The 55,671-nt window shown below is 66.6% G+C and carries 57 protein-coding genes (2 of these 57 only partly in view); 30 read left to right on the top strand and 27 right to left on the bottom strand.

All coding sequences use genetic code 11. From position 1 onward, the window contains the following. From C6A82_RS26055 to C6A82_RS26080, 6 genes are all read left to right on the top strand, one after another. Positions 1-147 carry the 3' end of a zinc-dependent alcohol dehydrogenase gene (locus C6A82_RS26055; protein WP_105347235.1) on the top strand. Its footprint begins 1,032 nt before the window's first position, so only the last 147 of its 1,179 coding nucleotides appear in the window; its start codon lies beyond the left edge, outside the window; its stop codon occupies positions 145-147. A gap of 108 nt (positions 148-255) precedes the next feature. Continuing rightward, positions 256-2,094: a hypothetical protein gene (locus C6A82_RS26060; protein WP_105347233.1), complete on the top strand. Its 1,839-nt coding sequence runs from the start codon at positions 256-258 to the stop codon at positions 2,092-2,094. Beyond that, on the top strand, positions 2,091-2,282 hold the full coding sequence (locus C6A82_RS26065) for a hypothetical protein (protein ID WP_105347231.1): 192 nt from the start codon (positions 2,091-2,093) through the stop codon (positions 2,280-2,282). The genes C6A82_RS26060 and C6A82_RS26065 overlap by 4 nt, the downstream gene beginning before the upstream one ends. Then, entirely contained in the window at positions 2,279-2,719 is a 441-nt protein-coding gene (locus C6A82_RS26070; RefSeq protein ID WP_105347229.1) for a hypothetical protein, read from the top strand. Before C6A82_RS26065 ends, C6A82_RS26070 begins: the two co-directional genes overlap by 4 nt. After that, complete coding sequence (locus tag C6A82_RS26075) at positions 2,716-4,047, top strand: hypothetical protein (RefSeq protein ID WP_105347228.1); 1,332 nt, start codon at positions 2,716-2,718, stop codon at positions 4,045-4,047. The genes C6A82_RS26070 and C6A82_RS26075 overlap by 4 nt, the downstream gene beginning before the upstream one ends. 43 nt (positions 4,048-4,090) lie before the next feature. After that, positions 4,091-4,654: an isochorismatase family protein gene (locus C6A82_RS26080; protein ID WP_105347226.1), complete on the top strand. Its 564-nt coding sequence runs from the start codon at positions 4,091-4,093 to the stop codon at positions 4,652-4,654. A 2-nt stretch (positions 4,655-4,656) separates the two neighbouring features. Here the strand turns inward: C6A82_RS26080 and C6A82_RS26085 are convergent, their stop codons facing one another. Continuing rightward, positions 4,657-5,454 (bottom strand): enoyl-CoA hydratase/isomerase family protein, encoded by a 798-nt coding sequence (locus tag C6A82_RS26085; protein ID WP_105347225.1) that lies wholly within the window; start codon positions 5,452-5,454, stop codon positions 4,657-4,659. A 107-nt stretch (positions 5,455-5,561) separates the two neighbouring features. Here C6A82_RS26085 and glgX point away from each other — a divergent pair, with 107 nt between their 5' ends. Next, positions 5,562-7,706 (top strand): glycogen debranching protein GlgX, encoded by a 2,145-nt coding sequence (gene glgX / locus C6A82_RS26090; protein ID WP_199193887.1) that lies wholly within the window; start codon positions 5,562-5,564, stop codon positions 7,704-7,706. A gap of 35 nt (positions 7,707-7,741) precedes the next feature. Here the strand turns inward: glgX and C6A82_RS26095 are convergent, their stop codons facing one another. Beyond that, positions 7,742-8,092 carry a hypothetical protein gene (locus C6A82_RS26095; protein ID WP_105347223.1) on the bottom strand — a complete coding sequence of 117 codons (351 nt, stop codon included), beginning with the start codon at positions 8,090-8,092 and terminating at the stop codon, positions 7,742-7,744. Positions 8,093-8,537: 445 nt separating this feature from the next. On the opposite strand from C6A82_RS26095, the gene C6A82_RS26100 reads away from it, so the two are divergent. Further along, the gene (locus tag C6A82_RS26100; RefSeq protein WP_233217061.1) at positions 8,538-9,092 is read left to right on the top strand and encodes a TetR/AcrR family transcriptional regulator; all 555 of its coding nucleotides are present in this window, start codon (positions 8,538-8,540) and stop codon (positions 9,090-9,092) included. On the opposite strand, the gene C6A82_RS26105 is transcribed toward C6A82_RS26100, so the two are convergent. From C6A82_RS26105 to treS, 4 genes are all read right to left on the bottom strand, one after another. Continuing rightward, positions 9,089-9,454: a hypothetical protein gene (locus C6A82_RS26105; protein ID WP_105347219.1), complete on the bottom strand. Its 366-nt coding sequence runs from the start codon at positions 9,452-9,454 to the stop codon at positions 9,089-9,091. The genes C6A82_RS26100 and C6A82_RS26105 overlap by 4 nt on opposite strands. Positions 9,455-9,469: 15 nt before the next feature. Beyond that, positions 9,470-10,834: an FAD-dependent oxidoreductase gene (locus tag C6A82_RS26110; protein WP_105347218.1), complete on the bottom strand. Its 1,365-nt coding sequence runs from the start codon at positions 10,832-10,834 to the stop codon at positions 9,470-9,472. Positions 10,835-10,915: 81 nt separating this feature from the next. After that, entirely contained in the window at positions 10,916-12,238 is a 1,323-nt protein-coding gene (locus C6A82_RS26115; protein WP_105347216.1) for a maltokinase N-terminal cap-like domain-containing protein, read from the bottom strand. Continuing rightward, complete coding sequence (treS, locus tag C6A82_RS26120; protein ID WP_105347214.1) at positions 12,235-14,028, bottom strand: maltose alpha-D-glucosyltransferase; 1,794 nt, start codon at positions 14,026-14,028, stop codon at positions 12,235-12,237. The genes C6A82_RS26115 and treS overlap by 4 nt, the downstream gene beginning before the upstream one ends. Positions 14,029-14,288: 260 nt before the next feature. Between treS and C6A82_RS26125 the strand changes: the two genes are divergently transcribed. The 5 genes from C6A82_RS26125 (at position 14,289) to C6A82_RS26145 (ending at position 17,992) form a co-directional block, all read left to right on the top strand. Then, on the top strand, positions 14,289-14,678 hold the full coding sequence (locus C6A82_RS26125) for a hypothetical protein (protein WP_105347253.1): 390 nt from the start codon (positions 14,289-14,291) through the stop codon (positions 14,676-14,678). 68 nt (positions 14,679-14,746) lie between these two features. Beyond that, entirely contained in the window at positions 14,747-15,421 is a 675-nt protein-coding gene (locus C6A82_RS26130) for a Crp/Fnr family transcriptional regulator (protein WP_105347212.1), read from the top strand. Between the two features lie 61 nt (positions 15,422-15,482). Next, positions 15,483-16,223 carry a HugZ family protein gene (locus C6A82_RS26135; RefSeq protein ID WP_105347211.1) on the top strand — a complete coding sequence of 247 codons (741 nt, stop codon included), beginning with the start codon at positions 15,483-15,485 and terminating at the stop codon, positions 16,221-16,223. Further along, on the top strand, positions 16,220-16,789 hold the full coding sequence (locus C6A82_RS26140) for an orotate phosphoribosyltransferase (protein ID WP_105347209.1): 570 nt from the start codon (positions 16,220-16,222) through the stop codon (positions 16,787-16,789). The genes C6A82_RS26135 and C6A82_RS26140 overlap by 4 nt, the downstream gene beginning before the upstream one ends. A 117-nt stretch (positions 16,790-16,906) precedes the next feature. Further along, the gene (locus tag C6A82_RS26145; RefSeq protein WP_311101477.1) at positions 16,907-17,992 is read left to right on the top strand and encodes an IS630 family transposase; all 1,086 of its coding nucleotides are present in this window, start codon (positions 16,907-16,909) and stop codon (positions 17,990-17,992) included. On the opposite strand, the gene C6A82_RS26150 is transcribed toward C6A82_RS26145, so the two are convergent. Genes C6A82_RS26150 through C6A82_RS26160 form a run of 3 tightly spaced genes read right to left on the bottom strand, consistent with a single transcriptional unit; the run spans position 17,989 to position 20,737 of the window. Then, positions 17,989-19,029: an ABC transporter ATP-binding protein gene (locus C6A82_RS26150; RefSeq protein ID WP_105341262.1), complete on the bottom strand. Its 1,041-nt coding sequence runs from the start codon at positions 19,027-19,029 to the stop codon at positions 17,989-17,991. The genes C6A82_RS26145 and C6A82_RS26150 overlap by 4 nt on opposite strands. Beyond that, entirely contained in the window at positions 19,026-19,868 is an 843-nt protein-coding gene (locus tag C6A82_RS26155; protein ID WP_311101551.1) for an ABC transporter permease subunit, read from the bottom strand. The genes C6A82_RS26150 and C6A82_RS26155 overlap by 4 nt, the downstream gene beginning before the upstream one ends. Positions 19,869-19,891: 23 nt before the next feature. Then, positions 19,892-20,737: an ABC transporter permease subunit gene (locus tag C6A82_RS26160; RefSeq protein ID WP_105344485.1), complete on the bottom strand. Its 846-nt coding sequence runs from the start codon at positions 20,735-20,737 to the stop codon at positions 19,892-19,894. Between the two features lie 185 nt (positions 20,738-20,922). On the opposite strand from C6A82_RS26160, the gene C6A82_RS26165 reads away from it, so the two are divergent. Continuing rightward, positions 20,923-21,501 carry a hypothetical protein gene (locus C6A82_RS26165; protein ID WP_158261623.1) on the top strand — a complete coding sequence of 193 codons (579 nt, stop codon included), beginning with the start codon at positions 20,923-20,925 and terminating at the stop codon, positions 21,499-21,501. Positions 21,502-21,511: 10 nt separating this feature from the next. On the opposite strand, the gene C6A82_RS26170 is transcribed toward C6A82_RS26165, so the two are convergent. Next, positions 21,512-21,754 (bottom strand): hypothetical protein, encoded by a 243-nt coding sequence (locus tag C6A82_RS26170; protein WP_105344483.1) that lies wholly within the window; start codon positions 21,752-21,754, stop codon positions 21,512-21,514. A gap of 90 nt (positions 21,755-21,844) precedes the next feature. Continuing rightward, positions 21,845-22,456: a TetR/AcrR family transcriptional regulator gene (locus C6A82_RS26175; protein ID WP_105344482.1), complete on the bottom strand. Its 612-nt coding sequence runs from the start codon at positions 22,454-22,456 to the stop codon at positions 21,845-21,847. A gap of 87 nt (positions 22,457-22,543) precedes the next feature. Here C6A82_RS26175 and C6A82_RS26180 point away from each other — a divergent pair, with 87 nt between their 5' ends. The 5 genes from C6A82_RS26180 to C6A82_RS26200 all read left to right on the top strand — a co-directional run bounded on the left by C6A82_RS26180 (position 22,544) and on the right by C6A82_RS26200 (position 26,598). Next, a complete protein-coding gene (locus C6A82_RS26180; RefSeq protein WP_105344480.1) occupies positions 22,544-22,951 on the top strand; it encodes a TIGR03668 family PPOX class F420-dependent oxidoreductase in 408 nt (135 codons plus the stop codon). 46 nt (positions 22,952-22,997) lie between these two features. Further along, entirely contained in the window at positions 22,998-24,800 is a 1,803-nt protein-coding gene (locus C6A82_RS26185) for an Hsp70 family protein (protein WP_105344478.1), read from the top strand. Between the two features lie 244 nt (positions 24,801-25,044). Beyond that, positions 25,045-25,344 (top strand): hypothetical protein, encoded by a 300-nt coding sequence (locus C6A82_RS26190; RefSeq protein ID WP_105344477.1) that lies wholly within the window; start codon positions 25,045-25,047, stop codon positions 25,342-25,344. Between the two features lie 64 nt (positions 25,345-25,408). Continuing rightward, positions 25,409-25,816, top strand: coding sequence for a thioesterase family protein (locus C6A82_RS26195; RefSeq protein WP_105344490.1), 408 nt, complete (start codon positions 25,409-25,411; stop codon positions 25,814-25,816). Next, positions 25,813-26,598, top strand: a complete 786-nt coding sequence (locus C6A82_RS26200; protein WP_105344475.1) for a helix-turn-helix domain-containing protein — start codon at positions 25,813-25,815, stop codon at positions 26,596-26,598. The genes C6A82_RS26195 and C6A82_RS26200 overlap by 4 nt, the downstream gene beginning before the upstream one ends. Before the next feature lie 6 nt (positions 26,599-26,604). On the opposite strand, the gene C6A82_RS26205 is transcribed toward C6A82_RS26200, so the two are convergent. Continuing rightward, entirely contained in the window at positions 26,605-27,306 is a 702-nt protein-coding gene (locus C6A82_RS26205) for a L,D-transpeptidase (protein ID WP_105344473.1), read from the bottom strand. Positions 27,307-27,541: 235 nt separating this feature from the next. Between C6A82_RS26205 and C6A82_RS26210 the strand changes: the two genes are divergently transcribed. Further along, complete coding sequence (locus C6A82_RS26210; protein WP_105344471.1) at positions 27,542-29,704, top strand: elongation factor G-like protein EF-G2; 2,163 nt, start codon at positions 27,542-27,544, stop codon at positions 29,702-29,704. Positions 29,705-29,755: 51 nt separating this feature from the next. Here the strand turns inward: C6A82_RS26210 and C6A82_RS26215 are convergent, their stop codons facing one another. The 4 genes from C6A82_RS26215 to C6A82_RS26230 form a co-directional block, all read right to left on the bottom strand. Then, the gene (locus C6A82_RS26215) at positions 29,756-30,415 is read right to left on the bottom strand and encodes an enoyl-CoA hydratase-related protein (protein WP_105344489.1); all 660 of its coding nucleotides are present in this window, start codon (positions 30,413-30,415) and stop codon (positions 29,756-29,758) included. Continuing rightward, a complete protein-coding gene (locus C6A82_RS26220) occupies positions 30,412-31,095 on the bottom strand; it encodes a TIGR02206 family membrane protein (RefSeq protein WP_105344487.1) in 684 nt (227 codons plus the stop codon). The genes C6A82_RS26215 and C6A82_RS26220 overlap by 4 nt, the downstream gene beginning before the upstream one ends. Continuing rightward, positions 31,092-32,393 carry an MFS transporter gene (locus C6A82_RS26225; protein ID WP_199193715.1) on the bottom strand — a complete coding sequence of 434 codons (1,302 nt, stop codon included), beginning with the start codon at positions 32,391-32,393 and terminating at the stop codon, positions 31,092-31,094. Before C6A82_RS26225 ends, C6A82_RS26220 begins: the two co-directional genes overlap by 4 nt. Positions 32,394-32,483: 90 nt before the next feature. Next, complete coding sequence (locus C6A82_RS26230; RefSeq protein ID WP_105344468.1) at positions 32,484-33,479, bottom strand: TerC family protein; 996 nt, start codon at positions 33,477-33,479, stop codon at positions 32,484-32,486. 195 nt (positions 33,480-33,674) lie between these two features. On the opposite strand from C6A82_RS26230, the gene C6A82_RS26235 reads away from it, so the two are divergent. Further along, entirely contained in the window at positions 33,675-34,490 is an 816-nt protein-coding gene (locus tag C6A82_RS26235; protein ID WP_105344466.1) for an acyl-CoA thioesterase domain-containing protein, read from the top strand. Here the strand turns inward: C6A82_RS26235 and C6A82_RS26240 are convergent. Further along, the gene (locus C6A82_RS26240; RefSeq protein WP_311101552.1) at positions 34,487-34,909 is read right to left on the bottom strand and encodes a hypothetical protein; all 423 of its coding nucleotides are present in this window, start codon (positions 34,907-34,909) and stop codon (positions 34,487-34,489) included. The two genes, C6A82_RS26235 and C6A82_RS26240, sit on opposite strands and share 4 nt — an antisense overlap. Positions 34,910-35,310: 401 nt before the next feature. Here C6A82_RS26240 and C6A82_RS26245 point away from each other — a divergent pair, with 401 nt between their 5' ends. Further along, complete coding sequence (locus tag C6A82_RS26245; protein ID WP_105342991.1) at positions 35,311-38,076, top strand: LuxR family transcriptional regulator; 2,766 nt, start codon at positions 35,311-35,313, stop codon at positions 38,074-38,076. A gap of 8 nt (positions 38,077-38,084) precedes the next feature. Here C6A82_RS26245 and C6A82_RS26250 read toward each other — a convergent pair whose 3' ends face one another. The 3 genes from C6A82_RS26250 to C6A82_RS26260 all read right to left on the bottom strand — a co-directional run bounded on the left by C6A82_RS26250 (position 38,085) and on the right by C6A82_RS26260 (position 41,306). After that, positions 38,085-39,161 carry a hypothetical protein gene (locus tag C6A82_RS26250; RefSeq protein WP_199193643.1) on the bottom strand — a complete coding sequence of 359 codons (1,077 nt, stop codon included), beginning with the start codon at positions 39,159-39,161 and terminating at the stop codon, positions 38,085-38,087. A 98-nt stretch (positions 39,162-39,259) separates the two neighbouring features. Beyond that, complete coding sequence (locus C6A82_RS26255; protein WP_105342990.1) at positions 39,260-40,462, bottom strand: cytochrome P450; 1,203 nt, start codon at positions 40,460-40,462, stop codon at positions 39,260-39,262. Between the two features lie 7 nt (positions 40,463-40,469). Continuing rightward, positions 40,470-41,306, bottom strand: a complete 837-nt coding sequence (locus C6A82_RS26260) for a mycofactocin-coupled SDR family oxidoreductase (RefSeq protein ID WP_105342988.1) — start codon at positions 41,304-41,306, stop codon at positions 40,470-40,472. Positions 41,307-41,402: 96 nt separating this feature from the next. Between C6A82_RS26260 and C6A82_RS26265 the strand changes: the two genes are divergently transcribed. Together C6A82_RS26265 and C6A82_RS26270 are read left to right on the top strand one after the other, a co-directional pair. Then, the gene (locus C6A82_RS26265) at positions 41,403-41,984 is read left to right on the top strand and encodes a TetR/AcrR family transcriptional regulator (protein WP_105342986.1); all 582 of its coding nucleotides are present in this window, start codon (positions 41,403-41,405) and stop codon (positions 41,982-41,984) included. A gap of 275 nt (positions 41,985-42,259) precedes the next feature. Continuing rightward, complete coding sequence (locus tag C6A82_RS26270; RefSeq protein ID WP_105342984.1) at positions 42,260-42,661, top strand: heme-binding protein; 402 nt, start codon at positions 42,260-42,262, stop codon at positions 42,659-42,661. Positions 42,662-42,736: 75 nt separating this feature from the next. Here C6A82_RS26270 and C6A82_RS26275 read toward each other — a convergent pair whose 3' ends face one another. Both C6A82_RS26275 and C6A82_RS26280 read right to left on the bottom strand, forming a co-directional pair. After that, entirely contained in the window at positions 42,737-45,094 is a 2,358-nt protein-coding gene (locus C6A82_RS26275) for a glycoside hydrolase family 65 protein (RefSeq protein ID WP_311101553.1), read from the bottom strand. Next, positions 45,091-45,846, bottom strand: a complete 756-nt coding sequence (locus tag C6A82_RS26280) for a beta-phosphoglucomutase family hydrolase (protein WP_105341439.1) — start codon at positions 45,844-45,846, stop codon at positions 45,091-45,093. The genes C6A82_RS26275 and C6A82_RS26280 overlap by 4 nt, the downstream gene beginning before the upstream one ends. A 43-nt stretch (positions 45,847-45,889) precedes the next feature. Here C6A82_RS26280 and C6A82_RS26285 point away from each other — a divergent pair, with 43 nt between their 5' ends. Next, on the top strand, positions 45,890-46,369 hold the full coding sequence (locus tag C6A82_RS26285; protein ID WP_105341441.1) for a peroxynitrite isomerase: 480 nt from the start codon (positions 45,890-45,892) through the stop codon (positions 46,367-46,369). Between the two features lie 28 nt (positions 46,370-46,397). Beyond that, a complete protein-coding gene (gene lipE, locus C6A82_RS26290) occupies positions 46,398-47,654 on the top strand; it encodes a lipase LipE (RefSeq protein WP_105341442.1) in 1,257 nt (418 codons plus the stop codon). Here lipE and C6A82_RS26295 read toward each other — a convergent pair. Then, on the bottom strand, positions 47,633-48,064 hold the full coding sequence (locus tag C6A82_RS26295) for a PPOX class F420-dependent oxidoreductase (protein WP_311101554.1): 432 nt from the start codon (positions 48,062-48,064) through the stop codon (positions 47,633-47,635). The two genes, lipE and C6A82_RS26295, sit on opposite strands and share 22 nt — an antisense overlap. Positions 48,065-48,164: 100 nt before the next feature. Between C6A82_RS26295 and C6A82_RS26300 the strand changes: the two genes are divergently transcribed. Next, complete coding sequence (locus C6A82_RS26300; RefSeq protein ID WP_105341200.1) at positions 48,165-48,524, top strand: STAS domain-containing protein; 360 nt, start codon at positions 48,165-48,167, stop codon at positions 48,522-48,524. 32 nt (positions 48,525-48,556) lie between these two features. Then, positions 48,557-49,009, top strand: a complete 453-nt coding sequence (locus tag C6A82_RS26305) for an ATP-binding protein (RefSeq protein ID WP_311101555.1) — start codon at positions 48,557-48,559, stop codon at positions 49,007-49,009. A gap of 9 nt (positions 49,010-49,018) precedes the next feature. Here the strand turns inward: C6A82_RS26305 and C6A82_RS26310 are convergent, their stop codons facing one another. The 3 genes from C6A82_RS26310 to C6A82_RS26320 are packed head-to-tail and all read right to left on the bottom strand — an operon-like array spanning position 49,019 to position 52,292. Beyond that, entirely contained in the window at positions 49,019-49,459 is a 441-nt protein-coding gene (locus C6A82_RS26310; protein WP_105342156.1) for a response regulator, read from the bottom strand. Next, entirely contained in the window at positions 49,456-51,075 is a 1,620-nt protein-coding gene (locus C6A82_RS26315) for a CHASE3 domain-containing protein (protein WP_105342158.1), read from the bottom strand. The genes C6A82_RS26310 and C6A82_RS26315 overlap by 4 nt, the downstream gene beginning before the upstream one ends. Continuing rightward, positions 51,072-52,292 carry a PP2C family protein-serine/threonine phosphatase gene (locus C6A82_RS26320; RefSeq protein WP_105342159.1) on the bottom strand — a complete coding sequence of 407 codons (1,221 nt, stop codon included), beginning with the start codon at positions 52,290-52,292 and terminating at the stop codon, positions 51,072-51,074. Before C6A82_RS26320 ends, C6A82_RS26315 begins: the two co-directional genes overlap by 4 nt. Positions 52,293-52,434: 142 nt before the next feature. On the opposite strand from C6A82_RS26320, the gene C6A82_RS26325 reads away from it, so the two are divergent. Both C6A82_RS26325 and C6A82_RS26330 read left to right on the top strand, forming a co-directional pair. Continuing rightward, entirely contained in the window at positions 52,435-53,628 is a 1,194-nt protein-coding gene (locus C6A82_RS26325; RefSeq protein WP_105342161.1) for an acyl-CoA dehydrogenase family protein, read from the top strand. Beyond that, on the top strand, positions 53,621-54,868 hold the full coding sequence (locus tag C6A82_RS26330; protein WP_105342162.1) for an acyl-CoA dehydrogenase family protein: 1,248 nt from the start codon (positions 53,621-53,623) through the stop codon (positions 54,866-54,868). Before C6A82_RS26325 ends, C6A82_RS26330 begins: the two co-directional genes overlap by 8 nt. A gap of 4 nt (positions 54,869-54,872) precedes the next feature. Here the strand turns inward: C6A82_RS26330 and C6A82_RS26335 are convergent, their stop codons facing one another. Beyond that, positions 54,873-55,671 carry the 3' portion of an SDR family NAD(P)-dependent oxidoreductase gene (locus C6A82_RS26335; RefSeq protein WP_105342164.1) on the bottom strand. The gene runs 92 nt beyond the window's last position, so only the last 799 of its 891 coding nucleotides appear in the window; its start codon lies off the right edge, out of view; the stop codon is at positions 54,873-54,875.

A 55,671-nucleotide genomic window follows, 5' to 3' on the forward strand; every position in this document is an offset into this window, starting at 1 on the left:
GACATCCTGCCCTTGCTGACCGACGACGATCCGCTCGGCACCGAGTCGTTCGCGACGCACCGGTTGCCTCTCAACGCGGCGCCGGATGCGTACGAGAAGTTCCAGAAGAAGCAAGACGGGATGGTCAAGGTCGTGCTGACGCCCTGACCCAGGGTCGTTGGCTGAAATTACCGGTACCCCTGGTTTCGGCTAAGGGTGATCTGGCAACATTACCGGCGGGTAAGAACATCCTTCGAGACTCAGCAGGTGGGGAACATGACGGGTTCGACGGAGATCTCAATCCTTGCTGCGGCGGGCAGCGAAGGGGGCGGCGCCGAAATCGGCCAGGTGATCGGCATGACCGTGGTCGCGCTGATCATCGGGGCGCTGCTGTGCTGGCTTGGCTATCTGCACCGAACCCGCAAGATCACGTGGGTCAACAGCGTCGCCGAATACGCGGGCCGCAAGTTCAAGCGGCCGCCGTGGGTCGCGGTGCCGATGGCGTTGTTCATCGCGACGCTGATCTGCGCGCTGTTCGGTTTCATCTGGGACGTCAGCCTGCACATCGGCAAGGGCCGCGACCCGGGACCGCTGGCCAACCCGGCGCACTACTTCATCCTGGTCGGCCTGTTCCTGCTGTTCGTCGCGGGCTGCGCGGCGATCATCCTGCCGTATGAGAAGCCCGGTCCATTCGCGGTGCGGATCACCAAGGACTGGTACGCCCCGGTCGGTGGGTTCCTGATGGCCGGCTGCGGCCTCTACGCGCTGACCGGATTCCCGCTCGACGACGTCTGGCACCGCATCTTCGGCCAGGACGTCACGCTGTGGGGGCCGACGCACCTGATGATGATCGGCGGCGCCGGCTTCTCGACCATCTCTGCGCTGCTCCTCGAGTACGAAGGCGATCGGGCGATGGGCGCCGACAAGCCGGCGGACGGCTTTTTCCTGCGGTGCATCAGGTATCTCGGGTTCGGCGGCATCATCATCGGCCTCTCGGTGTTCCAGATCGAGTTTGACTTCGGTGTCCCCCAGTTCCGCCAGGTGTTCGAACCGATGCTGATCGCGGCGGCGGGGGCGTTCGGTCTCGTCGCGGCCCGGATGATGCTCGGTCGCGGTGCCGCGATCATCGCGGCGCTGATGGCGATCGGCCTGCGCGGCCTCGTCTCGCTCACTGTCGGGCCGATCCTCGGCGCGCCGATCAACTGGTTCGCCCTCTACCTCGGCGCGGCCGTCGTCGTCGAACTCGTGGCGTTCACGCCGCTTTTCAGACGACCGATCCTCTTCGGCGCTGTCAGCGGCCTTCTTGTCAGCACCGTCGGGTTGTGGCTGGAGTCGTTCTGGATCGACGCCGTCTATCCCTATCCGTGGCCCACCAGCATGTGGCCGGAAGCGCTCATGATGGCGGTGCCGGTCGCCATCCTGACCGGCGTGTGCGGCGCGATGCTCGGCATGGTTCTCACTGACCAACGGCTACCCGGCCGCGCCATCGGCATCGGGCTGGTCGCGCTGACGGTCGTCGTCATCGGCGGGGCGACCGCCAACGGCCTGCGCTATGAGGTGCCGCAGAACACCACCGCCACGATGACCTTGACCGAGGCACCGGGCTCGCCCGACAGACGCATGGTCACCGCCGACGTGCGAATCAACCCGCCCGATCGGCTCAGCGAGGATCCGAACTGGGTGTCGGTCCTCGGCTGGCAGGGCGGGTTGGCCAACAATCGCGGCATTTTCATCGACCACCTCGAGGAGGTCGGTCCTGGCCACTATCGCTCCACCCAACCGATGCCCGTCTACGGGGAGTGGAAGACGCTGCTGCGGGTGCATGACGGTGAAACCTTCACCGCCGCGCCGATCTATTTGGCCGCCGACCCGGGGATCAACGTGCCGGAGGTGCCCGCGCAGGCGTCGATGACCCGGCCGTTCGTTTCCGAGATCACCATCCTGCAGCGGGAGCGCAACCCGGAGACCCCGATGTCGATGTGGTTCATCGGCTGCCTCGTGGTGCTCGTCTGCACGCTGATCATGATCGGCGGACTCACGTGGGGAGCGGGCCGCATCAACCGGGCCCAGCCCACCGATGCGAAGACGGAGTTGCAGCCGTCGGCTCAGGCATGAACGACGCGGCGGTCGGCCCGGACATCTCGATACTGGCCGACCACTCGCTGCTCCTTGCGATTCCGGCCTTCGTGCCCGCGTTCATCGTGGCGGGCGTCGTCGTCTACATCGCGATGAAGGACCGGCGAAACAGAGACGGGTCTCACAGTGAACCGCAAGGGTCGACGGGCCAAGATGAAACACGGTGACTTCAACGCGTAGCGAAAGACGACTTCTTGCACTGTTCGGCGCCGGCGCTCTGCTGCTGGCCGGTTGCGGCGGTGGCGGCGACTCCGAGAACGCGCAGAGCGCGTCGTCATCACCGTCTGCCACGACGGTCAATCCGTCGGACATGCAGGACGAGCAGGCCCCACCGGATCGCCTGCTGATCGACGTCACGATCAAGGACGGCGAGGTCAATCCGACCAACGCCGCGCTCGAGGCGAAGACGAAGGAGCAGATCGTCGTGAAGGTCAACAGCGATGTGGCCGACGAACTGCACGTGCACTCGACGCCCGACCACACCTTCAAGATCGAGGCAAAGCCGGCTCAGCGGTTCCAGTTCTCGGTCGACGTGCCCGGGAAGGTGGACATCGAGCTGCACGACTTGAACAAGACGATAGCCACCGTTCAAGTTCAGCCGTGACAGACGGACCCGTCCCAGTACTCGCCCATGGTCTCGGCGGGTCGTCTGATCTCCCGATTCCGTACACCTACGCGTTGATCGGCGCCGCATGGGCGCTGACGTTCACCTTCGCGGTGGTCGCCTTCGCATGGCGGCAGCCACGGTTCGACCCGGACAAGCCCGGCCGCGAACTGCCGCAGTGGGTGACAACGTTCGTCGATTCACCGGTGACGCGCTGGGCGCTCGCCGCAGCCGGGCTGCTGTTCGCCGCGTGGGTGGCGATGGCGGCCTTCTTCGGCGGAGCCGACGGCAACCCGGTGCCCGGCGTGTTCTACGTGTTGATGTGGATCGGCCTGGTGGCGGTGTCGCTGGCGATCGGGCCGATCTGGAAGGCGGTCTCGCCTGCGCGCGGTCTGTACCGGTTACTCCGGCTGGGCCGGCTGCCTGCCGGCGGCGGCTATCCCAGCCGACTCGGCTACTGGCCCGCGGTCTTCGGACTCTTCGCCTTCGTCTGGCTTGAACTGGCCAGCCCGGACCCAGGGTCGCTTGGCGCGATCAGGCTCTGGCTGCTGTGCTATCTGGTGATCACGGTGACCGGCGCAATCGTGTGCGGCGACAAGTGGTTCGGGCGCGCCGACCCGTTCGAGGCGTACAGCGTCGTGGCATCGCGCTTCTCACCGCTGCGTCGTAGCCCGGGCAGCGGTCGCATCGAGATCGGCAACCCGTTCAACCACCTTCCCACGCTGCCGGTCCGGCCGGGCACGGTGACCATGCTCGCGGTGTTGTTGGGTTCCACCGCGTTCGACAGCTTCTCGGCGATGCCGGTCTGGCGCAACTTCGTCGACCGGCAAACCGACTCCGCCGCAACTGCAACGCTGATGAAGACCGCAGGCCTGCTGGTGTTCGTCGCCGTGGTCGTCGTGACGTTCTGGGCCGCGGCCCGCGCCACCGGCGGCGTCGACGCAGCCACCCGGCGGCAGCTACCTGGTTTGATGGCGCACTCGCTGGTGCCGATCGTGCTCGGCTACATGTTCGCCCATTACCTCTCCTACCTCATCGAACGGGGCCAGCAGGCGATCATCGACCTCGCCGACCCGCTCGGTCGCGGGTGGAACCTGCTCGGTATCGGCAACGCGGAGGTGAACTACGTTCTCTCGCTTCATCCTTCGGTGCTGGCCACCATCAAGGTGTGCTGCGTCGTCGGCGGTCACGTCGCAGGCGTGGTGGCCGCACATGACCGTGCCCTGCGGTTGCTGCCCGCCGGTTACCGGCTGACGGGGCAGCTCGCGATGATGCTGGTGATGGTCGGCTACACCTTCACCGGGCTCTATCTGCTTTTCGGCGGATGACGGAGCTCTCGACGGAACATCTGCGCATCGTAAGGTGGGGCGCATGCGCGCGCTCCTGATCGTCGACGTGCAGAACGACTTCTGCGAAGGCGGCTCCCTCGAAGTCGTCGGCGGCCGGTCGGTCGCTCACGCGATAAGCGAATTCCTCGCCACTCCACGCGGGTACGACCACATCGTCGCGACGAAGGACTTCCACATCGATCCGGGCGAGCATTTCTCCGACAGCCCGGATTTCGCGGCCTCGTGGCCGCGGCACTGCGTGGCCGGGACGCACGGCGCCGACTTCCACCAGGAGTTCGACGACTCGAAGGTGGAAGCTGTCTTCACCAAGGGTCGGTACACGGCGGCCTACAGCGGGTTCGAGGGCACCGACGAATCGGGCACGCCTCTTGTGGTCTGGCTTCGCCGACGCGACGTCGACGAGGTCGACATCGTCGGCATCGCCACCGACTACTGCGTGGTGGCCACGGCGACCGACGCGGCCGCCGCCGGTTTCACGACCCGGGTTCTGCTGGATCTGACGGCGGGCGTAGCGGAGGAGACGAGCAGGCGAGCGGTCACGACCATGCGCGCCGCGGGTGTCGAGATCGCGCGCTCAGCGGCGTAGCACTACCGGCCGGTCCACCGCGGCGGCCTGCGTTCGATGAACGCCCGCACGCCTTCCTTGGCGTCGTCGAGACCCATCACATCCAGATGGATCTGCGTCTCGCGCGCGCCCACCTCCGCGCGATCGAGGTCGAACGAGTCCCACAGCAGCCTCTTGCTGGCCGCCACCGAAGCGGGCGCTGCGTTCACGGCGATGTCCTGCGCCAACTCGAGAGCGGTAGGCAATACATCGGCTGCGTCGAGCGCCCGGCTGCCGAGACCGAGCGCGACGGCTCGATGTCCGTCGAACATGGCCCCGCTCAGCAATATCTCTGCGGCATTCGACAGGCCGACGAGGCGCGGAAGAATCCAGTGAGAATACGCATCCCCGACCATGCCGCGGCGCACCTGCACGACGCCGTAGCGGGCGTCGGCCGCGAAGATGCGGATGTCGCACTGCAGCGCCAGCGTCAGCCCCAATCCGATCGCATGCCCGTTGACGGCGGCGATCACCGGCTTGCTCACCGACCACGCGGGGACGTCGACGCCCGCGGCGGAGAACCCGGGCCCCGGCTCGGTGAAGGTGCGCTCACCCGCGGCCAGATCGGCGCCTGCGCAGAAGGCAGGCGGCGCCCCCGTGAGCACCACCACCCGCACCGCGTCGCTCCCGTCGCACCACCGATACGCCTCTGCCAGCTCCTCGCGCATGCCGTCGCCGACGGCGTTGCGCTGCTGCGGCCGGTCGAGGGTGATGGTGCCCACACCCCTTTCGACGACCAGGCGCAGCGTTCGGTAAGTGGGCAGGTCGGGACTGATGGACACTGTTGCACCTCGGGCCGGTCAAGATCGACGACTTTGGTTGTGATGCTGCCTCACCGGGCACCCCCGTATCGTCTCGTTGGTCCGACCAGATTTTTGGAGTGTGTTTCTTGACCCAAGCTGCCACCACGCAGGAGAGTTCGCTGGAGGTATGGCCCGGCAAGGCATATCCATTAGGCGCCACGTTCGATGGGTTCGGTACCAACTTCGCGGTGTTCAGCGAGGTGGCCGAGAAGGTCGAACTGTGCCTGTTCGACGCCGACGACAACGAGACCAGGTTGACGCTGCCCGAGGTGGACGGATTCGTCTGGCACTGTTTCATCCCCGGCATCCAGCCCGGCCAGAGATACGGCTACCGGGTGCACGGCCCGTACGACCCGGGCGCCGGGCAGCGCTGCAACCCGAACAAGCTGGTGCTCTGCCCGTACTCCAAGGCGATCGACGGCACCTTTGACTGGAACCAGTCGCTTTTCGGCTACAACTTCGGCGATCCCGACAGCCGCAACGACGACGACTCGGCGGCCAGCATGCCGAAGTCCGTGGTGATCAACCCGTATTTCGACTGGGGCGTCGACCGCCCACCGGGCCATGAGTACGCCGACTCGGTGATCTACGAGGCGCATGTGAAGGGCCTGACCCAGACCCATCCCGACATCCCGGAGAACATCCGCGGCGCCTATGCCGCGATCGGGCACCCGGCGCTGATCGAACACCTGAAGTCGCTCGGCGTTACGGCGATCGAACTCATGCCGGTGCACCACTTCGCGAACGACTCCACGCTGATCGAGAAGGGGTTGAGCAACTACTGGGGCTACAACACCACCGGATTCTTCGCCCCGGACCCCAAATACAGCAGCACCACCGCGCCGGGCGGGCAGGTGCAGGAGTTCAAGGCGATGGTGCGCGCGCTACACGAGGCCAACATCGAGGTGATCCTCGACGTCGTCTACAACCACACCGCCGAGGGCAACCACCTGGGCCCGACGCTGTCCATGCGCGGCATCGACAACGCCGCCTACTACCGGCTGGTCGACGACGACAAGCGCTACTACATGGACTACACCGGCACGGGCAACAGCCTCAACGTCGGGCACCCGCACTCGCTGCAGTTGATCATGGACTCGCTGCGCTACTGGGTGACCGAGATGCACGTCGACGGGTTCCGGTTCGACCTCGCCTCGACACTGGCCCGTGAGTTCTACGACGTCGACAAGCTCGCGACGTTCTTCGAACTGGTGCAACAGGATCCGACGGTGAGCCAAGTGAAGCTCATCGCCGAGCCGTGGGACGTCGGGCCTGGCGGATATCAGGTCGGCGGCTTCCCGCCGCAGTGGACCGAGTGGAACGGCAAATACCGTGACACCGTCCGCGACTACTGGCGCGGTGAGCCTGCCACGCTCGACGAGTTCGCCTCCCGGCTGACCGGCTCCGCCGACCTCTACGAACAGACCGGCCGCCGACCCGTGGCGTCGATCAACTTCGTCATCGCCCACGACGGATTCACGCTGCGGGACCTGGTGTCCTACAACGAGAAACACAACGAGGCCAACGGCGAGGACAACAACGACGGCGAAAGCCACAACCGATCGTGGAACTGCGGCGTCGAGGGTCCCACCGACGATCCGCAGGTCAACGCGCTGCGGGCGCGCCAGCAGCGCAACTTCCTGACCACGATGCTGCTCTCCCAGGGCGTGCCGATGATCGCGCACGGCGACGAACTCGGCCGCACGCAGCACGGCAACAACAACGTCTACTGCCAGGACAACGAACTGTCGTGGATCGACTGGGACGCCGCCGACGAGGATCTCATCGAGTTCACCCGCAATGTGTCGGCGTTGCGGGCAGCGCATCCGGTGTTCCGGAGGCGGCGCTTCTTCAGCGGACGACCGGTCCGGCAACGTGGCGGTCCGAAACTTCCCGACATCGCGTGGCTCGCGCCTGACGGCTCGGAGATGACCGACGAGGACTGGGAATCGGGCTTCGCCAAGTCACTCGGCGTGTATCTCAACGGTTACGGCATTCCCGACCTCGACGTGCGCGGCCAACGGGTCACCGACGATTCGTTCCTGCTGTTCTTCAACGCTCACTACGAGCCAATCGATTTCACCTTGCCCCACAACGACTTCGGCACTACGTGGATTCCGGTGGTCTACACCGCCGATGATGTCGGAGGCGATCCCAAACCCTACGACGCGGACGCGACGGTGACGGTCGACGCCCGCTCGGTGCTGGTGCTTCGGTCGGTCGAGGAGTAGCTACTCTTGGTCCTCGCTCGTTCCTCACTCGCGCTCTACTCGACGACGTCGAAGAACGAGTCGCCGTCCTCGGGCGTGCCGTCGATCTGGCCGCGCTCGCGGCCCCGTTGCTCCGGGTCGCGGCGGTCGATTTCGTCGTCCGAGACCAGGACCGTCTCCTCGTCGGGATCATCGGCGTCGCGCGGGTCGACGTCGTCGGGCGACACGTCCGGCGTCTCTTCCGCCAGCCTGTCGTCGAGCGATTCCTTTTCTTCCGGATCGAGCCACCGCTCCGGGGGATCCACCACCTCGTCGCCGTCGCTGTTGCGCACCTCGTCGGAGTCGAGCTGCTCGGTGGGGGTCAGCGGCGAGTTGTTGTCGAACTCATCGAACTCTGCAGAAGTCATGCACGCGTGTTGCCCGGCATCCGGCCCGACTAAACCGCCGCCGCCCGAACCGGCGTCGGGCGTCCCGACTGGATGGTTGCTGATGTTGCAGGCCGGCGCATGAGCGTTCCGGTTTCGCGGGCGGGGGATGCGCCGTCACCGGCCCGCAGCAAGCGGTCGGCGGGGCCGCGGTTCATCACGGGCTGACCGGCAGCCATCGCGCAGTGGCATCTCAGTCGAAAACCCCTCCCATACCAGGCAGTATGGTACGGTTTAGCAGCTGAAGCAGCCGTGGCCGCGTAATCGGCACCGAGGGGTGCCGCCGGCCGGGCGGGCTGGAAGTAGAAGCCGAAGAGCGGCGGTGACTACCGGCGGCCACGGTTGCAACAGCACCCTTGAAGACGGAACTGATACCGTCGCTAATTTTCACGAGTGTCTCGTTGCTGGTAGCCGTATGCTCCCGTCCATGAGTCCGCGGCGCGACCCCGGACGTCGGCTTTCGATCGACGACTGGATCCAGGCCGGATTCGCCGTGCTCGCCGAGGGTGGACCGAATGCACTGCGGCTTGACCGGATCTGCGAGCGGCTCGGCGTCACCAAGGGCAGCTTCTACTGGCACTTCGCCGACCTCCCGGCGTACCGCACCGCGCTCATCGAGGCGTGGGGCAGCCTGCAGGACGAGGGCCGCAAGCAGTTCATGACGATGCCCGGCGCTTCCCCTCGCGATCGGCTCAAGGCGATGATGCAGGCTTTGATGGGACCGCAGCTGTATGCCCTGGAGCGTGCCATGCGGGTGTGGGCGCTAACGGACGAAACCGTGGCAGAAGGCGTGCGCAGAAGCGACATGCAGGTGCTTGCCGCCGTGCACCAGATTTTCCTCGATGCCGGCTTTGACGACCAGGACGCGCTTGTCAGGGCGGTCACCTTCTTCGCGGCGGGCATGGGCTTCCTGCACGGTTTCGATATCGAACGCCCACCCGACGGCGAGGACTTGTTCCTGGACTTCGTTCTCCGGCCCTAGCCCGACGGGGTGAGCCCGGTTTTCGCGTCGAGGTACTGCAACAGGTCGTGGGCCGCCAGCTCGACGTCCTTGTGCCGCCATTCCGACGCGCGGTAGACGCAGGCGATCAGCCCGGTGCGGTGGAGCCGTCGCAGGTCGCCGTAGACGAACGCGTACCGCGCCTTGGTGTGCTCTGCCGCGCCCTCGGTCAGCCCGAGATGCCACTCCGCGTACTCGTCCCACGAGTGGTTCTCCAGGAACGCGTTCTGCGCGTCGGCGCGCGGCTGCACCTGTCCCCAGTCGCTGTCCAGCACGTACTGCCGGGCGTCGATCAGCTTGCGCGCCTTCGCCACCGCACCCTTGTTCACCGCATACGAAGCCATGGCTTCGCATACCCGTTATGCCACCGCCAGTCGCTCGAGGGCCATCACCTCAGCTGCCGCCCGTTCTCCCGAGCGCACCGCACCGTCGACCCAGCCACACATGACGGCCGAGCTCTCGGTGCCCGCCCAGTGCACACGGCCGCACGGCTCGCGAAGCGCGGACCCGAACTCGGTGAGCACGCCTGGCGGTGCGTGGCTGATCATGCCTCCGCCCGAATAGCGTTCGGTCGTCCAGTTCTGCTCGATGTAGTCCACCGGCGAACGCGCCTTGGCCCCGAAGCGGTCGGCGAGCTCGTCGAGGACGACCTTGCGGCGTTGCGTGTCGTCGAGGCCGCACAGTTTCCGCGCGGTAGGCCCTTCGACGATCACGCAGAGCACGCCCGGCGTGCCGGCATCGGTGCACGCATCGATGGTCACCTGGGCGGGTGTGCCCGGTGCGGCCGACTGTCCGGACAGTCCGTCGGCCCGCCAGAACGGTTCGTCGTAGACGATGTTGATCTTGTAGACGGCCCCGCTGGGCATGCGCTGCTGCAACAGCGATCTGTCAACGGGAAGCATTGGCTCATAAAGAATCTGGCTGGCGATCGCGATCGGCACGGCGACGACCGCGCGCCGCGCCCGCACCGTCATGTCGTCGGACCGCACCGTCACCCCGACGTCGTCCTGGGCGATCCCTCGCACCGGCTGCGCCAGGTGTAGCGATTCGCCGAGCCGCGCGGCCATCGGCCGGTAGACCGCCCCCATGCCGCCGACGATGCGCGAGTCCTGCGACCCGCCCTCAATGCCGAACACGAAATCGGGCCCGCCGCCCGACGCCATCTGATGCAGGGCGAACAGCAGCGAGATCTCCGAGGTGTCACTGGTGTAGGTGCCGCCGATCGCGGTCTCGAGCAGATCGCGGGCGGCCGCCGACCGCACATGGTGATCCAGCCACAAGGCGACCGTGATGCTGTCCCACTTGTCGGCCTTCCTGGCGTCCCATGGCGCGTCGAGCGGGATCGTCTTGCACATCTTGGTCAGCTCGAGCATCGCGGTGCCGAGGTTCACCGTCGCGAACGGGTTCAGCGTTCGCGGCACAACGCCCCGGTAGCGGAACTGCTTGCCGTCGACGATCATCATCGCCTCGCCATCGGCATACTGCTTGTAGGTGCCGATGTCGAACTCGTTCATCAACGCGTAGATGCGGTCTTGGCCCGGGCCGACCCACGCGCCGCCGCGGTCGATCCACGTCCCGTCGTCCCGTACCTCGGTGAAGGTGCGGCCACCGACCCGGTCGCGTGCCTCCAGCAGCGCCACCGAATGCCCCGCCTGCTTGAGCCGCAACGCCGCCGATAGGCCGGCGAAACCCGCCCCGATCACACAGAAGTCGACGTCAGCCATGATGGGATGGTCCCGCCGCCGACGGCCCCGCGGAGCTGTTTGGCAAATTCAACGCAGGCGTCAAGCAGTGCTGCAGCAGGCTCAGCCGACGATGCGCGCGATCGATCGCAGCGGAATCGGCAGCCATGTCGGACGATGCCGAGCCTCGTAGGCGGCCTCGTAGACCGCCTTGTCGAGCTCGTAGGCGGCCAGCAGCTCGGCGTCCTCGCGCGGGTCGGTCCCCGAGTGCGCCGCATATCCCTCGCAGAACGCCGTGCTGTTGCGGTCCACCCACTCGCGGGCCCGCGCCGCCAGCTGCCGGGACCGGTCGCCGTCCTCGTCCTGCTCCATCAGCCGCTGATAGGCGGCGTACTCGAACGACCGCAGCACGCCGGCGACGTCGCGTGCGGTCGCGTCCGGGCGCCGCCGGTCGTCCAGCGGCTGACCGGGCTCACCCTCGAAGTCGATCAGCAGCCACCGTGCAGGGGTCCGGAGCACCTGCCCGAGGTGCAGGTCGCCGTGCATGCGCTGAACCGTGATCGTCCGCTCGGCCAGCTTGCGGTAGCGCTCCTCGATCAGTGGCACATAGACGCCGAGATCCGGAACCGCCGCCGCCGCGGCCGCCAGCCGCTCGAGCACCGCGTCGGTCGGGAAGGCCGTCGTCGAGGTCCCCAGTTCCGCGGCGAGAGTGGCGTGCACCGAGGCAACGGCTTCGCCGAGCCGGTAGGACTCGCCCGCGAAGTCGCCGCCCACCTCGTCGGCGTACAGATCGCCCTCCGCGAAGAGGTCGCGGGTGCTGGCCGTGGCCATGTCCCACCCTTCGGCCGAGTTGGCCGCGAACTCGGTGACCATCCCGAGCGCGTACGGCTGCCCGTCAAGCGTCGACTCGTAGGATCCGAGCAACCGGGCAACGTGCGGATTGCCCGCCCGCGCCAGCACCCGGTTGAGTTCGATGTCGGGGTTCGTGCCCGGCGTGATCCGCCGGAACATCTTGAACACGGCCTGTTCCTCGAAGATGACGCTGCTGTTGCTCTGTTCAGCGCTCGACACCCGTGGTGCGGCGTCCAACGGCAGGTCGGCCCCCGGCTCCTTGGTGAACCGGACGTCGCCGACCGTCGTCGACGAATCGAACAGCGCCAGCAGATATCTCGCATCCGCCGGGTTGTAGAGCGCGTCGTAGGCGGTGCGGCCGCCGTCCCCGCCGATGGTCGCGACGTCCGAGTACTCCTCGATCGGCCCCGTGTCCCATCGCACGATCACCTGATAACGCTCGGACGGCCCCTCCGTGTAGGCGACTTCGAGCAGTACGAGATCGAGGTCCTCGCGCAGCGATACGACGACGGCAGGCTCCGCGGACGCCAACTCGCGGTTGCGGCCGGCATACCAGCGCTGGGTGACGATCCACTCGCCGAATGGCAGGTTCATGGCTGATCTCCAGCCTCCGGCGGGCGCAACTGAAACCAGTAGAAGCCGTGACCGGGAAGGGTGAGCAGGTACGGCAGCTGACCGATGCGGGGAAACTCCACGTAGCCGGTCATCTCCACCGGTGTGTACCCATTCCAGTGCTGCAGACTCAGTTCGATGGGCTGCGGGAACCGCGAGAGGTTGTTGACGCACAGCACTGTGTCGTCGCCCAATTCACGGACGTAGGTCAGCACGGACGGGTTGGATCCGCCCAGCTCGCGGAAGGTACCGATGGCGAATGCCTGGTGGCGCCTGCGTACGGCGAGCATCGTCCGCGTCCAGTTCAGCAGCGACGTCGAACTGTCCCTCTGGGCCTCCACGTTGACGGAGTGGTAGCCGTAGATCGCATCCTGGTTCGGCGGCAGGTAGAGCCGGCCAGGGGTGGCGGTCGAGAATCCCGCATTGCGGTCGGGCGTCCACTGCATCGGCGTGCGCACGCCGTCGCGGTCACCGAGCCAGATGATGTCGCCCATGCCGATCTCGTCGCCGTAGTACAGCACCGGGGAACCCGGCAGCGACAAGAGCATCGCGGTGAACAGCTCGATCTGGTTGCGGTCGTTCTCGAGCAAGGGCGCGAGCCTGCGGCGAATGCCCACGTTGGCCTTCATCCGCGGATCCTTGGCGTACTCGGAGTACATGTAGTCACGCTCTTCGTCGGTGACCATCTCGAGCGTCAACTCGTCGTGGTTGCGCAGGAAGATGCCCCACTGCGCCATGTCGGGGATCGGAGGTGTCTGGGACAGGATCTCCGAGATGGGGAACCGCGACTCGCGCCGCACCGCCATGAAGATGCGCGGCATCAGCGGGAAGTGGAAGGCCATATGGCATTCGTCGCCACCCGTGTCGGGGTCGCCGAAGTACTCGACGACATCGGCGGGCCACTGGTTCGCCTCGGCCAGCAGCACCCTTCCCGGGTATTCGTCGTCGATCACCTTGCGGCAGTGACGCAGGAATGCGTGCGTCTCGGGCAGGTTCTCGCAATTGGTGCCCTCGCGCTCGAACAAGTAGGGCACGGCGTCCAACCGGAATCCGTCGATGCCGAGGTCGAGCCAGAACCGCAGGACATCGATCATCGCCTCCTGCACGGCGGGGTTGTCGTAATTCAGGTCGGGCTGATGCGAGAAGAATCGATGCCAGTAAAACTGCCTGCGCACGGGGTCGAACGTCCAGTTCGACTCCTCGGTGTCGACGAAGATGATCCGGGCGTCGCGGTACTTGTCGCTGGTGTCGCTCCACACGAAGAAGTCGCCGTACGGCCCGTCGGGATCACGCCGCGATTCCTGGAACCACGCATGCGAGTCCGAGGTGTGGTTCATCACCAGGTCAGTGATCACCCGAATGCCGCGCCGGTGTGCGGCGTCGAGCAACGAGACGAAGTCGTCGACGGTGCCGAACTCGGGCAGCACCTTGTAGAAATCGCGAATGTCGTAGCCGCCGTCGCGCAGGGGCGAGTCGTAGAACGGTGGCAGCCAAAGACAGTCGACGCCAAGCCACTTCAGGTAGTCGAGCTTGTCGGTGAGCCCGCAAAGATCGCCGGAGCCGTCGGAGTTCGAGTCGGAGAAAGCCCGTACCAACACCTCATAGAAGACGGCACGCTTGAACCAGGTGCGATCGGCAGGCAGCACGGCGGCATGCCCGAAGTCGTCGGCGGTCGGATGTTCCACCACGCCGTCGGAGACGTGGCTGCCCGCCGTGGGGTCGTGGTCGACCAACTCGTCGACGCGATCTCGTGCATCCGCCGGAGCATCCATACGAACTTCAAACCTACCCATCCGCGCTGAACTTGAATCGGCACCGCGTGTCGCGGCGCCACGTGAGCAACGAGTCGCCCCGAGTGGTGTAAAGGAACGGTTGAAACCGCCGACGAACCGGGATACCGTTGCGCGGCCAATGTTCCCATTGTCGGGTGGCGTTGGTCTTCCCAATTCTTCGACGAATCGAGTGGTGCGTGTCAGAGCCTAATGATGGCGAAGCCCCAGTAATCGTTGGTCTGTCCGATGCGGCGATGCACATGTACGCCGCCGCGATCGACACCCTCCCCGATCCGAGCGATCCCGAGTTCCCTGACCGTGCGGGTGTGATCCTCGCCGGTCTTCGCAAACTTCAAGACTCGCTCGCCGACGCCGCGAGCCGAAGCCGGGTGACCCCGTCGGTCATCGTCGCGCTCAGCGGTGTGCGCAGCCGGTACGACGATCTGATGGCCACCGCTGCCAACGGCCCCGGCGCCACGCTGGGTCAGCGCCTCTACATCGCGCGGGGCCGGGCGAAGCTGTCGACGAAGGAAGCCGCCAACGGCGTCGGACTGCGCAAGGACCTCATCGAGGCCGTCGAAGCCGAAGAGCCGGTGCTCGAGGACGAGGCGTCGAGGATCAAGGATCTGATCGCCGCGCTCGGCGGCTGACGCCAGGGCAAATATCTGACCCGGCGCGCCGCGTTTGCCCCGGTCGTCCACGGGTATCGCGTGATGCCATGGACCGAACCGTCGCCGATGCCGCGCTGTTTCGCGCGCTCGAGCCGAGTGTGGTCGCCACGCTCACCTCTCGGCTGCCGACGGTCGATTTCGCTGCGGGCGACGTGATCTACGCCAGAGGTGATCTCGACGCCCAGCTCTACATCCTCGTCGACGGCAAGGTGAAGCTCGGCCGCTGCGCAGAAGACGGACGCGAGAACATCCTGTCCGTGCTAGCTCCGCCGGACATCTTCGGTGAGCTTTCGATACTCGACCCTGGGCCGCAGCCGTGGAACGCCACGGCCATTACCGAGGTCCACGCGGCAACGGTCGACGGGGATCGACTCGAGAGGTGGATTGACCAGTACCCCCCGCTCGCAAGCCGGCTGCTGAGGCTGATGGCCGGGCAGCTGCGCCAGACCACTGACGCCATGGCCGACCTGTCCTTCATCGACGCGCCCGCCCGGGTCGCCAAACAGCTTCTTGGCCTCGCGCAGCGGTTCGGTATCCCCGAGGACGGTTCGACGCGGGTGACGCACGACCTGACGCAGGAGGAGCTCGCACAGTTGGTCGGCGCTACACGGGAGACCGTGAACAAGGCGCTGTCGGACTTCCGCAACCGCGGTTGGATTCGCGTCGACGGAAAGAGCGTGCTGATCTCGAACTCCGAGCGGCTGGCGCACCGGGCGCACTGACGCACATCGCTAGGGCAGATAGCGGGCAGCGCGCTGCACCGAGGTTGGGTATCGTGCCGTCGTGGCATCCCGTGATCGGCCCTCGCCCGCCGAGGGGGCGCGCACCATCGCCGCCTCCGCGAACTCTGGAACGCTTGCGACCATCGGTTCTGCCGGCGATCCATGGGCCTCGTTCGTCACCTACGGTCTGCTCGACGGCGCGCCGGTGCTGTGCGTGTCGAGTCTCGCCGAGCACGGCCGGAATCTGTCCACCGATCAGCGGGCCAGCATCTCGATCGTTTCTCCGACCTCCGACCCTGATCCGCAGGCATGGGCTCGGGTGACGCTCGCCGGTGTCGCCCAACGGCCCGTCGGCGCCGAACTCGCCGCCGCGCGGGACGCGCACCTTGCCGCGGTGCCCGGCGCCACGAGTTACATCGACTACGCCGACTTCACGCTGTGGCTGCTGCGGGTCGGCCGGGTGCGCTGGTATGGCGGATACGGGCAGATGGACGTGGTGACGGGTGCGGACTACGCGGCCGCGCAAGCCGATCCGCTCGCACCGCACGCGGCCCGCGCGATCGCCCATCTCAACGCCGATCACGCCGAGTCGCTGCGCGACATGGCCAGAAACCTCGCCGGCTTTCCCGACGCGACCGCGGCGACGTGCACCGGCGCCGACCGGTACGGCCTTGCCTTGACGGTCAGCACACCGCACGGAACCGCCCACACCAGGGTCGGATACGCCGCACCCATCGACTCGCACGACGGTTTCCGCTCGGCCACAATCGAATTGGTCGAGCGCGCTAGGATCGGCGCGTGACCGAACGCTCTGAGCTCTGGCAAGCCGCCTTCGATCTGATTCGCACCCGCGGCCACGAACGGCGCGAGGAGCCTTTCAAGCTGGCGAGCGGTCAGCTCAGCCACGACTACATCGACGGCAAGTACGCGGTGGACACCGGGGAGCGGCTGGCGATCGTCAGCCGCGCGGTCGCCGAACTCGCGGCCGACAACGGTATCTCCTTCGACGCGGTCGGCGGGCTCACGATGGGCGCCGACCCGCTGTCGCACGGCGTGGCGATGGTCACCGGCAAGGCCTGGTTCTCGGTGCGCAAGGAACAGAAGCAGCGTGGCCGCGAGCAGTGGGTCGAGGGCACCCGGCTGGGGAAGGGCACCCGGGTGCTGTTGGTCGACGACGTCATCAGCACCGGCGGCTCGACTGCGCTGGCGCTGGATCGGATCGCCCCGCTCGGTGTGGTCGTCACCGGCGTGATCCCGATGGTCGACCGCGGCGACGTCGCCGCGAAGCTCTTCGCTGAGCGCAATGTGCCGTTCGTCGCGCTGGTCAGCTACAAGGATCTGGGCATCGACCCCATCAAGCCAGTCTGATGATGCCGAAACCGACGTATGGGCGCGAAAGTGCGAGACGAGCGCGCCATTACGTCCATCTCGACAGTGACTAGTGTCCTGAGTCGTTAATCCGCGCTCAGCCGCTAGACTGGGATCATGCCGAGTCCAGTAGCGATGAGCGTTGTGTTGAGCGACGATGAGCGTGAGCAGTTGCAGGCCTGGGCGCGTCGACCTAAGAGCGCTCAGGCGCTGGCCCTGCGTTCTCGCATAGTTCTTGCCTGTGAAGGTGATTCGAGTAATACGCAGATCTCCCGGGAGCTGGGCGTGACCCGCGGGATGGTGACCAAATGGCGCAACCGGTTCGCCGTTGATCGCCTCGACGGCTTGCTCGATGAACCGCGGCCGGGCCGGCCCCGCGTCGTGGAGGATGCCCGCATCGAGGAGCTGATCACTGCCACGCTGGAGACGGCCCCCCGAAACGCCACTCAGTGGTCGACCCGGTCGATGGCCGAGCACCTGGGACTGTCGCAGTCGATGGTGTCGCGGGTGTGGCGGGCATTCGGCCTGGCACCGCATAAACAGGATTCCTGGAAGCTGTCCAAGGATCCGTTGTTCGTGGCCAAGGTCCGCGACGTCGTCGGACTGTATCTGAACCCACCGGAACGGGCCATGGTGTTGTGTGTTGATGAGAAGACCCAGATTCAGGCGCTCAATCGCACTGCGCCGGTGTTTCCGATGTTGCCCGGAATCCCCGCGCGAGCCAGCCACGACTACGTCCGCCACGGCACCTCAAGCCTCTATGCCGCACTGGATCTCAGCACCGGAAAGGTGATCGGTGCGCTGCACACACGCCACCGGGCCACCGAGTTCCTGGCCTTCTTGAAGACCATCGACGCCTCCGTATCCACCGACCTGGACGTGCACCTGGTGCTCGACAACGCCTCCACCCACAAGACGCCGGCAGTCCAGCGCTGGCTGTTGGCGCACCCGCGGTTCGTCCTGCACTTCACCCCGACCAGCTCGTCATGGCTCAACCTGGTCGAACGGTGGTTCGCCGAACTGACCACCAAGAAACTGCGTCGCGGCACCCACACCTCGGTGCGCCAACTCAACACCGACATCAGGGCTTGGATCGACACCTGGAACGACAACCCCCGGCCCTACGTCTGGACCAAAACCGCCGACCAAATCCTCGCCAGCATCGGCAACTACTGCCAACGAATTAACGACTCAGGACACTAGCTCGCAACCACCAGCACGCTCGTCGGCTCGACACCGACCGTCACCCGGTCACCGGAGGTGAACGCGCGCGCCGCCGAGCTGGCCATCTGTGCAATCACCGCCGTCCCGTCGGCCAGCGTCAGGTGCACCCGCGAGATCGGCCCGAGGAAGGCAACTGAGGTCACCATTGCGGTGCCTGCCGCGTCGGCCTCGACGGTCACCGACTCCGGCCGCACCATCGCGAGGCCGGCACCCGAAGCCACCGAGCCGGTCAATGCGGGCACCGACGTACCGAGCAGCCTGGCCTCGCCGTCCGAAACCTCGGCGGGCACCTTGTTGTTCAGGCCGACGAATTGCGCGACGAACGGCGTCGCCGGGTTTGCGTAGAGCTCGGCGGGTGCCGCGAGCTGCTCGAGCGTGCCCTGGCTCATCACCCCGACCCGGTCCGCGACCGCCAGCGCCTCCTCCTGGTCGTGGGTGACGAAAAGCGTCGTCGTGCCGACCTCGAGTTGCACCCGGCGGATCTCGTCGCGCAACTGCACCCGCACCTTGGCATCGAGCGCCGAAAGCGGCTCGTCGAGCAGAAGTACGCGCGGCTGAATCGCCAGCGCCCGTGCGAGCGCCACCCGCTGCTGCTGTCCGCCGGACAGTTCGCTGGCGTACTTGTTCCTGTGGGCGGTGAGCCCGACCAGCTCGAGCATCTCATCGGCGCGGGAGCGCCTCTGCCCCTTGCCTTTTCCGCGCATCTTCAGGCCGAATGCGACATTGTCGACGACGGTCAGATGCGGAAAGAGGCTGTAGGCCTGAAAGACCATGCCCATGTCGCGCTTGTTCGCCGACACCTTCGTCAGGTCCTTGCCGTCGACCGAGACGCTGCCCGATGTCGCCTCGTCGAGGCCGGCGAGGATGCGCAGCGCCGTGGTCTTCCCGCAGCCGGACGGGCCGAGTAAAGCGACCAACTCGCCCGGCTCGATGTGCAGCGTCAGCCCGTCGAGGGCCTTCACTGAGCCGTAGACCCGGGTCAGGTCGGTCAGCTCGACGGAAACCCCATTCGTCATTCGGGTACTCCAGGTTCGGTCGCGGACGCGAGGCGCGAAGACGGCCCGGCGGCGGTGGTGGCGGCGATGGCCGGATCGGCTCCTGCGCCGCCGCCGCGGCGCCTGCCGCGGGTCGCCAACGCCAAAACGAGCAGCAGCACGAAGCCGAAGACGAGGGTGGCCAGCGACGCGGCGACCGACGTCGGGCCGTCGCTCTTGCCGATCAGCACGATCTGAACCTGCAGTGTCTCGTAGCCGGACAGCGACGCGATCGTGTACTCCCCCAGCACAACCGCGATGGAGATGAACGCGGCCGACAGGATTCCCGACCAGATGTTGGGCACGACAACCCGACCGATCGTCGCCAACCAGCCCGCACCGAGGGAGCGCGCCGCCTCCGACAACGTCTTGAGGTCGATAGCCGACAGCGCCGCATCGATCGCGCGGTACGCGAACGGCAGCACCAACACCACGTAGACGAATGTCAGCGTCAACGCGGATTCACCGAGTAAGTACGTCACCCACAGGTACACGTTGCGCAGGCCGACGACGATCACCAGCGCTGGGATGGTCAACGGCAGCAGGCAGAGGAATTCGACGATGCCCCGCGCCCACGGTGCGCGCAGCCTCACCCAGATCATCGTCGGCATCAGGATGAGCAGCATCAGCACCACGGTGAACACGGCGAGCAGCAGCGAGATCACGATCGCCTGGTACAGCGCCTCGTTGGCCACCAGGTTCTGCCACGCCTGCAGCGTGCGACCGCCGGCGATCAGGTTCCTGGTCGAGAAGTCGGCCATCGCGTAGAGCGGAAACAGGAAGAACAAGCCGAAGACGACGAACAGCGCGAGGCGAAACATAGTGCCGCCCAATGACCTTCTTCTCATTGCAGCCACCGGGCGGTGCGCCGGACAAGTGCGTTGTAGGCGGCCATCACGATGGCGACGATGACGATCATCTCCAGCGCCAGCGCGTACGCGAACCCGGACTGGCCGAGAACCACCTCGCTGGTCAGCGCGGCCCGAATCAGCAACGGGACGATCGGGCTACCCTGGCTGACCAGCGCCGCCGCGGTGGCGTAAGCCGCGAAAGCGTTGGCGAACAACAGAAGTACCGAACCGAGGAACGCGGGGGTCAACAGCGGAACCGCGACCTGGCGCCAGTACTGAAACGTCGATGCGCCGAGGCTGACCGCCGCCTCGCGCCATTGGTCACGCAGCCCTTCCAGCGCGGGCACGAACACGATCACCATCAACGGGATCTGAAAGTACGTGTAGACCAGGATCAGACCCGACAGGCTGTACAGCCAGCCGGATCCCGCCAGGTTCCACCCGAAGTGCTGCTGCACCCAGACGGTCAGCACGCCGTTGAGGCCGATGGTCGCCAGGAAGCCGAAAGCCAACGCGACGCCGCCGAATTGGGCCAGGATGCTGCACAGCGAGATCACGGCCCTTCGAAGGATGGATGACGGTGGGCTGCTCACGATCAGCCAGGCCAGCACCGCGCCGAGCAGAGCGCCGATGATCGCAGTGCTCGCCGAGAGCAGCACGCTCTTCCACAGCGCGGACAGCGCGGTTTCGGAGAACAGGGCCGTTATCCGGGCAAGCGAGAACGCGCCGTCGACGAAGAACGCGCTGACGATCACGGTCACCGTCGGAACGATGAGGAAGATCGTGACCAATGCGAAGAACGGCAGCAGCGGTAGCGCCTCCCGGATGCGCTTCGCCATATTCAGTCTCGGCTCCTCACGTGCGCATGTTCAGTCTTGGCTCCTCACGTGCGGGCGGGCCTTCTCCATCTGCAGGCAGACCAGACCCTATCGGGGCTGCGCATCGTCGGCATCCTGTTCGTGGGAGTCCACTTTTATCGACGTTGACCGAGTGTTTCCCCAGGTAGTAACGCTAATATCAAGGGGTGCCGGAGAAGGAGGCCTCGGGGGACTTCGACTACCTGCGGGAAACGACCGACGGGGCCGACGTCGTCGACGAGGAGAATGCATACGCGTCCGGGACGGACCTCGACTACTTGCTGGCCGAGGACCAGTCGCGGGAGCACGACGGCTTCGACGCGTTCGACGAGAACACCTGGGACGAAGACTTCACACCGGTGTCGACCGCGCCGTGGTACCGGTCACCGCAGTCGCGCACACTGCTCATCGCCAGCGCCATCGCGTTGTCGGCCATCGTGATCTCGGTGTCGCTCTTGGTGTTTCGGCAGCCGTCGGCGAGCGACGAGTCCACACCGCTGCAAACCACGACAGCGGTCACCACGCCGCTGGCCACCGCGACACGCGAAAGGCCGCCACCTCCCTCACCTCCGCCGCCGCCAGCACCGCCGCCGCCTGAGCCGTCCGCGGCGACTCAGGCGCCCTCGGTCGTCAGGCCGTCGGTGCGGCCGAGGCCGAGGAAGGAGCCGGAGATCGGCGTGACCAGGACGCCGGCTACCCGGCGGCCGATGAGCGTTGCGCCCCAGCCACGGGGACCTCGGCAGTGAGTCTCGCGGTCTAGCGGTGTCCACCGCCGTGATGGAAGAGCAGCACGTTGCCGTAGGACGGGAACTGGTACGGGTAGGTCACCTGGTGGTCGCTGTTGATCTGCACGTTGCCCGGTGACTGGCACTGGGTCGTCTCCGACCCGACGTAGGTGCACGTCTGCCCGGTGGGTGCGGCCGATGCCGCGGGTGCGACCGTGATTGCCGCGGCTGCGGCGCCCGCGCCGACCAAAGCCGAAATACTGCGCAGTCTCATGGTGGAACCCCTTTCCCTTGCAGTTATCGAAACTGAACGTTTAGTTTCAACAAGCGTCACGCGCCAGAAGCCTCGCTACCTCCGGTGATGTCAGTCACCGTGGGCGAGGCCACGCATGGCGACGTCCACCAGAGCGTCCGCCGCGTCATCGGTCAGCGGGGCGTGTCCCATCATCAGGCGGTACAGCGCCGGGCCGATGACGATGTCGACGGCCGCATCCGGATCGGCGTCGGCACGCAGCTCGCCACGCGCGACGCCGCGCTCCCAGATCGTCCGGAACAACTCACGGCGGGAGTCGACCAGGTTGGTGCGGAGCTCCCGCTGGATCAAGGGGTCGCTCTGCGCTTCGCCGACGAGTTGCGCGAAGACGCGACCGCTGCGCCCCGTGTAGAAGCGCAGCAGCCCTCGCACCACGGCGGTCAGGTCGTCGCGCGCTGAGCCGGTATCGGGGTCGGGTGACTCCGCCATGATCTCGGACAGGAACGCATCGAAGGCCACCGCGTACTTGTTGGGCCACCACTTGTAGATGGTCGCCTTGCTCGCACCACTGCGGCCGGCGATCTCCTCGGTGGTCATCGCCCGCAGCCCGACCTCGTGCAGCAGCTCCGAAGTCGCCCGCAGCACCGCGGTACGCGACTCCTCGCTGCGCGGACGGCCTGGCCTGCTGCGCGGCTTCGCATCGGCAACGCGGCTAGGGGGCATCGGCCGTCCTCCCACCGATAATGAACGACAGGTTCACAATCCTTACTATTGACCATCCGAGCGAAATCGCAACCGGAGAAGAACAACATGTCGGAGTTCGACGCGAGGGAACGGTTTTCGTCCTCGCGTGTCGCCCAGTTGGCGACCGCAGGGGCTGACGGCGTACCCCATCTGGTCCCGATCGTATTCGCCGTGAGCAACGACGTCATCTACACCGCCGTCGACGCAAAACGCAAGTCCACCCAGCGACTGCGCAGGATGGCCAACATCGAAGTCAACCCCGCGGTCAGCCTGATCGTCGACCACTACGAAGACGACTGGTCCCGACTGTGGTGGGTCCGCGCCGATGGTAGCGCTGAAATCCATTACAGCGGTGAGGAAATGGCGGCAGGTTATTTCGAGCTGCGGCGCAAGTACGTTCAATACCAGCGCATCGCGCTCGACGGGCCCGTCATCGCCGTCACCGTGGCACGCTGGTCCGGCTGGCAGGCCTGATCGCTGTCGTAATACCTGAGCCCGCCGCGGCGATAGACGTCGTGACATGACTCGAGGTGTAGGGCTTTGCGTCGGCGCGACCAACGTCGCCGCGGTGATACCGGGACGGGCGGCCGTGACGCGGCAGGCCGTCCTCACGCTGTATTCGCACCGCCCACCAGAGGTCGGCGTGCCGAAGGAGAATTCCCGGCTGGCCGAGCGCGGGCTGGTCGTCGCCGACTTCGTGGACCGCGCCGCTGACCCGGTCGGCATCATGGCCGCCGACGGCACGTTTCACCGTGGCGAGGTGCTGATCGCCGCGGCACTGCGCGCGTTGACCTACGCCGTCACTGCGGCCCGCGCGCCGGTCGACGCGCCTGGCGTCGCCTACCCCGCGCACTGGCGCCCCGCGGCCGTCGCCGCCCTGCGCCGAGAACTGTCCCTGTTGCCCGAGTGGTCGGCGGCCGCAGGCCGGATGACGGTGGTGTCCGACGCCGCCGCCGCGCTGGCGGCGTTGCACGCCGAGCCCGGACTGCCCACCCGGGGAGTGGTCGCGCTCTGCGACTTCGGCGGCACCGGCACCAGCATCACCCTGGCCGACGCCGCCGACGGCTACCGGCCCATCGGCGCGACCGCGCGCCACCCCGACTTCTCGGGTGAACTCATCGACCGGGCCCTGCTGGCACACGTGATCGCCGATCTGTCGAGCACCGGCGCAGCGGGCGTGGCAGGCACCGCAGCGATCGGGTCGCTGCATCGACTCCGGAGCCAATGCCGCGGCGCGAAGGAACGACTGTCCCGAGGCGCGGTGACAACTCTGCTCGCCGATGTGCCGGGATACCGCGGCGAGGTCCGGCTCACCCGCGCAGAACTCGACGACGAGATCCGCCAGCCGCTGGTTGCTTTCGTCGAAGTGTTATGGGAACAACTGTCCCGCAATCGAATTCGTCCCGCCGACCTTGCGGCGATCGCGTCCATCGGCGGCGGAGCCAACATCCCTGCGGTGACGACGGCACTCTCCGAACAGATGCGGGTGCCGGTGATCACCACCCCTCGGCCCGAACTGACCGCCGCCGAAGGCGCCGCACTGCTTGCGGCCCGGCGGCCGGAGGACGACAGCATGACGGCCGTCGCATCGCCGGTGCAGTCGGTCACGATGCGCGCGATTGCCTGGTCTGAGGTCGACGACGTTCCTGAGATCGCCCCGATCGCAGAGGATTCCGTTGCCGGAGCCAGCGCGGCGCGGCCCGTGGCCGACTTCATACCCGATGAGAGCGACGGCCCGCGCCCGCCGCGCACCGACGCGTGGTACCGCCCGATACTCGTCAGCGCCGGTGTGTTCGCCGCGATGGTGCTGGTCGGCACAGGGGCCGTGATGGCCATCCGCAACGACGCCTCGGCGATGACCGGGACGACAACGACGACCACCATCGTGGCACCGCAACCGGCCGCACCGGAGGCGGCTGCGCCGTCCGGGCTCGCGGCCGCACCCGAACAGCCTGTCGAGGCACCGTCCTACATCCAGGCCGCCCCCGCGCCGAAGACCCGGGTGGCGATCTCGACGCCGCCGCCGGTGGTCATGCGCGCTCCCGCACCCGCGGTCGGCTCACCGCCTGCGGCAGACCCACCGCCACCGAGTGCACCGCCTGCTTCCACCCCGACGACGACGCCGCCGACGACGACTACCCCGTCACCACCGCCGAGCAGTCCTCCGAGCAGTCCGCCGTCCTCACCGCCGAGCAGCCCGCCGTCCTCGCCGCCGAGCAGCCCGCCCTCCTCGGAGCCGCCGCCGTCGCAGCCGCCGCCCGAGGAGCCGCCGGGCGAGCCCACCGACCAGGCCCAAGCGCCGAGCGGTCCGGCCGGGGAATAACCCTTTGCTGTTCGGTGTTCACCCGGACAGCCGCAGTGGCGTTGCTCGCCTTTCTATACGACGCGCGATACCTTCGACGCGCAGAATCCTGCCAACTGGCGATCAATTACTGCCAGCGGAAATCGAACTGCTGACCTCCCGGTTTATTCGATCAGACCGGATGAAAGGCACGACAGTCCGGCACCAACCGCGATCGGACCGACCCGTCTGATCGCGCACAACAGAAGAGAAGAAGGCACCAAAGATGAAGAAGTTCCGATTAGCCACCCTCGTCGCAGGCGGACTCACCGCGGCGGCCCTCGGACTGGCAGCGCCCGCCGTCGCCGCGCCGGCAGGCCCGGGCAACGCCCAAGACACCATCAACGATCTCAAAGCCGACGGCTACAACGTCATCGTCAACCGTGTCGGCGGCACACCGCTCGAAGAAGCCACCGTCGTCGCCGTGCGACCCGGTCAAACCTATTCGCGGACGGACTCGGGCAACCCCGGTGACAGCCTGGCCACCACCGTGACCGGCAAGACGGTGTACGTGGACGTCAAGTAATCACCGCTCTCGTTGAAAGGGGCACCCCTCGGGGTGCCCCTTTCGCGTGGGTGATCATGGAGCCGTGACCGAGTACTCGCTGCCGATCGTGCCCAGGTTCGCCGAGATCGATCAACAGAACGTCGTCTTCAACGCTCATTACCTCACCTGGTTCGACGAGGCGCTGACCGGATATTTCGACCACCTCGACGCCAGCTATCCGGATCTGATGTCGGCCGGTCTCGATATGCAGTTGGTGCACAGCGAAATCGACTACGCGGCGCCGGTGCGTTGGCGCGACGCGGTTCGGGTCGCGGTCGTCTGCGAACGGGTCGGGACGACGAGTTTCACCATCGGTTTCTCGGTTCTTCGACGGCGGGACGACTCCGCCGAAATCCTTGCCGTGGCCGGCCGCAACGTCTACGTCGTGGTGTCCACCGACGACTGGACCAAACGACCGGTTCCCGAGAAACTGCGGAAGGTCTTGTCATGACCGAGAACGGCGGAGCGCTGTTGCGTCAGTGGCGGCAGCGGCGGCGGCGCAGTCAACTGGACCTGGCGCTGGACACCGGCATCTCCGCGCGCCACCTGAGCTTCGTCGAGACGGGTCGTTCCCGGCCGAGTCGGGGCTTGCTGCTCGCGCTCGCCGAGCAGCTGGAAGTGCCTCTGCGCGAACGCAACGCGCTGATGCTCGCATCGGGCTATGCGCCGACATACGCCGAATCCGACCTCGGCAGTGCCGAGACCGCACAGGCCCGCGAAGCCATCAAGCGGCTGCTCGCGGGTCACGAGCCGTATCCGGCGGTGCTGCTCGACCGGTGGGGCGACGTGGTGTCGACCAACCGCGCCGTCGGGCCGCTCCTCGAGGGCGTGGACCCGGAACTGCTCGCGCCGCCGATCAACAGCTACCGGCTCAGCCTGCATCCGAAGGGGATGTCCTCGCGCATCCGGAATCGCGCCGAATGGACCGCCCACCTCGGCCACCGATTGGCGCGGCTGGCCCGTCTCACCGGCGACGCCCGGCTCGCGGAGCTGCTGGCCGAGATACGCACCTACCCGGGCGTCGCAGAAACACTCGACGACCTACCCGACGCGACGACGTCGGAACTGTTGCTGACGCTGCACTTGGCCCACCCGGCGGGCGACCTGCGACTGCACAGCACCGTCACCAGTTTCGGCAGCCCGCACGACGTCACGCTCTCCGAACTGACGATCGAGTCGTTCTTCCCCGCCGACGACGCCACCCGGCAACGGCTGCAGGAACTTTCGGGCTAGCGCGGCCTATGCCTGCACGATGACAGGGTCGCCGACCCGCACCGTGTCGAAATACCAGGCGGCATTGTCGGGACTGAGGTTGATGCACCCGTGGCTCACGTTCGCATACCCCTGCGATCCGACAGACCACGGCGCGCTGTGCACGTAGACGCCGCCCGAATTGATGCGGACCGCGTTGGACACGGTGAGCTTGTAGCCCTCCGGGTCGCTCAGCGGGATGCCGATGGTGCGCGAGTCCATGATCACCGTCTTCTCTTTCGCCAGCGCGGTGAACGAGCCCTTGGGGGTCGGGAACTTGGATTTGCCCATCGACGCGGGCATCTCGCGGACCACCACATCGTCCATCTTGACGGTGAACGTATGCGCGTCGATGTCGGCGACGCCGACGACGGCTGACCCGGTCTCGAAGCTGGTGGCGAAGCCGCCCGCCGTCACCGAGATCGGCGAATAGGCCGGCCAGAACTGGTCCGGGGTCCACGTCACGATCTGGTTGCTCAGCCAGGTGAATTGCCCGGTGGGCGTCTTGGGGGACGTGATGTCGATCGACTGCTCGGCGCGAGCCCGATTGGTCACCGGTTCGGCGAAGGTCACTTCGATCGGCGCCGCGACACCGACCACGTCGCCGGCGGCCGGCCAAATGGCGGTGACGTTGAGGTCCTTACTGGGCCCGGGGACCGCAGCCATGCCCGCGGGAGCCGCTCCTACCATGGCTATGGCGGCAGCACTCACCACGACGAGTGTGTATCGAACAGCTCTGCGCAACGCTTCATCCCTTCACGACAAACCCGACCAGCAAAGTCCAGTCTAGTGGCTCATCATGAACAACAGCCCCAGACAGGCCGTTAGACCACGTCAGAAGGGTCTTGCACTGTGTGGCGAATGGGAGAATTGTGGTTTAGGCCACACGGGCCCGACGAAGTGACCCGGGGGCGGAGGGACCGTCATGGGTGACAAGGGGAATACCTCGGCGGGCGCTGGAGCCGCCCCGACCGCGGACAGTCCGGCCGCCATCCGGAACGTGGTGCTCATCGGACCATCGGGTGGCGGCAAAACCACCCTCGTCGAAGCGCTGCTGACAACTACCGGCGTGCTGTCGAGACCCGGATCCGTCGTGGACGGGACGACGGTGTGCGACTCCGACGAGGCCGAGATCTCCCAGCAGCGGTCCGTCGGGCTGGCGCTGGCGCCGCTGTCGTACAACGGCGTCAAGGTCAACTTGATCGACACCCCCGGATACGCCGACTTCGTCGGCGAGCTCCGCGCAGGCCTGCGGGCCGCCGACTGCGCCCTGTTCGTGATCCCGGCCAACGAGGACGTCGACGAACTCACCAAGACGCTGTGGCAGGAGTGCCAGCAGGTCGGCATGCCCCGCGCGGTGGTGATCACCAAGCTCGACCACACCAGGGCCAACTACGACAACGCCCTGCTCGCCGCCCAGACCACATTCGGCGACAAGGTGCTGCCGCTCTATCTGCCCGCCAACTCTCCCTGCACGGGCCTGATCGGGTTGCTCTCGCAGACGCACTACGAGTACACCGGCGGTAAGCGCTCGACGAAGGAGCCGGACTCCTCGTATGCCGACCGGCTCGCCGAACAGCGCGGCACCCTGATCGAGGGCATCATCGAGGAGTCCGAGGACGAGACGCTGATGGAGCGCTACCTCGGCGGCGAAGAGATCGACGAAAAGGTGCTCATCGAGGATCTGGAGAAGGCCGTCGCCCGCGGCTCCTTCTTCCCCGTCATTCCCGTCTGCAGCAGTACCGGCGTCGGAACCCGGGAGCTGCTAGAGGTGGCGACGAGCGGCTTCCCTTCGCCGCTGGAGCATCCACTGCCCGAGGTGTTCACCCCGCAGGGCAAGGACCGCGCCGCGCTGTCCTGCGACCCGAACGGCCCGCTGCTGGCCGAGGTGGTCAAGACGACGTCGGACCCCTACGTCGGCAGGGTCAGCCTCGTCCGGGTTTTCTCCGGCACGATCAGGCCCGACGCGACGGTTCATGTGTCGGGCCATTTTTCTTCTTTTTTCGGTTCTTCGGCGCCTAACGGCACCGCCGCGGGGCACGAGGATCACGACGAGGACGAACGCATCGGCGCCTTGTCCTTTCCGCTCGGCAAGCAGCAGCGGCCCGCAGGCACCGTGGTGGCAGGTGACATCTGTGCGATCGGCCGGCTGTCCTGTGCCGAGACCGGAGACACGCTGTCCGACAAGGCCGATCCGCTGGTGCTGCGGCCGTGGACGATGCCGGAACCGCTGCTGCCCGTCGCGATCCAGCCGCACGCCAAGACCGACGACGACAAGCTGTCGGTCGGCCTGCAACGGCTGGCCGCCGAGGATCCGACGCTGCGTATCGAGCAGAACCCGGAGACACACCAGATCGTGCTGTGGTGCATGGGCGAGGCGCACGCGGGCGTTGTGCTCGACGGCCTGGCTAACCGGTTCGGCGTCAGCGTCGACAAGATCGACCTGAGGGTGCCGTTGCGGGAGACCTTCGGCGGTTCGGCGAAGGGGCACGGCAGACACGTGAAGCAGTCCGGCGGCCACGGCCAGTTCGCGGTCTGCGACATCGAAGTGGAGCCGCTGCCCGAAGGGTCCGGTTTCGAGTTCGTCGACAAGGTGGTCGGCGGCGCGGTGCCGCGACAGTTCATCCCGAGCGTGGAGAAAGGTGTCCGCGCACAGATGGAGAAGGGTGTCGGCCCCGGCTATCCGGTCGTCGACATCCGCGTGACGCTCTACGACGGCAAGGCGCACAGCGTCGACTCGTCGGACTTCGCCTTCCAGATGGCCGGTGGGCTGGCGCTGCGCGAGGCGGCGGCCGCAACCCGGGTGAAACTGCTCGAACCTGTCGACGAGGTGTCGGTGCTGATACCCGACGATCTGGTCGGCGCTGTGATGGGCGACCTCTCCAGTCGCCGGGCCCGCGTACTCGGCACCGACAAGGTCGGCGAGTACCGCACCGCGGTGAAAGCCGAAGTGCCCCAGGTGGAGTTGACGCGCTACGCGATCGACCTGCGCTCGTTGTCGCACGGCGCGGGCTCGTTCACAAGAGCCTTCGCCCGGTACGAACCCATGCCGGAGTCGGCCGCGGCGAAGGTGAAGGTCGAAGCCTGATTGCTCTCCCCCTACCCTTCGGGTGGGGGTACCCCCACACGTGCGCAGTGCCTAGGAGACCGCCTTCAGCGCGGCCACCGCCTGCCCGAACATGGTGTTCTTGATCGCGCCGATCGTTCCGGGGTCCTTGAGGCCAAGCGGTGCAAGCATGTTCAGCGCCGTCCCGATGACGGCATCCTCTTTCGCGGTGGCGTCGACGATCCCGATCGCCTCGGCCTCCGCACCGCCGAACCGCCTGCCGGTGGTCATGGCGGACACCGCGGCCTGCGGGGTCAGTTTGGCCTGGATCAGCGCCGCCATGCCGGGCGTGAAAGGGATGCGGATGTCGACTTCAGGGAAGCAGAAGTAGCCGCGGTCTATCCGCATCACCCGAAAGTCGTGCGCCAACGCCAACATCGCGGCCGCGCCGAAGCTGTGGCCGCCGATGGCCGCGGCGGTGGGCATCGGCAGTGTCAGCATCCGGGCCAGTAGCGCCTGCACGCGCCCGACATACCACCCGGTCTGGTCGCCATGGGCGGCGAGCCAGTCGAGGTCAAGGCCATTGGAGTAGAACTTGCCGGTCGCCACGGTCACCAGCGCGTGTGCGCCGACCGATATCGCATCGTCGAGGTGTGCCTCGAACTGGTCGAGAAACTCTGGCGAGAAGCGGTTTTCGTCGTCGCCGAGGTGCAGCAGGGCGATGGTGTCGGAGAAGCTGAGGGCAATGGTCATCGCCTCGATGCTATCCGCTCCCACGGCCACGTCATCAGCGCCCACACGATCGCGACGAGCACCGACGCCACAAGCACATACAGCGGCCACGGACCGAACAGGTCCAGCAGCGACGCGGTGCCCGGCTTCCTGTTGAGGAAGCCGTAATTTGTGCCGGCACGGGCGTTGAACGTCATCGTGATCGCCGCCCAGGCCAGCGTCACGCAGGCCACGAACCGGTAGTCGCGCCATGTCGGTCGGAAGCCGCGACCCCACGTCAGATAGATGGCCGCCCACACGACGAGCAGGTGGATCGCCCAGAATGCGAGGAACTGGTAGTGGGGAAAGTCGGGACCTCTCAGCACGGGCGAGATCAGTGCCTGCACACTGAGCACCAGACCCCAGTAGTACGTCAGCGCCACCGCCCAATGCCGTTGCGACCACAGCGCATACGCGCCAGCGGCGGTAGCGAGATCCGTCAACTGCAGTGGCAGCGACCAGCGAGACGGCGGGATGAAGGAGTAGATCAGCACCGCCGCGTAGATCAGCGCTGTCACTGAGCCCATGACCCTTCCCAGGGTCCGCGACTGCGCGTCGGTCTGCCTGCGCCCCACCCTGACGAGCAGAACCGCGACGATGGCGAACACCGCGAGGACGGCCCAGTGCGACGGGCCGTACGCCGTGAACTCGTGGGGTGTCAGCGGGCCGCGACCTCTGCCCGAACCGAGTCGGGCAGCGGGCGCCCGGCGGACTCCTTCAGCGTCAACACCGTGCCGAGCGAAACCACCGCGGCGACAATGACATAGAACGCGGGCGCAAGCTTGTTGCCGGTGCTGCCGGTAAGCCAGGCGACCAGGTAGGGCGTGGTGCCGCCGAACGCGGCGACGCACAGGTTGTAGCCGATCGAAAAGCCGCTGTAGCGCACGCGGGTCGCGAACAGCTCGACGCCGGTCACGACGGCCGCTGAGATGTACACGGATTCGATCGCCGCCAGCAGTGCGTGCGCGGCGATCGCCGCGGCCACCGAGCCCGTGTTCAGCAGCAGGAACAGCGGGTAGGCCAGCACCGTGAACGCAAGAGTTCCCGCTATCAGCAACGGCTTTCGCCCGATTCTGTCGGACAGTGCCGCGAGCGGCAGGATGAGCACGATCGCCACGGCACACGCCACCGTGATGGATGCGAACGCGGTGGTCTTCGAGAAGTGCAGCGTCTTTATGAAATACGTTGGCAGATAGGTGAAGACCACGTAGTAGCCGACGTTGAACATGATCATGATGCCGATCACCGCAAGGATCGGCCGCCATGCCGTTCGCACGGCCTCGCGCAGTGGCGAGCCGGCGACTTCGTCCGATGCGGCCAGCGCCTGGAACGCGGGAGTGTCGGTGAGCCGGAGCCTGATGTACAAGCCGACGAGCCCGAGCGGTCCGGCGATCAGGAATGGGATGCGCCACCCGTAGGAATCCATGGCGGCGTCGCCGAGCAGCGTCTGCAGCAGGGTCACCGTCACCGAGCCGAGAAGGAACCCGACGACACCGGACCACGCGATGAACGTGACGGTGAGACCACGTCGCCTGTCGGTGGCGAACTCGGCGAGATAGCACGCGCCGCCGCCGTATTCGCCACCCGCGGAGAATCCCTGCAGACAACGCAGAAACAGTAGGAGCAGCGGTGCGGCGATGCCGATCGCCTCGTACGTCGGCAATAGGCCCATCGCCAGCGTGGAGGCCGACATCAGCAGGATGACGACGGCGAGCACCTTCTGTCTGCCGATCCGGTCGCCGAGCGGACCGAACACGAGACCGCCGAGCGGACGCATGACGAACGCGGCCGCGAAGATGGCGAAGGTGTTCAGCAGTGCCGCCGTGTCGTCCCCGGCGGGGAAGAAGTTGGCGGCGATGAAGGTGGCGAGGAAGCCGTAGATCGCGAAGTCGTACCACTCGACGGCATTACCGATCGACGCACCGCTGATCACCTGGCGAAGGGGGGAAGCGCCGCTCACCCGACCCACGCTAAATCAATCGACTGACTTAATGAAGGGGCGTCGCCGGCTCGCGGCCGAGCGCGGTGGCTCGTGCGGGCAGCTCGAGGCTCACTGCTGCGGCACGTCCTCCTCGGCGCCCGTCTTGTCCTTGACGCGCGTCTTGTAGAGGCTCGCGGCGGTGGTGATGACCAGGACGAGGATGATCACGCCGAGGGACAGCAGCGTGGGAATCTCCGGCACCGGCACGTGCTCGCCGCCGTTGATGAACGGCAGCTCGTTCTCGTGCAGCGCGTGCAGGATCAGTTTCACGCCGATGAAGGCGAGGATGATCGCAAGCCCCTGTGACAGGTAGACCAGCCGCTTGAGCAGGTCGCCGAGCAGGAAGTACAGCTGGCGTAGCCCCATCAGCGCGAACACGTTGGCGGTGAACACCAGGTACGGCTCTTGGGTGAGGCCGTAGATCGCGGGGATCGAGTCGAGCGCGAAGATCAGATCGGTGGTGCCGAGCGCGACGATCACCAGGAACATCGGTGTCATCAGCCGCTTGCCGTTCTCCTTGACCCAGAGCTTCAGGCCGTCCCACTTGTCGGTCAGCTGCAGGTGGCTGCGGGCGAACCGGACCACGAAGTTGTCCGCGTCGTCGTCGTGGTCGGTGTCGCGTGCCAGCGTGATCGCGGTGTAGAGCAGAAACGCGCCGAAGATGTAGAACACCCACGAGAACTGGTTGATCGCGACCGCGCCGAGCGCGATGAAGATGGCGCGGAAGATCAGCGCCAGGATGATGCCGACCAGGAGTGCCTGTTGCTGATACTTCTTCGGCACGTTGAAGCTGGCCATGATGATCAAGAAGATGAACAGGTTGTCGACCGACAGGCTGTACTCGGTGAGCCAGCCGGCGAAGAACTCGACACCGAACTGGCTGCCGTGGAAGAAGTAGACCCAGATGCCGAACGCCACCGCGAGCCCGATGTAGAGTGAAAGCGCCGTCACCAACTCTCGTTTCGACGGTTCGTGCGGCCGTCTGCCGATCACGATCACGTCGAAGAGCAGGACAAAGACCGTCACCGCGATCGTGATGATCCACTCGAGTTGGGTTACTTGCATCTACGGTGCCTCCGGTCGCCAAAAACGCCCGAGGTCTCTTCCACCGTCCGCACGGCCCGCGAGCCGGTCGTCTGATGACAGTCGACGTGATGACGACACCGCGGCGAAGGAATACTCCCCTCGCCGTTCAGTCTGTCAGAAAGCGGTGGGTGATGCCCAGCCGGGCAGCGCAGCGAGCTGTGACACGATGCCTCGATGGCGCAACGTCCAGCACATTTCACCCCGGCCGGCGAGGACCGCTATCTGCCAACGAAGTACGCGCAGAGTCACTGGGGAGACGATCATCTCAACGGTCCCGCTCTGGTCGGGCTCGCCGCACGTGCGCTGGAGGACAAGTTCGGCCTGCCTGACTTCCTGCCTGCCCGGCTGACCGTCGACCTATTCAAGGCCGCCCGCGGCGTGCCGACCACCACCAAGGTGAGGCTGATCAGGGACGGCCGCAGGGTCCGCAACGCGGAATGCGAGATCGTGCAGGACGGCGTCCCCGTGGCGCGCGCGACGATGGTCTCCTACCGCCTGGGGGAGCCGCCGCGGGGCGAGGAGTGGACCGCCGACACCGAGTTCACGTGGCCGGACGAACTGGGCGGGGTGGGGCTGTCCTACATGGGCAGCGACGGTGTCGGCTGGACGAAGGGCATCGCCGAGCACCAGCACACCGCCCGCAAGCGATTCATCAATCGGATGATCGACGTGGTCGAGGGGCGGGAGAACGCCCCGTTCGTGCGCGGCGCGATGGTCGCGGAGGGCGCCAGCCTCGTCACGAACCTCGGTTCTGCGGGCGTGGGCTACATCAACGGCGATCTGACCGTCGCGCTGGCGCGGCTTCCTGTCGACGAATGGATGGGTGTGCAGGCCGACTCGCACTGGGCGGCAGACGGCGTCTCCGTCGGCACGGCGACGATGTTCGACCGCATCGGCGCGTTCGGCTCGGCGCTGGTGACCGCCGTAGCGAACGCGTCGGCCCAGATCGACTTCAGCAACGACCCCTTCCCGTCGCGCAGCCAGGCCTAGCGCTTGGCCTTGGCCGTATCGGCGGCCGCCTGCGCCTGCTCCTGTTGCTCTTCCTCCTTGGCGGCCGCCATCGCCGCCCTGCCTTCGGGACTGGCCTTGGAGTTGCCCGACGCCTTGGCTGAAGCCACCCCCGAGTTGCAGTTCAGGTTCAGCAGCACGGTGTCGGTGACCGGTGCGAAGTCGTCGCCCTTGATCCACGGCGCCTTCTCCGAACTCGATACGACGCAGTCGTCGTAGTCGACGAGGTCACCGGATCGGGTCGCGATCACGCCGGTCAGGTCCGAGTCACCGAGTTTCGACATGACATCGGAATACTTCTGCCCCGCATAGTCATCAGCGGCCGCGACACCCGGCGTCGACACGATCGTTGACAACGCGGCCATGGCGATCAGGCCCGCGCCGATGGTGGTGCTTCTCAATGGTCCATCCTCTCTACGAGTTGGACAAACCGTAGAAATCGGATCTGGCAGGACCCTGGGCTGGGCCGACACGAATGCTATGAGTCCGCTTCACACCTGCTGTGCGCGCGTAGGTCACCGTCACCGCCAGGTGAAGCGGACGCCAAGCCCGCAGGTAAACCCGACAGCAGTAACAGGTCGACACCAAAGGTGAAGCCGTCGATCAGTGCGAAGCCCGGAAACGTCGGCGCGACAAGCGATTCGAGGCCCAACGGCAGAGGGGCCAACTCCGGGAGCGCTCCATGGAGGCGCGGCGAAAAATGCTGTTCGGCAACATTGATCGCCGGGTTCGCTAGCCGGATAGCACGGTCAATATCCCGATCTGAGGCGCGTTCAGCAAAATCTCTTGCGATACTGAGCGCGTGCCGAGCCGCGTCGTTAGTCGACCCGACGAGGGCCGAGCGGTTGCGGCATTCCTCGGTGCCGCGGCGGCGGGGCCCGCCTGCCTGGTCGCCGAAGGCGAGCCGGGCATCGGCAAGACGACCCTGTGCCTCTCGACGATGGAACTCGCCCACGAGCGCGGTTTCCTTGTGCTGACGGCGCGGCCCGCCGAAGCGGAGTCCGTTCTCGCGTACGCCTCGCTCGCCGACCTGCTTTCGGGCGTCGACCAATCGGTGCTCATCGACTTGCCGACTCCACAACGACTTGCGATCGATCGCGTTCTGCTGCGGGCCGAAACCGAGGACCTGACCACCGACCAGCGGGCCGTGGGGGCGGGCTTTCTGTCGGTGCTCGAACTGCTGGCCGAAAACACCCCTGTGCTCGTCGCGATCGACGATCTGCAATGGCTCGATCCGTCGAGCCGGAACGTCATCGCGTTCGCGGCGCGCAGGCTCTCGGCGAGCGTCGGCGTCTTCGGCACGGTCCGAACCGACCCGGACGACGGCGGCGGCGCGGCGTCCTGGCTGCAGCTGCCGCAACCGGACGGCGTCCGGCGGATACACCTCAAGCCCTTGAGCCTCGGCGGTTTGAACGCCGTCATCACCCAGCGGCTGGGACGCTCGCTGTCGCGGCCGGCAATCGTTCGGATACAAGAGGTTTCGGGCGGCAATCCGTTTTATGCGCTCGAGCTGGCCCGCGAGATGGACGGTCACCGAAACGGCGCTGAGCTGCCGTTGCCCATGACGCTCACCGAGCTGGTCCGGGCCCGGATCGGCAGCCTCGACGAGTCCGCACGCGATGTGCTGCTCGCCATGGCGTGCCACGCCGCCCCGACCGTCGAGCTGGTGTCACGCGCCACCGGGATCGCCGCCGACGACGTCGCGACACAGTTGGAGGACGTCGAAGGGAAGGGCATCGTCGGGATCGACGGACACCGGTTGCGTTTCACACATCCCCTGTTGGCCACGGGCTTCTACACCGACGTGACGCCCGCGCGCCGCCGGTCGATGCACCGCAGGCTGGCGGAGATCGTCGACGAGCCGGAGTTGAAGGCCAGACATCTCGCGATGGCGGCGACCCACGGCGACGAGCTCACGTTGATGTCGCTCGACGAGGCGGCCGACATGGCGCGCAGTCGCGGTGCCCCCGCCGCCGCGGCCGAGCTGCTCGATCTGGCCATCGGCCTCGGGGGCGGCACCCCTGAGCGCCGCATCCTCTCTGCTGCACATCATTTCGACGCGGGCGAGCCCGCACGGGCCAGGGTGCTCCTGCAGGACACGATCGAGCGACTCGAGGCAGGACCGCGGCGGGCGGAGGCCTACACCCTGCTCGCCCTCGTGGCGTCGCTGAACGACAGCTTCGACGAGGCCGCCGATCTTCTCGAGCTGGCGCTCGACGATGTCGCCGACGAGCTCGCCCAGCGGGTCGCCATCCTGGTGTCGCTGTCCTTCGCGTCGGTCAACGCGGGTCGGATGGAGCTCGCAGTGCAGCACATCGAAGAAGCGGTCGCCAGCGCCACCGAACTCGGCGAGCCGCACGCACTGAGTCAGGCGCTCGGCATGCGGGTGATGCTGCACTTCATGCGCGGCGACGGCTTCGATACGCACAGCCTCGAGCGCGCGATCAACCTGGAGGACGGGGATGCCGACGTCTCCTCCCCCTTCAGTCCACGCGTCCAGAACGCATTGCTGCTGGCCTGGACCGGCGAACTGGAACGGGCGTGCCGGGAGATGCAGTCGATTCGCCGTCGATGCATCGATCGCGGTGAGGAGGGCGAACTTTCGTTCATCGACTTCCACTCGGTGCTCATCGACATCTGGCGCGGCGCGATGGCCGACGCCACCCTCATCGCGGAGGACACGGTCGAGCGGGCACATCAACTCAACGGTGACCTACCGCTGTCGGTCGCGTTGACGGTGCGCGCCGCCGTCGCCGCCTACGCAGGCGACGAGCAGTCGGTCCGCCGCGACGTGGCCGAGGCGCTCGCGGCCAGCGAACGGTGCGGATCGCGCAGGCTCGGCGAGTGGCCGGTGACCATGCTCGGATTTCTGGAGGTCTCGCTGGGCAACTACGAAGCCGCGCTGACAACTGTTGCGCCCCTCTTGCCGATGCTCGAACTCTTTCCGGATTCGACGGAGGTCATCAATGCGTCCTATGTGCCCGACGCCGCCGAGGCGTTGATCCACCTCGGCAGGCTGGCCGAGGCCGAACCGATGGTCGCCATGCTCGAGCGCAACGGCAGGCGGCTGGACCGGCCGTGGACGAGCGCCGTCGGCGCACGCTGCCGGGGCATGATGCTCGCGGCGGGTGGCGACGTCGACGGCGCCAACCGCGCTGTCCAGCAGGCGCTCGCCGAACACGACCGGTTGCCCATGCCCTTCGAGCGTGCCCGCACCCAGCTGCTCGCAGGCCAGCTACTGCGGCGACAGCGCCAAAAGGACCAGGCCGCAACGACTCTGCGAGAAGCGCTGCAGACGTTCGAGGACCTCAACACCCGGCTGTGGTCCGACCGCGCCCGCGCCGAGCTCGCCCGCGCCGATGTCGGAACGCGTCGCATGTCCAATCTCAGCCCGTCCGAGCAGCGGGTGGCCGAACTGGCGGCGTCGGGCATGACCAACCGCGATGTCGCCGCCGCGCTGTTCATCAGCCCGAAGACCGTCGAGTCGAATCTGGCCCGCATCTACCGGAAACTGGGCATCCATTCGCGCGCCGAACTCGGAAGGCACATGGGCCAGCCCGGTCACTGAGGCTGCGGTCAGGGGTTGCGCACGCAGTCGTAGGTGAGCGGGACCTCCTCGCCGAGCTCGACCACCTCGAACTGGTCCACACCGATGTCGCTGAACGATTGCGCCTCGATACCGAGGTCAGACCATTTGGCCGAGTTGTTGCGGTCGTCGGCGAATGTCAATGCGATGTCGCCGCCGTCGGCCAACAGCATGCCGTGCTTCTTGAGCGCCGTCAGGATGACCTTCTCGGAATCGGAGTAGGTCGACTCGTCGAAATCGGGCTTCAGCCGGAGCCGCACCCCGTAGGGCGGGGCGTCGGCCTCGGTGCTCTCGGGCCCGCCCGCGTGGGTCGCCGGGTGCACGTAGACGTCTGCCTTCATCCGGTCATTCGGAAGTATGAAGCGCAGCGCGTGATTCACTGTCCCGGAGGCGACTTCGTCGGCCGTTGGCGTCATGGCGGCGATCGGGAAGCCCGCGGCGTCGGCGCTGGTGCACTGGTCCCCTCGCAGATTCTCGGGGTACGTCTTGGTCAGATCCCAGATGAACATCGCCTGCGTGGTCATGGCGTCGCCGTCTTTGTTGGCCTGATACAGCTCATAGAGCTTCTGCTCGTCTCTATCCGCCACCAGCAGATGACAGTCGCCCTGCCCATCGGTATTTCCCGATATGTCACAGGAAAGATCCTGCGACCCTTCGATGTTCGCATCCTCGGGCACCGGCATCTGGGTCGGAACGCTGTCGCAGTCCGGGCCGCCACCGCAGTAGTCCTCGATCCCCACCACGTCCATTCGGGGAGTGTTGCTGTCGGCGTTGAAGATCGAGATAGAGAAGTCGGTCTGGAGCACATTGTCGTTTCCCCAGCCACCCAATTGGGTCAGTGTCTGCAGGATCGCGTCGCTGCGCTCGGATTTCCCGGACCCGGACACGTCGGCCGTCCACGGCTGGGCGGAACCGGCGAAACCGCCGCCTGCTGCCGGGGAACTGCTCGCAGTCCCGGTCTGCGGTGCGGCCGCGGTCGAGCTCGGGCCGGGGCTCGAAACGGTGTGGGACCCACATCCGATACACGTCGCAGCGATGACACCGAGCACGGCGAAAGTCGACCTCATGTCTGCTCAACGCCCTTTCTGACAGTCGGCTGTCAGCAGACGCTATCGCGGCAGGCATTTGCTGGGATATCGGGTGTTTCCCTACGGTTGGCGGCCGGTCACGGCAGTACGACTCGAAGCCGTTCCCATCCCCGCACGGTCGACGTCGGTGCTGGCACCGCGGTGTCGTAGTCGATCCCCCATTCGGGCCACCTGTTGAGCAGCTCATCTAGCGCGACGCGGCCCTCGAGCCGGGCGAGGTTGGCGCCGAGGCAGTAGTGCACGCCCTTGCCGAAGGTGAGATGGCTGATGTTGTCGCGGTGGATGTTGTAGCGATCCGGGTCGGTGTAGCGCCGCGGATCGCGGTTGGCCGCACCGAACAGCAGGAGGACGGCGCTGCCCGCCGGCACCGTTGTGCCGTACATCTCGAAGTCCTTGAGTGTGTAGCGCGCTACGTGGGGACCGGTCGGCTCGAAACGCAGGGTCTCGTCGACCGCACGGGTCAGCAGCGAGCGGTCGGAGTGGATCTCGCGCCGCTGCTCCGGGTGCTCGGCCAGCACCTTGGCCAGCCACCCGATCAGACGGCCGGTGGTCTCGTTGCCCGCGCCCGCGACCACCTGGACGTAGTGCAGGATCTCCTTGCGGTGCAGCTTGCGGGTGACACCGTTCTCGTCGGTGAACTCCATGTTGAGCAGCACCGTCATCAGATCATCCGACGGGTTCTTCGAGCGCCACTCGACGTAATCGGCGTAGATGGCGCCGTCGGCGATCTTGTCGGCGTTGGCGACCTTCATCGGGGCACCGGGCCGGGTGCGCAGGCTGGCGTCGTTGGCGTCGCGCACTGCGACCTGGTCGGACTCCGGAATGCCGAGCAGCATGCCGATCACCCGCATCGGCATCATCGAAGCCAGCTCGGCGACGATATCGAAACCGTCCGAACCCACATGCGGATCAAGGCAATTGACGCAGAACTGGCGAATCTGGTCCTCGATTTCGGCCATCCTGCGCGGGGTGAACACCCGGCTCATCAGACCGCGCAGCATCGTGTGCACCGGGGGGTCCTCGAACATCATCACGCCCTTGGGCATGTCGAATTCGGAGTTGACCAGTTCGAGGATGTCGCTGCGGGAGTTCGAGAACGTCTCCCAGTCCGTGACCGCGGACTCGACGTCGCTGTGCCGGGAGATCGCCCAGAAGCGGTACCGCTCGTTGTAGTAGATGGGGGCGTCCTCACGCAGGCGCGCGTAGGTCGGCCACGGGTTGGCCGCGATGTCGAGGTCGTACGGGTCGTAGTAAACGGCGGCGTCCTCGGAAATCGTCATGGCTTCTCTACTTCAGGAGGCTGCCTGCGTCCACCGGCAGAGTGACGCCGGTGATGTAGCGCGCTTCGTCGGAGGCCAGGAACAGCACCGCGTTGCTGATGTCGACCGGCTCAACCCACGGGATCGGAAGGAAGTGGAAGGACTGGCAGATGGGCGCGAGGTCGTCGGGCCCCGGGTTCTCCAGGTCGGGACGGAACAGCCGGTAGGTCTGCTTGTTCATCAACAGAGGCGTGCAGACGTGGGTGGGGTGGACGGTGTTGACGCGAATCGACTGGTGACCCAGCTCGACGGCGAATGTGCGCATCAGCCCGACGACGCCGTGCTTGGCGGCGATGTAGTGGCCGACCTGCGGATAGGCCTTGGTGCCGCCGACCGAGCTGGTGATGATGATCGATCCGCCGCGGCCACCCGCCTGCAGGTGCGGCACCGCGGCCTTGACCGTCTTCCACACACCACCGAGGTTGACGTCGATGGTCTCGTCGAAGATGTCCTCGCGCATCTTGTGCAGCTTCACGCCGGTGGTGCCGATGCCCGCGTTGGCCACCACGATGTCGAGCCCGCCCAAAGTTTCGACGCCACTGTCGACGGCAGCCTTCAGCGCCTCGAAGTCGCGCACGTCGACCTCTTCGGTGACGATGCGCCTGCCGAGGTTCTTCACCATGTCGGCGGTTTCGGCGAGGTCCTCGGGGGTTGCGGCCGGTGCGGTCGAATCGTCGAACCCGCGGCAGATGTCGACCGCGATGATGTCGGCGCCCTCTTCTGCCAGCCGCACCGCGTGGCTGCGGCCCTGGCCGCGCGCGGCGCCGGTGATGAACGCGACCTTGCCTTCTACCCGTCCGGCCATTGCACCTCGATGTGAGTGAGCACTTGTTGGGCGATTGCCCAACATTTATGCTGACGCCATGTCTAGCAGTCGACGCGCCGCGCGGTCAAGGCCCAGATGACGGCGCCGAAGCCAGCTGTCCGCGACTCCGTGACGCGTCGCGCTCTGATTCAAGCGACTGCCCAAGTAATGCTCGAAGAGGGTTACGCCGCCGCATCATCGCGGCGGGTCGCCGCCAAGGCTGGGGTCAAACCCGCACTCGTGCACTACTACTTCCCGAGCATGGACGACCTTTTCCTCGCCGTGCTGCGGGAAGGCGCCGAGATTAACCTGACCCGCCAGCGTGAGGCGCTGGCCGAAGACCGGCCTCTGCATGCGCTGTGGCAGCTCAACAACGCGCACGGGGCACGGCTGCTGATGGAGTTCATGGCGCTGGCCAACCACCGCAAGGAGATCCGCAGCGAGATCATCAACTACGCCGCGCGCTACGGCGCGCTCGAGGAAAGTGCGGTGACCCTGGCGATGCGCGCACACGGCGTCGACACGGCCGAGTTCCCGCCGGTGGTGATGTCGATGATCGTCACAAGCCTGGCCAGGATCCTGGTGCTGGAACGAAGCCTCGGCATCACCCGTGGACACACCGAGGCGACGGACTTCATCGAGCGACTGCTGGCCAGATACGAGATGCCGTCGACTTAGCAGGCGCCCTCCATAACGATTCGATCACCGTCGATATCACGATCAATTAAGCGCGACCGCACAAATATGAGAAACGCTTATGCAATGGCGGCGATTCTGGCTGCGGACTTAATGGTTTCGGCAATATTGAGGTAGAGATCACGTCCCGCGGAGGTAACGCTTCACACGTTCGCCACCAGCGATAAGTTCGCCACGTTTGACCACTTTCGGCTTGGGCTACCTTTGATCCGGGCGGGGAAAAACGAACGATTCGCGATCTGAAGGAACAATTGATTATGAATTCCAGTGGTATCACTGCGCGCCGGAAAGTGACCGGTGCAATCGTCGGCTCGCTGCTCGGCGGAGTCGCCGCGGCGACCATCGCCGCGCCGTCTGCCGTGGCTGCACCGCAGGGATGCAGTGCAGCCGATGTGGCCGGGACCGCCGGCTCGACGCTCGCAGCGGCGCGTGGTTACCTGAACGACCACCCGAGCGCCAACCAGGTCGTGACGGCTGCGTTCAACCAGCCGCGCGGCCAGGCGGAGACCGACCTGCGTAACTATTTCACCGCCAACCCCGGTGAGTATTACGACCTGAAGGGCATCCTTAGCCCAATCGGCGACAAGCAGCGTCAGTGCAACGTGTCGGTGCTGCCTGCCGATCTGCAGTCGGCCTACGACACCTTCATGGCGGGCTAGTAGTTCGTTCGAATACGAGGAACCCGCCGCTGCAGCCTCGCTGTGGCGGCGGGTTTCTCGCCATCCACCGCGGTGTCACGCGTTCCTGGACCGGTGCGACGGTGCGCGTCCCGGCGGCTGCTTCGGTGGGGGCAGAAGCGCGGGGCGGCGCCTGATCGGCACTGACGAGGGCGAGGTGGTGCTGAGGTCGAGTTTCTCTCCCGCGTGCAAGATCGTCAGCGCGGTGTGTGGGCCGTCGCGCAACGTATAGGTGACCCGGTCATGGCCTGCGTCGACCGTTACTCGGAAGTCGCGCCAACGAAGCCGGAAGCACAACCGCTGGATGCCGTCGGGTAGCTGGGGGTCGAGCGCAAGGATTCCTTCGTCGTCACGCAGGCCGCCGAACCCGGCGACCAACGCGGTCCACGCGCCGGCGAGCGACGCCATGTGCAGGCCGTCCCTGGTGTTGTCGTGCAGATCGCGCAGGTCGATGAGCGCTGCCTCGTAGGCGTAGTCGTGGGCGAGTTCCAGATGGCCCGCCGCCGCGCAGATCACCGCCTGGGTGCACGCCGACAGCGACGAATCCCGCGTGGTGCGCGGCTCGTAGTAATCGAGGTTGCGTGCCATCTGTTCACGGGTGAAGGCGTGGCTGCGCCAGTGCATCGCCAACACCAGATCGGCTTGCTTGACGACCTGCGACGGATAGAGGCGAACATAGGGCTCGTTGAGCAGCAGCGGATAGGACGTGTTCTCGGTGAAGTTCCATTCGCGCAACGTGGTGAATCCCGCGCTCTGCTCGTGCACGCCGAGGTCTTCGTCGTAGGGAATATGAGCCGCCCTCGCCGCATCGCGCCATCCAGCCATCTCCTCGGGGGTGACGTTCAACGCGTCGGCGTGGTCCGGATGGCGTTCGCACGCGTCCGCGGCGGTCTGCAGGTTGTGCACCGCCATCAGGTTGGTGAACACGTTGTCACGGGCCAGAGCCGTGTACTCGTCAGGTCCGGTCACCCCGTCGAGGTGCCAAACGCCATGTCTGTCATGGTGTCCCAGCGAGTGCCATAGCCGTGCGGTCTCGACGAGCACTTCGAGCCCGCACTCGGCCTCAAGCGAATCATCGCCGGTGACAACGCGATAGCGCTCGAAGGCCATGGCGATATCGGCGTTCACATGCCAGGCCGCGGTGCCCGCGGGCCAATACGCCGAGCACTCCTCGCCGTGGATCGTGCGCCACGGAAAGGCTGCGCCGTCGAGGTCGAGTTCGTGCGCGCGTGCGCGGGCCAAGTCGAGCGTGGTGTTGCGCCAGCGCAGCGCATCCGCGGCCGCGGCCGGGGCCGTGTAGGTCAGCACGGGCAGCACGTACCCCTCGGTATCCCAGAAGGCGTGTCCGTCATACCCCGTTCCCGTGAGCCCCTTGCCCGGGATCGCCCGGCGTTCGGCGCGTGCGCTGGCCTGGAAGACATGGAACAGGCCGAAGCGCACCGCCTGTTGGCACTCGGGGTCACCCTCCACCTCGACGTCGGCGCAGTCCCAGAAGTCGTCGAGGTAGGCGCGCTGTGCTTCCAGCAGTCCGTCCCAGCCGGTGTACTTGGCTCCGGCGAGCGCCCCGGCGACCTGATCGCGCAGCGCAGGCCGCGAACGCAGGCTCGACCAGCCATACGCCAGGTACTTGACGATCCGTAGCCGCTGGCCGGCACGAAGTCCGCAAATCACGGTGGTGCGGGCCACGTCGTCCGATGCCTCGGTGTCGACCTCGACACGTCCGGGAACGTCGATGTCGTGCTCCATCGCCGCGGCCGTCATCAACTGACTCGATCGCGTGCGATGAATCAGCACCGCTCCGTCGTCGGTGGCCTCGTGGCGGATGGCCTCCAGCGGATTACAGATCACGGCGGCCACCCGCGGGTCGTCAGAACGCTCCGGTTGATCCTCGTTGGCGACGAGCTCCGACTGGACGGTCACCCGAACGAAGTCGTCGACGGCTTCAACCACGTACTCGATGGCGGCCACGCCGCGCTGGGCCAGTGAAACCAGCCGCGTTGTCGAGACGCGAACCTGTTTTCCGACAGGCGACCGCCACCGCGCCTGCCGGGCGAGGGTGCCCGCCCGCATATCCAATGTTCGTTCATGCTCGAGCAATTCGCCGTACCGGACGTCGAACGGCTCGTCCTCGACCAGCAGGCGGATGATCTTCCCGTTGGTGACGTCGACAATGGACTGCCCGTCCTCGGGATAGGAGAACCCGGTCTCGGCGTACGGCAGTGGTCTGGTTTCGTAAAACCCGTTCAGGTACGTCCCCGGTAACCCGTGAGGTTCGCCTTCGTCGAGGTTCCCGCGCAGTCCGATGTGGCCGTTGGACAACGCGAACAGGGATTCGGTCTGGGCGAGGATGTCGTGGTTCAACGTCGTTTCGCGGACGTGCCACGGCTCTATCGGAAAGATGTCGGTTTCGATCATCGGGCATCAGCCAGCAGCTCGGCCAGATCCTCGACCACGATGTCGGCTCCGTTGCGCCGCAACTCATCTGCATGGTTCACCCGATCGACCCCGACCACGAGTCCGAATGCGCCTGCGTGCCCCGCGGCGACCCCCGCGATCGCGTCCTCGAAGACGGCGGCTTGATCTGCTGATGTGTCGAGCAATTGCGCGGCGCGCAGGAACGAGTCCGGCGCGGGCTTTCCCGCGATGTTCTCCTCGCGCATCGTCATCCCGTCGACACGGACCTCGACGAACTCGGCCAGGCCGGTCACGTCGAGCACCTCGCGGGTGTTGGCACTCGACGAGACGACCGCGACCGAGAGCCCCGCGGCCGACACCGCTTCGAGGTAGCGCCGGGATCCCTCGAAGACCTCGACGCCATCCGAGTGCAGCGTCTGCTGGAACAGCTCGTTCTTCCGGTTGCCCAGCCCGTAGACGGTCTCGGCGTCCGGCCCGTCGTTCGGGTCGCCGTCCGGCAGCGAGATCCCGCGGCTGTCGAGGAAGGACCGCACCCCGTCCTCGCGTTTCTTGCCGTCGACGTACGTCTGGTAATCGCCCTCGATGTCGAACGGGACGAACCGGTCGCCCTCACGCTGTGCCCGCGCGCGCAGGTAGTCGTCGAACATCACCTTCCATGCCTTGCGGTGCACGCTCGCCGTGTCGGTGAGCACACCGTCGAGGTCGAACAGACATGCGCGGACCTTATCGGGTAAACCCAGCGTCGCGGCCATACGCCGACTAATACCCAAGTCGGGCGATCCATAGACTGACCCCGTGCCCGATCTCCACCCCGACGTCGCCTGCCTGGCTCCGCTACTCGGGGTCTGGGCAGGTCAGGGAGAAGGCGTGTACCCGACCATCGCGCCGTTCGGCTACCTCGAAGAAGTCACGTTCACCCACGTCGGCAAGCCGTTCCTCAGCTACGCCCAGAAGACGAAGGCCACCGACGATGGCCGTCCGCTGCACGCGGAGACCGGCTATCTGCGTGTCCCGTCCGAAGCCCGCGTCGAGCTGATCCTGGCGCATCCGACCGGTGTCGCCGAGATCGAGGAGGGAGTGGTGTCGGTACACGGCGCCGCGATCGAAATGGAACTGGCCGCGACGGCCATCGGGCGTAGCGCATCCGCCAAGGAGGTCACGGCGCTCGGCCGTTTCATCCGCGTCGACGGCGACGAGCTGACCTACACCGTGTACATGGGTGCGGTCGGTCAGCCGCTGCAACCGCACCTGACCGCCACATTGCGACGAACGTGAAGCAGAAAGCGTGAAGCAGAAAGCGAGTATGGGCGACATCCTCACCGGCAGAATCCGGGTTCCGGCCGACCTCGACGAGGTCACTGACGTCGGCGTCGAAGATCATTCCGAGATCGATCCCGCCGCCGTCGACCGCATCTGGCAGGCGGCCCGGCACTGGTATGCCGCGGGTATGCATCCGGCGATCCAGCTGTGCCTGCGCCACAACGGCAAGGTGGTGCTCAACCGTGCGATCGGACACGGCTGGGGCAACGCCCCCGACGATGCTCCGGACGCCGAGAAGATTCCGGTCACCACCGACACCGCGTTCTGCGCCTTCTCGGCGGCCAAGGCGATCGCGACGACCGTGGTGCACATGCTCGTCGAACGCGGCGCCTTCTCCATGGACGACCGCGTCTGTGACTACCTGCCGACCTACACCAGCCACGGCAAGGACCGCACCACGATCCGGCACGTGATGACCCACAGCGCGGGCGTCCCGTTCGCCACCGGGCCGCGGCCGAATCTCGACCGGATGGACGACACCGAGTACGCCCGCCGCAAGCTGGGCGAGCTCAAGCCGATACACCGCCCCGGCCTGATGCACATCTACCACGGAGTGACGTGGGGGCCGCTGGTGCGGGAGATCGTTTCAGCGGCGACGGGCCGCAACATCCGCGAGATCCTCGCCACCGAGATCCTCGAGCCGCTCGGTTTCCGCTGGACCAACTTCGGGGTCGCCGAGGCCGACGTGCCTCTGGTGGCGCCGAGCCACGTCACCGGCAAGCCGCTGCCCACACCGATCGCCAAGGCGTTCAGGATGGCCGTCGGCGGCACCCTCGCCGAAATCATCCCGTTCTCCAACACACCGCTGTTCCTGACCGGCGTCGTGCCGTCGTCCAACCTCGTGTCCACCGCCGACGAGATGTCGCGGTTCGCCGAGATCCTGGTCCGGGGCGGAGAACTCGACGGGGTGCGCGTGATGCGTCCCGAGACGCTCCGGGAGGCGACGAGGGAGTGCAGGCGGCTGCGCCCCGACATCGCCGACGGATTCGCCCCGCGCCGCTGGGGCACGGGTTACATGCTCGGGAACAAGCGTTTCGGACCGTATGGCCGCAACTCGCCCGCGGCGTTCGGCAACACCGGGCTGACCAACATCGCGGTCTGGGCCGACCCCGAACGAAGGCTGGCGGCCGGGCTCATCAGCAGTGGCAAGCCGAGCGGCCACCGCGAGGCGAACCGCTACCCCGCATTACTCGACCGGATTGCAGGGGAGATCCCGCGTCAGCGCAGCTTCTCGCCGTAGACCCGGTCCACCGTCATCGCCATCAGCACCCTGCGGTCGGACACCATCACAGACCGGTACTGCGCCCAGTCCGGGTGTTCGCCCGCGGCGCTGCGGTAGTAGTCCACCAGCGCCTCGACCTCGGGCCCGCGCGGATCGGCGCCGGGCCCGGTCAGCGTCACCGGGCCCTCCGCGGTCGCCCATGCCCAGCCGTCGGCGCTGGTGACCTCGATCGCCGCCCTCGGGTCGCGCCGAAGGTTCGCGGTCTTGGCACGGCCGTCGGTCATCGACACGTAGACCACGCCCGCCGTGCGGTCGTAAAACGGGGTGACGGGCGACAGCTGCGGCAGCCCGCTGGACTTGATCGTCGCCAGCACACCGAGCCTGGCCTCGGCGAGCAGCGCGTGCGGATCGAAGTCGGAGGCAGTCATGCCTTCTCCCAACTCCCGACCAGCTTCGTGGTATTCCACCTGTGCCGGTAAACTCGCTGTGCTGTCGCCGTAGGGGCGGATCGGCTACGTGGAGGTGAGCATGGAGGGTGCGGCTTCAAGCAGCTGCGCGATCGAGGAACGCCGCATCGATTCCACCAGCGTGGTGTCGGTAGCCGGCGTGGTGGACATGCTGACAGCCCCGGATCTGGAGAAGGCGATCGCCGAGGCCGCCAAGAGCGCACCCACCGCCGTCGTGGTCGACATGACGGGCGTGGAGTTCCTCGCCTCGGCGGGTATGGGCGTGCTCATCGCCGCCGTGGACGACCTGGCTCCCGGTGTCAAACTGGCTGTGGTGGCCGACGGCCCCGCCACCAGCAGGCCGCTGAAGCTCGTCGGCGTCACCGATGTGGTTGATCTCTACGCCACACTCGACGAAGCACTCGCCGCGTTGACGAGTTAAAAGAGCGACTATCGGGTAGCCACCACGCTGAGATGGAAGCTTCAGGTCAAAGCGACTCGAGAACACGGTTCGCACAGACAAGTGTCCTTGCCGATGCTGCGCGCGCCGCGCAGTTACGGCAGGAGTTCGGTATCTGGCTCAAACGGTATTTCGCCCTCGACCCGACGAAGGTCAGCGACGTGGTGCTGGCCGTGAACGAGGCGTTGGCCAACGCCGCGGAGTTCGCGTACGCGAAGGCCGACCATCCCGGAGCCATGCATCTGCTCGCCGACTATGACACCGCATCGTCGACTCTGGCCGTCACGGTGACCGACGAAGGGGCGTGGCGCATGGCCAACGGCGAGAACAAGAAGATCTCCCGTGGTCGCGGCATCCCGCTGATGCAGGCACTCGCCGATCGCGCCACCATCGACTCGACGCCGGCGGGCACCCGGGTGCGCCTCGAGTGGAACCACGTCGATGCCGCGCAAGGTGTCGTGACCTGACGTCGCGCCTCACGGCTTGGGCAGCTTGACCACCTGCACGAAGAATTCGTCGATCTGGCGAACGGCGCTCATGAACTGGTCGAGGTCCACCGGCTTGGTGACATAGGCGTTGGCGTGCAGCTTGTAGCTCTTGAGGATGTCCTCCTCGGCCGACGACGTGGTCAGCACGACGACCGGGATGTGGCACAGATCGTCGTCGTTCTTGATCTGCTCCAACAGCTGCCTGCCGTCGTACTTCGGCAGGTTCAGGTCGAGCAGGATCAGGTCTGGCCGCGGCGCGCCCTCGTAGCGGCCGCGCTTGTAGAGGAAGTCCAACCCTTCCTCACCGTCGTGCGCGACATGGAGGTTGTTGCTGATCTTGTTGTGCTCGAACGCTTCCCGGGTGATGAGTTCGTCGCCGGGATCGTCCTCGACCAGTAGGACGTCGATGGGGCGGACAGCTGATGTCACTGTGTTCCTTCCAGAAGAGCGGTGGGGATCTCGTTGGGTTCGGTGGTGGGAGTGGCGGGCAGCGTGAACAGGAATCGGGTTCCGCCGGTGTAGGAAGTGTCGACCCGAATGGATCCGCCGTGATATTCGACGATCTTCTTACACAATGCCAGCCCGATTCCGGTACCGCTGTACTCGTCGCGGCCGTGCAGGCGCTGAAAGATGACGAACACCTTGTCGGCGAAGTCGGCGCCGATGCCGATGCCGTTGTCGGTGACGCTGAACAGCCATCCGGGCTCGTCGCCGTCAGTGCTCGGGCCGCACTCGATGACGATCCGCGGGGTGACTCCCTCCTTGCGGAATTTCACCGCGTTACCGATGAGGTTCTGCCACAGCATCGCAAGCAGGGTTGGGTCTCCGTCGATGACCGGGAGCGGCTCGTCGGGCCGGACGACCTCGGCATCGGACTCGTCGATGGCCGTCGACAGGTTGCCCAGGGCGGTGTGCAGCGCGTCGTTGAGGTCGACTTCCGTGTGCGTCGAACCGAGGCGCCCGACACGCGAGAACGTAAGCAGGTCGTTGATGAGCCGCTGCATGCGTTTGGCGCCATCGACCGCGAACCCGATGTATTCGGCGCCGCGCTCGTCGAGCTGGTCGCCATACCGCTTCTCCAGCAGCTGGCAGAAGGACGCGACCTTGCGCAGCGGCTCCTGCAGATCGTGGCTGGCGACGTAGGCGAACTGCTCGAGCTCGGCATTGGACCGCCGCAGCTCTTCGGTTTGGTCGTCGAGGGCGGCCTTCGCGGTCTTCGAGGCGTCGAGCTCGTCCACGATCCGCTGCCGCATGTCCTCGACCGCAACGGCGATGGACCGGATGTCGCGCGGCCCGCTCGGGACGATGCGTTCGCCGAAGTTTCCCTCGGTGATGCGCCTGCACGCGGCGGCCAGCCGGTCCAGCGGTCGGGTCACCGCGCTTCGCACCAGCAGCGCCAGCACGACCGCGAGGCCGACGAACGCGACCACCATGGAGATCGCCAGCGCGTCGCGCCAGTGGCGCATGCGGTCGAGCTCCTCGACCCCACCGGTCCGCGCGACGCGCAGATTCTCGTTCTGGCGGTCGAAAAGCGCTCGCAGGCGGTCGAACTCGGTCTTGCCGCGATCGGTGAGAGTACGACTGTTCCCTGGCACACCACGGCCGATGTCGGCGATGATCGGCTCCGCATAGGACGCGCGCCACGACTGCGTGGCCTGCTCGACCGCATCGAGGTCCGCCATGAGTTCGGTGTGCGCGCCGACCAGTTGCCTGACGTTGTCCGCCGCCTGCTTCTGGCCGTCCTGGCCGGTGTAGTACGGCTCGAGGAACTGTTTGTCGGCCGTGATGACGTAGCCGCGGACCGCCGTCTCCTGATCACGAAGGGCCGCCTGCAACGCATAGGCCTGCACCCGCGCCGGCTGGATGGTGTCGATCAGCTCGCGCGAGAGCTGGTCGGTGCGGTGCATCAGCAGGCCGCCGGCCACCAGACCGGTGAGCACGACCAAACCCATCGCCGACAACACCAGGTTCTGCCATCCCTGAACGGTGAGCTGTCGTCCCGGCTTCCGCCCGGCCACGGATGCGTCCGCTTGGCGGTCGGTCATCGAGCGGTGCGTTCCACGCGGACCACCGCGATGTCGTCGGTCAGTCCGCCGTGAGCCTGCGCGCGCTGCGCGGCCTCACCGATCAGCGCGTCGACGAAGTCCGGCCCGGGAAGAGCGGCGTGCTTACGGGCCAATTCGAGCAGCCCCTCCTCGCCGAGACGCATGTTGCCCGTTCCTGCGTGGCCCTCGAAGAGTCCGTCGGTCAGCAGTACCAGTCCGGTGCCCTGCGGCCACTCCACCAGGTGATAGTCCCATCCGCCGGTCTGCAGCCCCAGCGCCGGGCCACCGGGGGGCTCCAACCAGTCCACGGTTCCATTGCCGTGCAGCAACATGCCGGGATGCCCGGCCCGTACCGCGCGGAACTGGGAGGCCTCCGGCGGGATGGCGAGGCTCAACACGGTCGCGAAGATGCCCTTCCCCGCGCGTTCGGTTCGAAGAATCCGCTCCAGCTCGCGCATGCGGTCGGGGCCGCGCAGCCCGGCGAAGGTGAGGGCACGCCAGGCGATCCTCAATGCCACGCCCAACGCCGCCTCGTCAGGTCCGTGACCGGCGACGTCGCCGATCATCACGTGCACGGTCCGGTCCGGGGTCTGCACGAAGTCGTAGAAGTCGCCGCCGAGCAGGGTGTTCTCCCTGCTGGGCACATACCTTGCGATGATTTCGACGCCCGGGTTCTCGAGTAACAGCGGTGACGGCGAGAGGCCACGTTCGAGCCGGGAGTTCTCCATGGCCCGAAGCTGGCTGGCGTGCAGTTCGACCGCGGTGGCCTCCGCCCTTTTGCGTTCGATCGCATACAGCACGGCGCGTCGCAGCATCTCGGGCTCGACGCGGCCCTTGACCAGGTAGTCCTGCGCGCCGGAAGCGACCGCCGACATGCCGAAGTGTTCGTCGGAAAGGCCGGTGAGCACCACGATCGGAATGTTGGGGTTGGCGCTCCTGATGCGCTCGAGCGCCTCCATTCCACTGGCGTCGGGCAGGTTGAGGTCGAGCAGCACGCAGTCCGGTTGCCCGATCGCCAACTCGCGTTCGGCGTCGGCCAACGACGGGGCCCAGGCACAGGTGATGTCGGCGGCGGCGTCGGCGATCAGCTCTTCGACGAGGATCGCGTCGCCACGGTCATCCTCGACGAGCAGCACAGACAGCCAATGTCCGCCCGCGGTACGGACCGAAGCGGGGTCCCGGGCAGGGCTGTTCTGCGGCTCAACCGGCGCGCGCATGGGTGATCACGTCCTTCACGAGACTTACCTAACGTCACCCGGTCGCGCGACCCTCTGCTTTAGTGACAACGCCTCAGAGGATACCCAGCCAAGGTGTGGCCCGCCGCACAGCGTCCCCCGACGCTCGCCTTATCGTGACTGCATGAGTACACCTGCCCACGCGGATCACGTGGCCGGTTTGGCCAAGAAGGTCGTGGCCGAGCACGACCCGAAATCCGTCCCCATCCCGGAGTTCCTCGGTGCCTGCTATGACGCCGGGCTCTCGTGGGTGCACTTCCCCGAGGGCCTGGGCGGCCTCGGGGTCTCCCGCGGTCTGCAGGCAGTCGCCGATGGCATTTTGCAGAGCGCGGGCGGTCCCGTGCCGCTCGGCCTGAACCCCATGGGCTACGGCATGGCAGCGCCGACGATCCGGGAGCACGCGCAGAGCGACGAGGTCAAGAGGCAGTGGCTGCGGCCGCTGGCCACCACCGACGACCTCTGGTGCCAGCTGTTCTCGGAGCCGGGCGCGGGTTCGGACCTGGCCGGGCTGGCCACCACGGCGGTTCCCGATGGAGAGGAGTGGATCGTCAACGGCCAGAAGGTGTGGACCAGCCTGGCGCACCGGGCCCGCTGGGGTCTGCTGCTCGCGCGCACCAACCCCGACGTGCCGAAGCACAAGGGCCTGACCTACTTCGTCGTCGACATGCACGATCCCGGCGTCGAAACCCGGCCCCTGCGCCAGATGACGGGGCAGGCGGAGTTCAACGAGGTCTACTTCACCGATGCGCGGATCCCCGACAAACACCGGCTCGGCGATATCGGCAACGGCTGGAACGTCGCGATGACCACGCTGATGAACGAACGCACCGCGTTGGGCGGCAGCGCGAGCCGGCGTGGCGCGGGCACGATTTCGGAGGCCGTGTCGCTGTGGGCGTCGCGGCCGCACCGGCAGACCCCGGTGCTCCGTGACCGGCTCACCCAGCTGTGGCTGCGCTCCGAGGCGCAGCGCCTCACATCCGAACGGTCACGCGCCTCGGCGGGTGTCGGAGGTCCGGGCCCGGAAGGTTCGATCGGCAAGCTGGTCGGCGCGGAGCTCAACCAGCAGATCTACCAGTTCTGCATGGATTTCCTTGGGCCGGAAGGACTTCTGTACCACGGCTATGACAGCGGAGCGCGCATCGGCGAGAAGGATTGGCAGGGCCCTATTCAGCAGCGGTTCCTGCGCAGCCGCGCCAACACCATCGAAGGCGGCACCTCCGAGGTGATGCGCAACATTCTCGGTGAGCGAATCCTCGGACTGCCGGGCGATCTGCGGGCGGATGCAGGCATGCCGTGGAAGGAGATCCCCCGTGGCTGAGGAGCTTGCGGATCAGCCCCGCAATCAGGCTGAGGAGCTTGCGGATCAGCCCCGCAATCAGGCTGAGGAGCTTGCGGATCAGCCCCGCAATCAGGCTGAGTTCATCTTCACCGACGAGCAGGCACAGCTGCGTGCGGCGGTGCGCAAGTTCTGTGCGGAGAACTTCGACGAGCAGTCGGTGCGCAACCTGATGGAGTCCGACCCTCCGTTCGACCCGAAGGTGTGGGCGCGGCTCGGCGCCGAACTCGGTGTGCTCGGCCTCTCTGTTCCTGAGGCCGACGGCGGTGTGGGCGGCACGCTCGTCGACCAGGCGGTCGCCGTCGAGGAATTGGGCGCATCGCTGGCGTGCGGCCCTCTGTTCGGCACCGTGTTCCTGTCGATTCCGGCCCTGGTAGCGGCGTCTGCGAGCCAGGCGCGTGACGGCCTGCTGGCCGATCTGGTGGAGGGCGGACGCACCGCGGCCTTCGCCGTGCCGGACCATGCAGGCGCGCTGGGCGACGTGACGGTGACCGTCGACGGTGATGCGCTGACCGGCACCGTCGAGCGGGTCGTCGACGCGGGTGCGGCCGACGTCCTGCTGGTGGCCGCGCGGAACTCCGACGGGATCGTGCTGTACGCCGTCGACGCCTCGGCGTCGGGTGTGCAACGCACGCCGCTGGGCACCCTCGACCTGACCCGACCCCAGGCGACCGTCGAGTTGTCCGGCGCAGCCGGCATTGTCGTCGCCGGTGCCGACGAGGCCGACCGCGTCATCACCCACGCGCTGCAGGTCGGTTCGGCGCTGCTGGCCGTCGAGCAGGTCGGCGCGGGTCAGCACCTGCTCGACCTGTCGGTCTCCTACGCGAAGTCGCGACTTCAGTTCGGCAGGCCGATCGGGTCGTTCCAGGCCGTCAAGCACAAGCTTGCGGACCTGCTCCTCGATCTCGAGCACGCCCGCTCGACGGCGTACCACGCGGTGTGGGCACTGGCGGACGGCACCGACGATCCCGCACTCGCGGTGAGCATCGCGCAGGCCACCGCGTCAGCGGCGCTGGCCAAGATCGCCGCGGACACCGTCCAGGTGCACGGCGGCATCGGCTTCACGTGGGAGCACCAGGCACACCTGTACTTCAAGCGCGCCACCACCGACGCCGCGCTGCTGGGCAGTGCAGAGGAGCACCGGTCACGGGTTGCCGAGCTTGTGCTCGACACCGCGAAAGTCGACCGGATGCCGCGGGTGGCCGACGGCACGCTCGCCTGATCGGCTAGACGGGAAGCGTTGTGCCGGTTTCTTTTTCGGCGAACTCGAAGAGTTTGGCGGCGGCATCATAATCGCAGGCCACCGCTGACCGCCCGATCAGCACGGGTCCTCCCTTGAGGCCCCACCTGCCTTCGATGCCGACGTAGGCACCGGGCGGTATCGGCTCGCTGATGCAGTAAAGGCTCGTCGCCGCGCCCGCGTCGATGTCGTTGCCGAAGACGTTGGCCAACCGCTTGACGACCTTGTCGGCGACGGTGATGAGCGGGCTGTCGGAGATGCTCGAGAGGTTCGACGACACCCATCCCGGATGGGTCAGCTGGCTGACGACGGGCGAATCCGCCGCCCGCAGACGGCGATCGAGCTCCAGACCCCACAACATCACGGCGAGCTTCGACCGCGCATATGCGCCCATCGATGTCCACTTGCTGGTGCGCAGGTGCATGTCGTCGAGCCGCAAGGTGGCTCCGCGGTGCGCCTGCGAACCGACGTTGATGATCTGCGAACGAACCTTCGGGAAGATGAGGTTCGTCAGCGCGAATGGGCCGAGAAGGTTTGTGCCGATGGTCGTTTCGAACCCATCGACGGTCTCCTGGCGGTCCGCAGTGAGCATGCCCGCGTTGTTGATCAGGATGTCGACGTCGTCGTCGAACGCGTCGGCGAACGCCCGCACCGACGACAGGTCGGCCAGGTCGACCTGTGCGATGGACGTGGAACCGCCGATCTCCTTCGCGCGCTGGGCACCGAGCTCGGTGTTGCGCACCGCCATGACGACGTGTGCGCCGGCCCTGACGAGCGCTCGGGCG

The organism is Mycobacterium sp. ITM-2016-00318 (assembly GCF_002968285.2).
Lineage (GTDB): Bacteria > Actinomycetota > Actinomycetes > Mycobacteriales > Mycobacteriaceae > Mycobacterium.

Excerpts from the sequence above, each read along its gene's own strand:
- C6A82_RS26060 (WP_105347233.1), top strand. The coding sequence starts at position 256 with ATGACGGGTTCGACGGAGATCTCAATCCTTGCTGCGGCGGGCAGCGAA.
- C6A82_RS26065 (WP_105347231.1), top strand. The coding sequence starts at position 2,091 with ATGAACGACGCGGCGGTCGGCCCGGACATCTCGATACTGGCCGACCAC.
- C6A82_RS26080 (WP_105347226.1), top strand. The coding sequence starts at position 4,091 with ATGCGCGCGCTCCTGATCGTCGACGTGCAGAACGACTTCTGCGAAGGC.
- C6A82_RS26095 (WP_105347223.1), bottom strand. The coding sequence starts at position 8,092 with ATGACTTCTGCAGAGTTCGATGAGTTCGACAACAACTCGCCGCTGACC.
- C6A82_RS26100 (WP_233217061.1), top strand. The coding sequence starts at position 8,538 with ATGAGTCCGCGGCGCGACCCCGGACGTCGGCTTTCGATCGACGACTGG.
- C6A82_RS26105 (WP_105347219.1), bottom strand. The coding sequence starts at position 9,454 with ATGGCTTCGTATGCGGTGAACAAGGGTGCGGTGGCGAAGGCGCGCAAG.
- C6A82_RS26110 (WP_105347218.1), bottom strand. The coding sequence starts at position 10,834 with ATGGCTGACGTCGACTTCTGTGTGATCGGGGCGGGTTTCGCCGGCCTA.
- C6A82_RS26115 (WP_105347216.1), bottom strand. The coding sequence starts at position 12,238 with ATGAACCTGCCATTCGGCGAGTGGATCGTCACCCAGCGCTGGTATGCC.
- treS (WP_105347214.1), bottom strand. The coding sequence starts at position 14,028 with ATGGATGCTCCGGCGGATGCACGAGATCGCGTCGACGAGTTGGTCGAC.
- C6A82_RS26125 (WP_105347253.1), top strand. The coding sequence starts at position 14,289 with ATGTACGCCGCCGCGATCGACACCCTCCCCGATCCGAGCGATCCCGAG.
- C6A82_RS26130 (WP_105347212.1), top strand. The coding sequence starts at position 14,747 with ATGGACCGAACCGTCGCCGATGCCGCGCTGTTTCGCGCGCTCGAGCCG.
- C6A82_RS26145 (WP_311101477.1), top strand. The coding sequence starts at position 16,907 with ATGCCGAGTCCAGTAGCGATGAGCGTTGTGTTGAGCGACGATGAGCGT.
- C6A82_RS26150 (WP_105341262.1), bottom strand. The coding sequence starts at position 19,029 with ATGACGAATGGGGTTTCCGTCGAGCTGACCGACCTGACCCGGGTCTAC.
- C6A82_RS26155 (WP_311101551.1), bottom strand. The coding sequence starts at position 19,868 with ATGTTTCGCCTCGCGCTGTTCGTCGTCTTCGGCTTGTTCTTCCTGTTT.
- C6A82_RS26160 (WP_105344485.1), bottom strand. The coding sequence starts at position 20,737 with ATGGCGAAGCGCATCCGGGAGGCGCTACCGCTGCTGCCGTTCTTCGCA.
- C6A82_RS26170 (WP_105344483.1), bottom strand. The coding sequence starts at position 21,754 with ATGAGACTGCGCAGTATTTCGGCTTTGGTCGGCGCGGGCGCCGCAGCC.
- C6A82_RS26175 (WP_105344482.1), bottom strand. The coding sequence starts at position 22,456 with ATGCCCCCTAGCCGCGTTGCCGATGCGAAGCCGCGCAGCAGGCCAGGC.
- C6A82_RS26180 (WP_105344480.1), top strand. The coding sequence starts at position 22,544 with ATGTCGGAGTTCGACGCGAGGGAACGGTTTTCGTCCTCGCGTGTCGCC.
- C6A82_RS26185 (WP_105344478.1), top strand. The coding sequence starts at position 22,998 with ATGACTCGAGGTGTAGGGCTTTGCGTCGGCGCGACCAACGTCGCCGCG.
- C6A82_RS26190 (WP_105344477.1), top strand. The coding sequence starts at position 25,045 with ATGAAGAAGTTCCGATTAGCCACCCTCGTCGCAGGCGGACTCACCGCG.
- C6A82_RS26200 (WP_105344475.1), top strand. The coding sequence starts at position 25,813 with ATGACCGAGAACGGCGGAGCGCTGTTGCGTCAGTGGCGGCAGCGGCGG.
- C6A82_RS26205 (WP_105344473.1), bottom strand. The coding sequence starts at position 27,306 with ATGGTAGGAGCGGCTCCCGCGGGCATGGCTGCGGTCCCCGGGCCCAGT.
- C6A82_RS26210 (WP_105344471.1), top strand. The coding sequence starts at position 27,542 with ATGGGTGACAAGGGGAATACCTCGGCGGGCGCTGGAGCCGCCCCGACC.
- C6A82_RS26215 (WP_105344489.1), bottom strand. The coding sequence starts at position 30,415 with ATGACCATTGCCCTCAGCTTCTCCGACACCATCGCCCTGCTGCACCTC.
- C6A82_RS26230 (WP_105344468.1), bottom strand. The coding sequence starts at position 33,479 with ATGCAAGTAACCCAACTCGAGTGGATCATCACGATCGCGGTGACGGTC.
- C6A82_RS26235 (WP_105344466.1), top strand. The coding sequence starts at position 33,675 with ATGGCGCAACGTCCAGCACATTTCACCCCGGCCGGCGAGGACCGCTAT.
- C6A82_RS26250 (WP_199193643.1), bottom strand. The coding sequence starts at position 39,161 with ATGAGGTCGACTTTCGCCGTGCTCGGTGTCATCGCTGCGACGTGTATC.
- C6A82_RS26255 (WP_105342990.1), bottom strand. The coding sequence starts at position 40,462 with ATGACGATTTCCGAGGACGCCGCCGTTTACTACGACCCGTACGACCTC.
- C6A82_RS26260 (WP_105342988.1), bottom strand. The coding sequence starts at position 41,306 with ATGGCCGGACGGGTAGAAGGCAAGGTCGCGTTCATCACCGGCGCCGCG.
- C6A82_RS26265 (WP_105342986.1), top strand. The coding sequence starts at position 41,403 with ATGACGGCGCCGAAGCCAGCTGTCCGCGACTCCGTGACGCGTCGCGCT.
- C6A82_RS26270 (WP_105342984.1), top strand. The coding sequence starts at position 42,260 with ATGAATTCCAGTGGTATCACTGCGCGCCGGAAAGTGACCGGTGCAATC.
- C6A82_RS26275 (WP_311101553.1), bottom strand. The coding sequence starts at position 45,094 with ATGATCGAAACCGACATCTTTCCGATAGAGCCGTGGCACGTCCGCGAA.
- C6A82_RS26280 (WP_105341439.1), bottom strand. The coding sequence starts at position 45,846 with ATGGCCGCGACGCTGGGTTTACCCGATAAGGTCCGCGCATGTCTGTTC.
- lipE (WP_105341442.1), top strand. The coding sequence starts at position 46,398 with ATGGGCGACATCCTCACCGGCAGAATCCGGGTTCCGGCCGACCTCGAC.
- C6A82_RS26295 (WP_311101554.1), bottom strand. The coding sequence starts at position 48,064 with ATGACTGCCTCCGACTTCGATCCGCACGCGCTGCTCGCCGAGGCCAGG.
- C6A82_RS26300 (WP_105341200.1), top strand. The coding sequence starts at position 48,165 with ATGGAGGGTGCGGCTTCAAGCAGCTGCGCGATCGAGGAACGCCGCATC.
- C6A82_RS26305 (WP_311101555.1), top strand. The coding sequence starts at position 48,557 with ATGGAAGCTTCAGGTCAAAGCGACTCGAGAACACGGTTCGCACAGACA.
- C6A82_RS26315 (WP_105342158.1), bottom strand. The coding sequence starts at position 51,075 with ATGACCGACCGCCAAGCGGACGCATCCGTGGCCGGGCGGAAGCCGGGA.
- C6A82_RS26320 (WP_105342159.1), bottom strand. The coding sequence starts at position 52,292 with ATGCGCGCGCCGGTTGAGCCGCAGAACAGCCCTGCCCGGGACCCCGCT.
- C6A82_RS26325 (WP_105342161.1), top strand. The coding sequence starts at position 52,435 with ATGAGTACACCTGCCCACGCGGATCACGTGGCCGGTTTGGCCAAGAAG.